Source organism: Streptomyces sp. BF23-19, assembly GCF_041106355.1.
GTDB lineage: Bacteria > Actinomycetota > Actinomycetes > Streptomycetales > Streptomycetaceae > Streptomyces > Streptomyces virginiae_A.
The window spans coordinates 47,257-104,927 of sequence record NZ_JBGBPT010000007.1 but is presented as its reverse complement, the minus strand read 5'-3'; the positions used below and the strand labels follow the sequence as shown (position 1 = coordinate 104,927).

Below are 57,671 nucleotides of genomic sequence, written 5' to 3'. Positions count from 1 at the left end.
GCGGGACGGGGTCGATGCGCAGTCCGTCCGGGCCGACCTCGAGCCCTACGATGCCCCGCTCGATGAGGTCGAGGGTGCCGGCCATGGCTCCGAGGTGGATGCCTTCGCCGGTCGTGCCGCCCTGGATGTCCATCACGTCGCCGAGCAGGGCTTCCTCGCAGTACCGCCAGGCGTCGGGACCCTTGTGGCGGGCCAGGACCCAGCCGTGGACAAGACTGCTGAGCGTCGAACCGTGGCTCGTGCGTTGCAAGTAGTACGCGACGGTCGCCCGCCAGAGGTCGTCGTCGAGCCGGTAGCCGAGCCGGGCGAAGATGTCGTGCAACTCGTCGGGGCGGAAGAGGTAGCCGAGCATGAGGGTGTCGGCCTGCTTCGACGCCTGGTAGCGGTTCACCGTGTCGTCCTCGGACTCCAGGATCCGGTCGAGGCGGCGGATGTCGGAGTACCGAGCGCGGTAGGCGTCCCAATCCAGCTCGGCCAGATCGCCGTAGCCCTCGAACTGGCTGATGACGTCGCCGTGCCAGGGGACGAGAAGACGGCGCGAGACGTCCTCCCAGCGGTTCAGCACCTCTGTGTCGATGCCCAGTTGCTGCTCCAGTTGACGCATGCGCGTCCTCGGCAGCTCTGCGGCGAGCTCGAGTCCGCGGGCCAGCACCCATGCGGCGGTCACGTTCGTGTAGGCGTTGTCGTCGATCCCGGGAGTTGCGGCCCCGGGATAGGCGTCGTGGTATTCGTCCGGACCCACGACCCCGCGGATCCGGTAGCGCTCCCGATCGGTGTCGTAGTCGGCGACCGCTCCCCAGTAGCGGGCGATGCTCATGAGCAGTTCGGCGCCGGGGCCGTACAGGAAACCGGTGTCCCCGGTGGTCTGCGCATAGCGCCAGACGTTCCAGGCGATCGCGGAGCCCACATGGCGCTGAAGGCGGGAGTGGTCCGGCAGCCAGCGGCCGGAGCGCGGATTGAGGTGCAACGTCTGCGTTTCCTCGCGCCCCGAACCGGCGCTCTGCCAGGGGAACATCGCGCCCGGTCGCCCGGCCCGCCGCGCTGCGGCACGGGCCACGGGCAGGCGCCGGTGGCGGTACATGAGCACGGCGCGTGCCACCTCGGGCAGGTGCAGGGTGAGGTAGGGGGTGACGAACAGCTCGTCCCAGAAGACGTGGCCCCGGTACGCCTCTCCGTGCAGGCCTCTGGCGGGTACGCCGGCGTCGAGCTCCGCCGTGTGCGGGGAGAGGGTCTGCAGGACGTGGAAGGCGTGGAGGCGCAGGATCCGGCCGGCCTCGCCGGGCACCTTTACCTCGCCTCGGCTCCACAGGTCTTCCCAGGCGGCCTTGTGGCCGGTGAGCGCGGTCGCGAAGTCCGGTGCGTGCGTGACGTGTTCGACCGCAGACGTGAGCGAATCGCCCGCGGGTCGGTCCAGCGCGCTGTAAAGGGCGGCCGACTTGAGGACGACGACGGGATGTCCGCGGGAGATCGGCAACCGGAAGGTCTGCGCGGTCGCCTCATCCGTGCAGCTCAGGGTGACGGCGGCCAGGGGGCGGGAGGATGTGCGTACCGCGATGCCTATCCGGGTGCGGAGCGATGTGGTCTCGCAGGAGAGCCAGGCGATGCCGTCCGCGCCGACGCCGGCGCGGTGGCCGGTGAGGTGGCGCCCGTTGAGGGCCCGGTACCGCGCGACGCCGGCATTGGTGACGTCACCGTCGAGTACGGACTGGATCTCGATGGTTCCGCGCCATCCGGACGCGCGGAAGGTGCTCTGCTGGGCGGCGAGGTAGGGGTCCGCCATGTGAACGAGCCGGGTATGGGTGACGCCGAGCCGACGGCCGTGGCCGTCCTGGAACAGCATGCGGCGGGTGAGGGTCCCCGCGCGCAGGTCCAGGACGGCGCGGTGGTGGCGCAGGCTCGGGTCGTCGGGAGTGAGCCACTCCCCCGCCGGCCCGTCCTCCGGCAGGCAGCGGTAGCGCACCCGGGTCCAGTCGGGAAGGTTGACCATGTCCTCGTTGCCGACCTGCTTGCCGGCGACCTGCGAGGGGAGCCAGTTGTAGCAGCCCGCCGCGTAGGTGCCGGGATAGTGCACGGCGTCGGCGGGCGCTTCGGGGGCGGCTCCGCGCGTGGCGAACCGGCCGTTCCCCAGCGTGCACAGGGCCTCGACGACCCGCTCCGTCTTCGGGTCGTAGCGGTCGAAAGTCCAGGTCCACGCGGTGTTCACGGCCGCGCTCCGGCAACGGCGTCGACGACGGCGGTGAGGTCAGGGAGGACGACATCCGCGCCGCGATGCCGCAGGTTCGTCGCGGCGGACGTGCCGCCGGACCGGTCGAGGCCGATCACCAGGCCGAAGTGCCCGCGTCGGCCCGCCTCCACCCCGGCCAGAGCGTCTTCGACCATCGCCGCGTCGGCCGGGTCCACGTGCAGCCGGCGTACCGCTTCCAGGAACAGGGCGGGGTCCGGCTTGCCCGCCAGGGTCAGCCGCTCGGCATCCGTGCCGTCCACGAGCACGTCGACGAGGGGGGCGATCGCGGCGGACTCCAGCAACGGGCGGGCATGTCTGGATGCGGAGACCGCGGCGCACCGCATCCCCTGGGCACGCAGCGCTTCGAGTGCGGGCCGGACTTCCGAGAACGCCTCGACGGCTCCGGCCTGGAGCGCTTCCGTGAACGCTCGCTCCTTCCGGGCGGCGACCGCCCACGCCGTGCCGCAACCCGGCGGATCCGCGGCGTCGCCCGGCGGCAGCTCGATGCCGCGCGCGGTCAGGAAGGCGAGAGCACCGTCGAGACGGGGTTTCCCGTCCACCAGTTCCCGGTACTCCCGCTCGGTGTCGAAGGGTGGCTGGGCTGCGTGGCCGGGGACGGCCGCCCACGTGTCGAGGCAGCCGTCGAAGGCGGACTTCCACGCAGCTGCATGCAGCGCGGCGGAGTCGAGAAGGACCCCGTCGGTGTCCAGGACGACGGCTCGAAGCGGGCTCACTGCCGGATCACCCGGCGCCCGGTGATCCGGATCGCAGTGACCTTCATCCAGTGGGTCCGCGGACCGCCCGCCCAGGGCAGGGAGTACGCGCCGGCATCGAGCCGGCCGAGTTCCTCCGCATCGGTGACGCCTTCTGCCTCGCCCACGGCCATGACGCTCCAGCCCAGGCGCGTGACGTCGTCGATGTGGTCGACCTCGAAGGCCACTTCCGTCCCGGCGGCTCGGGCGAGCACGGCGTCACCCGAGGTCCTGAAGGCGATGTCGCGGCCCGCCACTACGTAATTGACCGGGAAGATCGCCGGACCGTCCGGGGTGAAGACGGCGATCCTGCCGACGCCGTGCGTGGACAGCAGCCGCCGGCACTCGCCGTCGGACAACTCGACCAGCTCGGCGTCCCGGACGGCCGTTCCTCTGCCGGGTGGGTATTCCGTCGTCGCGCCGGAGAGTTCCGCCGTGGTCGTCCCCAGCGCGTCGGCGAGTCGCAGGAGGGAGCCGATCGCCGGCGCTGCCGCGTGTTCCTCCAGGTAGGTGATGTACGCGCCGTCAGCCCCGCAGCGCTCACCCAGTTGGTCCCGGGTGAGGCCGAGTTCCTCACGGCGCATGGCGATCCGCCGTCCGAGGTCCGTGCGTCCGGCCGGCGCCTCCGCGGCGCCCGGCCTGTGCTGGGTTCTGCTCATCGTCTTCACGTCCTCTCGGGTCACGGCCAGGTGGCCGGGACGGTGACGGCGTCGTGCCGGGCCCCACCGAGCGCGACCTTGAGGGCACCGGTGTCGCCCGCACGGGCTGTGCCGGCGATCGTGTGGCCCAGCACCCAGCCGCCGCCCCCGCGGCACTGGCCGTAGTGGCTCTCGCGGCAGAAGCGGCAGCGGCCGCAGGCCGAGGTGCAGGAAACGAGCACGCGGTCCCCGGGCCGGACCGTAGGGACGTCGCCGCCGGTCTCGACGACGGCGCCGACCGCCTCATGGTCGAGGTTCCTGCCCGGAGTCCCCTCGGGCACGTCGCCCTTGACGATGCACAGGTCGGTACCGCGGATGGTGCCGGCGTCGACACGAAAGATCGCGTCGGCGGCGTCCTTGATGCCCGGGTCCGGTAGATCCTGCACTGCGGTCTGTCCGGAACCCTGGAAGACGAGTGCCTCCATGGCGCCCCTTTCTTCCTTTTCCCACCGTTCGGGGTGCCACCGCCAGGCTGGACCGGACTCGACCGGCCGCGCATGGGCCGATCGGTCCCCTGCCGGGGCCTGTCGGCCCCCTGCCGGCCCCCGCACCCGGTGCGATGGTGAGAACCGGATCCCGTTACCGAAGGGAGGGCCGGTCGTGTCCGAGACAGCCCAGCGCCCCGCCACCGCCTCGCCCAGACCCGCACTCCTGCGTCTGCTCGGTGCGGTACGCACGGTCACCGGCAGCAAGTTCCTCGTCGAGAGCGACCACGCCCGCGTCCTGGTCGACTGCGGGCTCTTCCAGGGTTTCGCGGACCTGCGCCGTCGCAACTGGGAGAAGCCCGGCTTCGATGCCTCCGACCTCCACGCCGTGGTCGTCACCCATGCTCACCTGGACCACTGCGGCTATCTGCCGCGCCTGGTCCGGCACGGCTTCCGTGGTCCGATCCTGAGCACCGCCCCTACCGCCCGGCTCGCCGAGATCGTGCTCCGTGACAGCGCCCGCCTCCAGATGGAGGCAGCCGAGCACGCCAACAGCCACGGCTGGTCCAAGCATCGCCCCGCCAAGCCGCTCTACGACGACGCGGACGTCGAGAACACGCTGAAGTTCTTCGACCCGGTCGAGATCGGCAGCGAAATCGAGATCATGGCCGGAACGAAGCTGAGGCTGCACCACGGCGGGCACATCCTCGGCTCCGCCTGGGCCCACCTCACGCTGGAGGACGGCCACACCCTGGCCGTCAGCGGCGACCTGGGCCGCCCCGGGCACCCCCTGCTGTTGCCCCCGGAGCCGTTCTCCGGCGCCGACGTACTACTGATGGAGTCCACCTACGGCGACCGCCGACACGACCACGAGACGGCGCGGCGCGAGTTCGCTGCCGTGGTCACCAGAACGCTGTCGCGTGGCGGAACCGTGGTCATCCCGTCGTTCGCGATCGACCGGACCGAGGTCGTCCTGCACGAGCTGGCCGAGCTGCGCCACGACGGCACCTTGCCCCGGAGCGTACCCGTCTACGTCGACAGCCCCATGGCCCTGGCCGCCCTGGACGTCTACCGGGACGCCCTGCGCTCCCACTCTCCCGAGCTGAGGCCCGAGATCCTGGCCCAGGGCGAGGCGGCGTTCAGCCCGGAGCCGTTCCTGGCCGCCCGTACCGTCCAGGAGTCGATCGACATCAACAGCGCCACCGGGCCGGCAGTCATCGTCTCCTCCGCCGGCATGGCCACCGGTGGTCGGGTCCTGCACCACCTCCACCGACTCCTGCCCGACCCGCGCAACGCCGTCGTCATCGTCGGCTTCGCCGCCGCCGGAACGCGGGCGCGTGACCTCGTCGACGGCGCCCGCACCCTGAAGATGTTCGGCGAGTACATCCCCGTACGTGCCGAGGTGGCCGACGTACCCCACTTCTCCGCCCACGCCGACGCCGACCAGATCATCGACTGGCTGCGCGCCGCTCTGCCCCCGCACACCACCTACCTCGTCCACGGCGAGGAGGCCGCGGCCGAGACTCTCCGGGACCGCATCGACCGCGAGCTGGGCTGGACGGCCGTCGTACCCAAGCCCGGGGAGGCCGTCCTGGTCCGCTGACCCGGGCCGTATGGGCCCTGCGGTATGCACCGCGAGGCCCTCCCGCACCCCGAGGACCGGCGCGAGCCTGGAGGGGAAGGGCTGGAGGCACACCATGACCACCTTGAACACCCTCCTGGACGAGATGGAACCCGAAGTGCGTGAGGCCCTGCTCGCCCACGCGCACCGCGTGGACGTCCCGGCCGGAACCCGTATCTTCAAGGAACGACGACGGGCCGACCGCTTCTGGATCATCGAGAACGGCACCGTCGACCTCGACCTGCACGTCCCCGGGCACAAGGCCGCCGTCATCGACACCCTCGGTTCGGGAGAGCTCCTCGGCTGGTCGTGGATGGTCCCGCCCTACGCCTGGCACCTGGGGGCCATCACCACCCACCCTGTCCGCGCACTCGAATTCGACGCGGTGGCCGTACGGAAGCTCTGCGACGAGAACCCGGCCGTGGGCTGTTGCATATCCACCGCTGTTGCCGCGGTCATCGCCCGTCGACTCGACTCGGCCCGCACGCGGATCCTCGACCTGTTCGCACCCCACCACAGCGACATGCCCCTCGCCTACGCCCGCTGAGGACCAGCCATGACCTCCACCCCGTACACCGTCAACGACGTCATGACGAAGACCGTCGTCACCGTCACGCCCGCCGCCGAATTCAAGGAGATCGCCACCGCGATGGAGCGCTGGAAGGTCACCGCGGTCCCGGTCATCGAGGGCGAAGGCCGTGTCGTCGGCGTCGTCTCCGAGGCCGACCTGCTCACCAAGGAGGAGTTCCACGAACACGGGCCGAGCCTGATCGAGCAGATGCGCCGCCTCGGTGACACCGCGAAGGCCGGATCGGTCCGCGCCGAGGAGCTGATGACGAGCCCGGCCGTCACCATCCGCCCCGACGCCACGCTCCCCCAGGCCGCCCGGCTGATGGCCGACCGCCGCATCAAGCGTCTCCCGGTCGTGGATGCCGACGGCACTCTCCTCGGCGTCGTCAGCCGCGCCGACCTCCTGAAGGTCTTCCTCCGCTCCGACGACGACTTGGCCGCCGAAGTCCGCCGCGAGGTCGTCGAGCGCCTGTTCCCGCTCTCTCGCCGTGACATCACGGTAGACGTGAGGCACGGCGTCGTCACCCTGAGGGGAACGACCCGCGACCCCCACCTCATCCCCGTGGCGACGCGCCTCGCCCGGGCTGTCGAAGGCGTGGTCGGTGTGCACTCCCGACTCGAAGGCCCCGTATCCCCCTGACCGCTGTCCCTGCCTACGGGGCCAGGTCCCGCCTCATCAGCAGCGCGTGGCCCAGGATGATCCCCGCCACTCCAACCCCGACCAGAACGCCCAACTGCGGCCACAGCACGTGGCCCTGCGCCAGTGCGTCACCCGGTGTGTAGTAGTGGAAGGGACTGATGAACCGCAGGGGCGCCGCCTTGGACCAGGCCAGCGCGATGAAGTTCAGCGCGAAGCCGACCGCCCCGATCGCGATCGTCGCACCGATCACCTGGGCGCGCCGGCTCCCCCATGCGGACACGGCCAGGGCCGGTCCGGCCAGGCACAGCGCGAAGCCGCACCCCATCAACCCGGCGGCGAAGACACCGCTGAGCGGCACGTCCCGGTGGATGTCCGGCGACAGCCAGACGCCTGCCGCCACGGTCAGCGTCGCCGCGGCATTGAGGGCGAGAGCGGCAATCATCACGGCGGCCGTCCGCTCGGCCAGCAGTCGATTGCGGCTCACGGGACGCACCATGATCAGCTCGATCGTCCCGGATTCCACGTCGGCCGCCACCGCCGCCGCGGCCAGGGCACCGATCGCGGTCAGCTGCATGGCGATCCAGAACGGATGCACCAGTCCGGCCCCGAGCAGCCCCGGATAGCTCGCGATCGACACGTCCCCGCCCGACCCGCTGAACGCGCGGTACGCCGACGGCGTGCCCTTTCCGCCCGCCGAGAACAGCGTTCCCGGCGCGATCGTGTTCGCCACCACCACGATCAGCGCCTCGAAGACGACCATCCCCACCACCAGGGCCATCAGCATCCGCCGGCGCCGATGCAGCGCCAGCCACAGCAGGGGCCACCGCGTCTTCACGGCGCCGCCCCCTCCGCCTTGCCGTTGCGGTACAGATCCAGGAACGCCTCGTCCAGCCCCGCCTCCTCCACGATGACGTCGGCCACCCCCAGAGTCAGCAGCTCGCGCAGTGCCCCCACCACCTCGCTCGGGGGTACGAGCAGCTCCACCCGGTCGCCTTCCCAGCGGGGCGCCCACTGCTCCGCGCGCCCCAGAGGGCGTGCCCCCTTCCCGTCGCCGAAGGTCAGGCGGATCCGCCGCGCACGCGCCTCCCGCAGGGCGGCCACGCTCTCCACCGTCACCAGGCGCCCATCCCGGACGATCGCCACGCGTCCGCAGGCCCGCTGCACCTCCGGGAGGACATGGCTGGACAACAGCACGGTGCGGCCGTCGGCCGCCGCCTGCTCCATCAGCTCGAAGAACGTCTCCTGCACCAGAGGGTCCAGCCCCTCGGTCGGCTCGTCCAGTACCACCAGCCGGGGATCGTGCTGCAGCGCCTGCACCAGGCCCAGCTTCTGCTTCATGCCGCGCGAGTACCCGCCGACCGTGCGGCGCAGGACTGCGGGCGTCAGTCCCAGCCGCTCGCACAGCTCGGCCCGCCGTGTGCAGGGTCGGCCCTGGAGGGAACACATGAGGTCGAGGGTCTGCGCCCCGGTGAGCTCCGGGTACAGCCGCAGCTCACCCGGGAGATAGCCGAGTTCCCGAGCCACCCGGCGGTGATCGGCGAGCGGGTCCATCCCCAGCACCCGCACGTGCCCGGCCGTCGGGCGCAGCAAGCCGGTGAGGCATCTGAGGGTGGTGGTCTTGCCCGCCCCGTTCGGCCCGAGGAAGCCGAACACCTCGCCCGCACCGATGCCGAGTGTGAGTTCCTCCACCCCGACCACGGCCCCGTACCGCTTGGTCAGTCCTCTGAGCTCGATCGCGTCCGTGGCGCCCACCCCACCAGTCTGTGCCCTGGCCCGGACCGACGCGCAGTGAGCCGAGAACGGGTCCCGCAGCGCCACAGAAAATACCCCCGGGGGTACTAGTGCCTACGCTCGAGATATACCCCCAGGGGTAATTCTCACGAGAAGGAGCGACAGCGTGTTCTTCATCGACACCCTTGAACTGGAAGGGCTCGGCAACCGCAGCTACCTGGCGGGTGGCGCCCACACGGCCGTGGCAGTGGATCCACCGCGCGACGTCGACCAGGTGCTCGCCACGGCGGCACGGCGCGGGGTGCGGATCTCCCACGTCGTGGAGACGCATGTGCACAACGACTACGTCACCGGCGGCCTGGACCTGGCCCGCCTCACCGGTGCGGCCTACCTGGTGCCCGCCGCGGCTCGGGTGTCCTTCGACCGCACCCCCGTCCATGACGGCGACACCTGCGCCGTGGACGACGGCATCACGATGCGGGCCCTGGCCACCCCCGGCCACACCCCGCACCACACCTCCTACGTTCTGGAGGAGTGGGGTTCGGCCCTCGCCGTGTTCACCGGAGGCTCCCTGCTGATCGGGACCGTCGGACGGCCCGACCTGGTCGAGCCGCGACTGACCGAGGAGCTCGCCCGCGCCCAGCACGCCTCCGCACGCCGGCTGGCCGCTGAACTGCCTGACGAAACCCAGGTGCTGCCCACCCACGGGTTCGGAAGCTTCTGCTCCTCCGCCCTGCCGGCCGGCGCCGGCCTGCCTCCGGCTGCCCAGGGACGGCCGCTGGTGGTGATCTGCCACTCCGGGCACCGGTCCCAGCGGGCCGCGAGAATCCTGACCGAACGCGGAGCCGAGGCCGTCGACGTCAAGGGCGGCATGAACGCCTGGTCCGCGGTGGGGCTGCCGGTCGTCGACGGCCGCGGAAGCAGCGGCTCGATAGCGTGAGCACGCTCGTCCTCGCCCTGGTCGCAGGAGCCGTCGTCGGCCTGGCACTCGGCGCCCTGGGGGGCGGCGGCAGCGTACTCGCGGTCCCGGCACTGATCTACCTGCTCGGCTTCACCCCTGCAGCCGCCACCACGGCGTCGCTGATCATCGTCACCGCCACAGTCGTCGCGCCCTTCACCGGGGCGGCGATCCTTGCCGCCTGGGACGGGAAGCGCCTGTCCGCCGCGATCAAGGGCCCAGCCCTTCAACGCATCTTCGCTGTCGTGCTGCTGTCCGTCGCGGCCTTCATGCTCACCGACGCGATCCGCTGACAGCGGGTCCGCCCACACGGCCACCCCCACAGTCGCCCGGTATCCGCACCCGGACCACCGCCGACATCCAGCAGGAGAGACAGTCCGCCATGAGCACCCCCCACGCCCTCAGCTCCGAACAGGCCCTCACCCGCCTGCACGAGCTCACCGCCCTCGACGTCCGCACGCCCGGCGAATACGCCACAGGTCACCTGCCCGGCGCCCTGAACATCCCCCTCGATCAGATCTCACGTGGTTGGTCGCGTACCAGCGGGCACATCATCCGGTCAATCGCAGCCGGTGAATCCGGGTGCCGAACACGCGCCAGCGCCGCTCGTTGTCGCGCACGAGTGTCGCCGATTCCGCGAGGAGGTCCGCCGCTCGGTCGAGCAGCTCGGACGCCGAGTAGAGGTAGGCGGGGGCGTTCCGCTCGGACCGGAGGTCGGACCGCAGCGCCGCAGGAGAGAACGTGACCCGGTCCAACAGGGCAAGGGAGCGGCGCAGCAGCCTGGCCACCAGCGCCAGCAACCCCGCCGACTGCCAGTCGTTGGCGATGATGCGATGGCGCTCGCCGAGCAGATCCGCAAGCGCCGGATAGGCTGCCAGCAGGCCGACGGCCTCCCACGCCTGCTCCATGGCGTGCGCGAGCCAGATTCCGGTCTGGTCGCTGTCCTGCGCAAGCTCCCTGACATCCCGCTTCAGCCGCTGGAGCTCGACGGGCTCGTCCTCCCCTTCCATGAAGAGGATCCCCGACTCCGCGACGAGCCCGGGGGCGTTCAGATCCTCCGCACCGGCGAACGGATTCCCTGCCGACTCACCGACGTCGGTCACGCTCCACCGGCCTGCCAGCGACTTCAGTGCCCGGGACCTCGCCTGAAGTTCGTCCGCCTGCCGCAACGGAGCCTGCGAGTAGAACTGCTCGTGTTCTCGATGGAACCGTGCGAGGTTGGCGATCACTTGCAACAACGGTTCGGGAGGGATGGTCTGCGCCTCGTCCTCGGGCATGCGAGAAGTGTGCGCCCAGGACCCCGCCCACCCGAATGACAACACGCCGCCCGGTCAGGAGCAGGACCAGCGTCTCCCCGCTGCTGGTGCAGAGCAGGTCACGGCAGCGCCACCGGCTCCTCGCGCGGCAGCAGCCGTTGCCGCGCTCTCACCAGGAGCGCAGGCTTCTGTACAGGCGGAGCAGAACCCATCCGGGAGGCGAACGGGAGCATGGCGCACCCCGCAGACCACCGCACTACGGGCAAGGAGCGCAGCACGGCGGTGCTGGATGTGCGGGGCATGGTGCGCGCGAGCCAGCAGAGCACCGTCGCGGCCGTACTGGGCCGTCGGCCCGGCGTGCTCGACGTCGAGGTCAACCCGGTGGCGCAGTCGGCCACGGTCGTCTTCGACCCTCGGCGGACCTCGCTCGCCGAGCTGCGCGCATGGGTGACCGAATGCGGATATCACTGCGCCGGCCAGTCGGTTCCCTCGCACATCTGCGATCCGATGCAGGAACCGGACCCGCCCGGCTTCACGGCTGCACCGCAGCGCCCGCAGACGACGCCCGTGACTACAGCAGGCACGCGCTCGCCCGACGAGGCGAAGGGGCACGACGGCCACGGCGAGATGTCGACGGCAGCGATGGTCGCCGACATGCGCCACCGCTTCCTGGTCGCGGTGGCGTTCTCCGTCCCGATCGTGGTCTGGTCGCCGATCGGCGAGGAGGTCTTCGGCTGGCACGCACCCGTTCCGTTCGGCTTCCGCCAGGACGTGTGGGCACTGTTGCTGAGCCTGCCGGTGATCTTCTACTCCTGCTCGATCTTCTTCGTCGGCGCAGTCCGGGCCCTGCGTGCCCGTACGTTGGACATGATGGTGCTCGTGGCGGTCGCCGTCGGTGCCGGCTGGCTGTACTCGCTGATCGTCACCCTCACCGGGGGCGGGGACGTCTTCTACGAGGCAGCCACCGTGCTGGCCTCCTTCGTCCTGCTGGGCCACTGGTTCGAGATGCGTGCCCGCGGCGGTGCCAACGATGCGATTCGCACCCTCTTGGACCTTGCCCCGTCGAAGGCCGTGGTTCTGCGGGATGGTGTGCCCGTGGAGGTCGCCACCGCCGAGGTGGTCGTCGGGGATCTGCTGCTCGTACGCCCCGGGACGAAAATCGCCGCGGACGGGATCGTGGAGGAGGGTGAGAGCGAGGTCGACGAGTCGACCGTGACCGGGGAGAGCATGCCCGTGCACAAGGGCCCCGGCTCCCCCGTGGTCGGCGCCACCCTCAACGCCAACGGCACACTGCGGTTGCGGGCGACCGAGGTCGGTGCGGACACGGCACTGGCCCAGATCGTCAAGCTCGTCCAGGAGGCCCAGAACTCCAAGGCTCCCGGTCAGCGGCTCGCCGACCGGGCCGCCTTCTGGCTCGTCCTCGTCGCCCTCGTCGGCGGCGCCCTCACTCTGGCCGTGTGGCTGCTCGCCACCGACCGGCCCTTCGGCGAGGCCATGCTCTTCGCCATCACCGTGGTCGTCATCACCTGCCCGGACGCACTCGGTCTGGCCACCCCCACCGCGATCATGGTCGGGACCGGGCTGGGCGCCCAGCGGGGCGTGCTGTTCAAGAACGCCATGGCCCTGGAGGCGTCCGCAGGCATCCGCACCGTGGTCATGGACAAGACCGGCACCCTCACCAGAGGCGAACCCGAAGTCACCGACGTGATCAGCGTTCGCGGCGGCGACGAGGACGAGGTGCTGCGGCTGATCGCGGCCGTCGAGCAGGAATCCGAGCATCCGCTGGCTGCTGCGGTCGTACGTCACGCCGCCACGCGCGGCGTCGCCGCCGCACAGGCCCGCCACTTCGAGAACGTACCGGGCCACGGCGCGACGGCCGTGGTCGACGGCCACCGGGTCGCGGTCGGCAACCGCCGCCTGATCGAACGTGAAGGCGTCGACCTCGGGCCCCTGAGCGGCCGGCGCGAGGAACTGGTCGCCACCGGCCGCACCGTCGTCATCGCCGCTGTCGACGGCCGGGTGGCGGCCCTCATCGGGATCGCCGACGCCCTGCGGGAGACTTCCCCGGCAGCGGTGGCCGACCTCCACAGCCTCGGCATCGAGGTCGTCATGCTCACGGGCGACAACCGGGCGACCGCCGAACGGATCGCGCAGCACCTGGGCATCACCACCGTCATCGCCGACGTCCTCCCCGGCGACAAGGCTGCCAAGATCAGCGAACTTCAGCAGGGCGGCCGTACGGTCGCCATGGTCGGTGACGGCGTCAACGACGCGCCCGCCCTCGCCCAGGCCGACCTGGGCATCGCGATCGGCGCCGGCACCGACGTCGCCATCGAGACCGCCGACCTCGTCCTGATGCGCTCCGACCCCCTGGACGTCCCCACCGCCCTGCGCATCGGCCGGGGCACCTTGCGCAAGATGCGCCAGAACCTCGGCTGGGCCATCGGCTACAACGCCATCGCCCTGCCCATCGCCGCCGGGGTCTTCGAACCCGCTACGGGCCTGATCCTCCGCCCCGAGATCGCCGCCCTGTCGATGTCCGGGTCCAGCATCATCGTCGCCGTCAACGCCCTCGCGCTCAAGCGCCTCCACCTCCTGCCCCGCCCTCGGCGAACGGATCCGGCGGGCGGAGGCGGCGAGCGGGGCTGACGGCTGTCCCGGGGCGCCATGCGCGGGTGCGCCCTACGCTGGGAGATATGACCGGCCGCGAGCCCCGCACCGCACCACGGGTGCTGATGCGGTTCACCATGATGCTCGCCCTGGCCCTCACCGTCGGGCTGCTCGGTATGCACGCCCTGGGCCCTGCGGCCGCTCTGCCGTCGCCGGTCACCGTCGAGCACACGTCCCACCACGTGCCGACTGCACATGCCGGTCCGCGCTACCTGTGCCCCGACGACGCCCACAACACGGGCCGCCACATCAGCCACGCGGACACGATGTGCGCCTCCGCGTCCTTGCCCGGCGCCCCCGACATCACCGCACCGGACAACGTACCCATCACCGGCACAGAGCACGACGACGCCGATGCCGCTGCCCCCGTGCCGAACCTGCTCCCAGCGGCCTACGAGGCCGCCGGAAAGCGGGCGCCACCCTCGCTCGCCGAACTCCAGCTCCTGCGGATATAGGGACTCCTCCTGCGGCACGCCTCCCGCGTCCGCGAGGTGCCCGTTCCCTCCGCACTCGATCACTGGAGTCAGCGACATGAACACGAACCGATCCGTACCGCGTCGTGCGGCCCTGGCCGCCACGGCGGCCGCCGTCGGCCTGATCCTCACGGCCTGCGGCACCGACGAGAGTATGAACACTGCCGGCGCCGCTGCCGGTACTTCCACGACCGCCCCGGCTCCGTCCGAGGCCGCACAGCACAACAAGGCGGACGTCGCCTTCGCGCAAGGGATGATTCCCCACCACCGCCAAGCCGTCGTCATGTCCGACATGGCCCAGTCGCACGGCGCGTCCGATGCGGTCAAGGCCCTCGCCGAGAGGATCAAGAAGGCGCAGCAGCCGGAAATCGACGCCATGGCCGGCTGGCTGAGGGCATGGGGCGAGAGAGTGCCCGCCGGCATGGGAGGCATGGACGGCATGGGACACGGGGATGACGACTCCGCCCTGCCCGGCATGATGGACGACGAGGACCTCAACCGCATCGGGAGCGCCCGGGGCAACGCCTTCGACACCATGTTCCTGATCCGGATGATCGAGCACCACGAAGGCGCGATCGACATGGCGGAAACCGAGAAGCGGCAAGGTGTCCACGGCCCCGCCAAGGCCCTTGCCGACGACATCATCACCTCCCAGACCGCCGAGATCACCCAGATGCGGGAGATGCTCAAGAAGGGATGATGACTAGGCGTGGTGGGGCGGGTTGCCCGAGTACGCCCTGTCGGCCGACACCGTCATGAGGTGGATCCGGGACCTGCCACGCGGCCGGCCCGCCGACTCCTGGGGGGGGTGGCGGGCGGTGATGGGCTTCGGCGTGACGAGGCGGGTGCATCATCCTCCGCACTCGTTCCCACAGCGGAGACAGCTCGAAACCACCCGCAGGACGCGTCGGCCGAGTCCCGTGACGACCGTGAAGCACGCTGCCATCGCTGCTGCGTCGAGTGGTGCTGTACACAACCGCACAAGTCTGGACCGGGGCACTGACGAGCGGACCCGCGGACGGTTTGCGGACCCGGGCCGTTCGGTCCTCGATGCCGCCGCCGGTCCGGGCCCACCCGACCGGACGGCCCCGGACTCCCCGACCGCCGTCACACCGGCCGGCGGTTGCGGCGGACGAAAGGCAGACTCTGCCAGAGGGCTCCCAGGCTCGCCCGGCGCCGACCGCGGCGAGCATCACCAGCACGGCCGCGCGGAGGACGTGATGGTCCACCAGCGGATTGGTCGACATGCTGAGGTCGCCGTCCGACATGTGCCTGGCGGGAGGCCACTCGGTGGCCCACATCAGCGCCATCATCACGGTGCCCGCGGCAGCCGCGATCCGCAGCCGAATGTCGATGGGCGCCGGCACAAGACCGCGACCGTGTACCGCCTTCGTTGAACCCGGGAGAGAAGTATGGCCATCAAGGACATCGGGCCGGAGCCTCAGAGCTTCGACCTGGAGAAGGCGACGCTCGAGAACACGAACTACCGCACCGTCGCCTGGTCCGGGAAGTACCTGCAGCTGACCCTCATGTCGATCCCGGTGGGTGAGGACATCGGCTTGGAAGCGCACCCGGAGACTGACCAATTCCTACGACTCGACGCAGGCCGGGGCCGCGTCCAGATGGGCCGCGCGAAGGATCGACTCGACTTCGACCAGGAGGTCGAGGATGGTTGGGCCATCTTCGTACCCGCCGGTACTTGGCACAACGTCACCAACATCGGGGACGAGACCCTCCGGCTCTACGCCGTATACGCACCGGTCCACCACGCGTCGGGCAAGATCCATGCGACAGCCGCCGACGCGGAGCGCGACGAGGACTCGGGCGGCGACGAGCCGGCGAGCTGGTCGGCCCAGCCTGACCAGCAGCCATCGGACGAGCACGCCTGACCAGGGAGGGCGTATCGCGAAAGTAGAACCCAGCCGTGGGCCGGCATGCAGGTGACGTCAGGCTGTTTCAGTATGGAAGTCGGGTCGGACGTGTCGCTGTCCACGGAGGTGAGTGCGATGACGCTTCCCGCGCGGCACCGGACCGGTGGCCCGGTGGGGCCGGACGCGTTCTTCGGCCGCACGCACCCGTTCTTCGGCGCGCCACGGGCGCGGCACACGCCGCTCCGGCCGATGCGGGTAGCGGGCATTGCCAGGCCCCACGCGTTGAACGGTCGCCACCGTGGTCAGGAGCCGAAGCTCTTCCTGACAGCGGCCGGGATCGGGAACGGGATCGACCGCAGCGCGTGGGAACAGGCCCCGATCTCCTCAAGCTGCAGTGAGCGGGGCCATGCCCAGCGGACGGTGCGCCGGGAAAGGGTCGGCGCGCCCGTCTGGGTACCGCGATGAGGACGGCCGCGACGCCGGAACCCGCCGCAGCCAGGAGTACCGACGGTGCAGGAGGATCGGAGCGTGCGGCCGAGCCGTCGATCCTCACCTTGACGATGAATCCTGCGGTCGATCTCTGCTGGGAGGTCGGGCACCTGGAGGAGATCGGCAAGAACCGCGCCCGGGTCAGGTCGGTGGCCGCCGGGGGTGGAGGGATCAACGTCGCCCGTCATGTCGTGCGGCTCGGAGGACGAGCCACCGCCGTCCACACCGCCGGAGGCGAGGTCGGGCTGCGCTTGAACCGGCTGCTGGACGAAGAGGGCATCGACCACGTCGCCATCGACATCGACGACGACACCCGCGAAGCACTCGTGCTGTTCGAGGCCGAATCGCGCCACGGCTACCACATCGTGCCACCCGGCCCGCACCTGCACGACCACGAGGGGCGGCGATCCCTGGATGCGCTGGTGCAGGCCGTTGGCGGTTGCCCGTACGTCGTGGCCAGTGGCAGCCTGCCCCGTGGCTTGCCCGACGACTTCTACGCGGCCGTCTCCCGCCGCGTCAGGGAAGCCGGATCCCGACTGGTCCTGGACACCTCCGGTCCGGCGCTTCGCGGAGCACTCGCGGAGGGCGTGTTCCTGCTCAGGTGCAACCGCACCGAGGCCGAGAGCCTGGCCGGACGGCCGGTCCGCGACTTCGACGACGCCCGGGCCCTCAACGAGCACCTGCTCACCACAGGGGCCGCCGAGATCGCCCTCACCACCCTCGGAGAACTGGGCGCGCTGTGCTCGACCGGCCACGGCCACACCGAGCTCTACGCGCCGCCGCTGCCCGGCGAGCCCCTGAGCGACGCAGGGGCGGGAGACAGCATGGTCGCCGCCCTCATCACACAGCTGGCCGCCGGAGAGGATCCCGTCGGCGCCTCCGCGTTGGGGGTGGCCGCAGCCGCCGCAGCGATGCTCACCCCCAGCACCGAGCCCTTCGACCTGGACGTGGCCCGATCCCTCCGCTCCCAGGTGAGGACCAGGTTCCGGACCGATGCTCGACGCCGGGGCGTTTGACCCTGCCCACCCCCTGCCGTTCGGTCGACCCCTCAACCACATTGCGTACCCCGTGCCCACAAGCCGACCCTGCCCCCGTCACCCCGTCGGGGCCGGGCGCTGCCGGTGGTGCTGAGCAACGCCGATGCCGACCTCGTGATGCGAGCGAGCCCCCGATTGGGAAGACTGGAAGCATGGCGACCAAGGCAGTGCTCGAGGGCGGCCCGGACGATCTGCCCGAGCGGATCGTTCCGATCTCCGACCCCGGACAGGACCTGAAGATTCCACACCGCGGCGGGTACGAGCATTTCAAGATCACGTCGCGGCACCAGGACAGCTCGGAAGGACAGCTGGCGGTCTACGAGTGGTGGGAACGGACAGAGATCGCCGAATGAAACGGACGGTCAAGGACGCTCTGCCGGTACCCGACCCCGGCGGCCGAGATGCGCGAGCCGACACCGCATGGCGTGCGGGATCGCCGGCCTCGGCCTCCTGGCCCTCCGGTCCGCACGCCGTGTGGGAGCCAGCGGTATGGCGTACGGCCTCGACATGACCGAGTACGGTGACGGCCGCCCGCCCTCGGCGAGCGCTCCGCGGCCGACCGGATCTCGTGCCGCGTCCCCCACCTGAATGCCCCCGCCGTCCGCGCCCGGTACACCGGCAAGCGCGCCGCCGTCATCGACTCCGGCGCCTCCGCCTTCACCACGCTCGCCGACCCGGCCGACCTGGCCGACCTCGCTGGAGCCTCAGTCCTCCTCGCCCTCGGCGGCGCTGCGAAGTCCATCGCGGAGCGCCCGGGGCTCACGCCGTAGACGCGCCGTCAAGTTGGTGCAGAGGTTCAAGAATGCGTCCGGCCACGTGGATCCTTCAGCGACTCAGCGCATCGATCTCCGCCAGATCCTCCTCGGACAGTGAGCCCCCGCGCAGCGCGTCCAGGTTCTGGTCCAGTTGATCCACGCCGCTCGCGCCGATGATCACCGACACCACCCGGGGGTCGCGCAGCACCCACGAGATCGCCAATTGCGCCAGGCCCTGTCCGCGTCGCTCCGCCAGCTTGCCCAGTGTCCGCAGCCGCTCCAGCTTGGTGCCGGTCAGTGCCTCCTCCTTGAGGAAGTGCCCGACAGACATCCGCGACCCGGCGGGCACCTCGCCGGCGAGGTAGCGACTCGTCAGAAGGCCCTGTGCGAGCGGCGAGTAGGCGATCAGGCCGGTCCGGGTGTCGCCCACCGCGTCCAGCAGTCCGTCCTCCGGGGTGCGGTCGAGGATCGAGTAGCGCGCCTGGTTCAGCAGTACCGGCGTGCCCAGCTCCCGCAGGATCGCCACCGCCCCGCGATGCTGCTCGGGCGGGTAGTTGGAGATGCCGGCATACAGCGCCCTGCCGGAGCGCACCGCCGTGTTCAGCGCCCCCATGGTCTCCTCGAGTGGGGTCTCGGGGTCGTAACGGTGCGAATAGAACACATCCACGTACTCCAGACCCATCCGCCGCAGTGACTGGTCCAGGCTCGCCAGCAGGTACTTGCGGCCGCCACCGTCCCCGTACGGACCGGGCCACATGTCGTAGCCAGCCTTGGAGGCGATGAACAACTCGTCACGGTACGGACGGAAGTCCTGCGCGAAGAGACGGCCGAAGTTGCGCTCCGCCCTCCCGTACGGCGGGCCGTAGTTGTTCGCAAGGTCGAAGTGCGTGACACCGCGGTCGAAGGCCCGACGCAGCACCGCCCGCTGGGCTTCCAGCGGTTGGGCGTCACCGAAGTTGTGCCAGAGGCCCAGCGAGACGACAGGCAATTGCACGCCACTGTGTCCGGCCCGGCGGTAGGTCATGGAGGCGTAGCGGTCCTGCGCAGCATGGTAGTTCATGTCGCATATCCTGCCCGATTCCACTCAGAGTCGAAACCGATTCAACACATTCCAACATTCCATGCCACGTCTGAACTCCGGCGGCGCAGGGCACACCGCCGGGGCTGTCCGGGCACGGCCAGTAGAAGTCTGGGCCCGCGGCAACAAGACGTAACGGTGCGCCATCTGCTGCGCTCCGGCCCGACGGGGACGGGCAGTCGGCTCATGGCCTCATCCGGCACTCGCTATTCGGCGACGGTGAACCCTTGATCCCTGCCGTACTTGGCACTTGTGGCCCGCCAGGCCTCCAGCCCCTGGGGCAGGGTCGTCGAAGAGACGTACGCCTTGCCGACGGTGTCGTTGAAGACCGAGTTCGCGTACACCTGGTACGGCAGGTACGACCAGCCCGCGCCGACGTCACGGGCCGCGTCGGCCAGGATCCGGTTGGCCTGCTGCCCCCCGAAGTAGGGGAACGGGGTGTCCAGGAAGGCCTGCGATTCCAGGTCGGCCCGCGTGGCGGGGAAGGCGCCCTCGGAGACGCGGGCCGTGGCGCCGGCGCCCGTGGTCGCGTACTCGATGAAGGCGTAGGCCAGCGCCTTGTTCTTCGACGCCTTCGGCACGGCGAGAGAGCTACCCCCGTTCTCCGCACCGGCCTTGGCACCCTTGGTCCACTGCGGGAGGGGTGCCACGCGCCAGTCCCCCGAGGCGGCGGGGGCGCCCGTGACGAAGTTGGCGGGCATCCAGGCGCCTACGGAAAGGGTGGCGATGCTGCCGTCCGACAGGCCCTTGTACCACTCGTCGCTCCAGGAGGTGACCGGTGCGAGCAGTCGCTCATCGATCAGTTTCTGCCAGGTACCCGTGTATTGCGCCGTTCCGGTGTCCCCGAAGTCGATGCCGATCTCGGTGCCGTCCACCTTGTACGGGCGTCCGCCGGCCTGCCAGATCAGGCTGGTCGTGGCGCCGGCGTCCCCGGTGTCGTTCGTGATGTAGAGCTTCGGATCCGCCTTGTGCAGGGCGCGGGCCGCTTCGACGTACTCGTCCCAGGTGGTGGGGACGGCGATGCCGTGCCGGTCGAAGACCTTCTTGTTGTAGAACAGCGCCATGGGTCCCGAGTCCATGGGCAGGGCGTAGATCCCCTTGCCGTACTTGACCCCGCTCCAAGGGCCGGTGGTGAAGGCCTGGTCGTGGGCGGAAGCGCCGTAGGGGGAGAGCTCCTCCAGGGATTTGCCGATGGCGAACTGACCGACCGCGTAGTACTCGACCTGGGCCACGTCCGGGGCTCCCGAGCCCGCGGCGATGGCGTTCTGGAGCGCGGTGTACTGCTTGTTGTTCGTGCCCGCGTTGACGAGCTCGATGTCCACCTTCGGATACTTCTTCTCGAAGTCGGCGGCCACCTTCTTCAGCGTGGGCTCCCACGCCCACACCGTCACCTTGCCTCCGGCCTCGAGTGCTGACGCCACGTCCTTGGCGGCACTGTCGGCCCCCGGGTCCGGCGAGCCGCAGGCGGTGGCTCCGAGGGTCAGGGCGCACGTCGCGGCGACGGCGGCGATGATCCGGCGGCGGCTGTTCGTTCTCATCGGTGGTGCTCCTGATTCGGTGTGCGGATGAAGTGGGTCGGGAGGGGCCGCGCGTGGAGCCGGACGCGTCACTCCTTGACGCTGCCGGCGGCCAGGCCGGACTGCCAGTAGCGCTGGAGCAGGAGGAAGACGACGACGATCGGCGCGATGGTGAGCAGCGATCCGGTGATGATGAGGTCGAAGACGGGCTCGCCGCCCGCGGTCCTGGCCTGGGCGCTCCACGCGTTGAGACCGAGGGTGAGCGGGTACCAGTCCGGATCCTTGATCATGATCAGCGGCAGGAAGTAGTTGTTCCAGGTCGCGACCATGGAGAAGAGCAGCACCGTCACGGTTCCCGGCATCAGCAGCGGCAGGGCGATCCCGAAGAAGATGCGCAGCTCACCGGCGCCGTCGATGCGGGCGGCTTCGAGTAGTTCGGCAGGGACCGCTTCCGCGGTGAACACCCACATCAGGTAGAGCCCGAAGGGGGAGACCAGGGAGGGGATGATCACTGCCCAGGGCGTGTTGGCCAGGCCCATGCCGCTGAACAACAGGAACGTGGGGACGGCGAGGGCCGTGCCGGGGACGGCCACGGCCCCGATGACGACGGCGAAGACGGCTCGGCGGCCCGGGAACTCGTACACGGCCAGCGCGTATCCGCCGAGGACGGCGAGCAGCGTCGCACCGCCCGCGCCGGCGGCGACGTACAGCAGGGTGTTCAGTGTCCACCGGACGAAGGCGCCGTCGTCATAGGTCAGCGTGCGGGAGATGTTGTCCCAGAGCTGGACGTCCTTGCCGAGCCACAGGCCGAAGGAGTCGAGGAGGTCCTCCTGGTCCTTGGTCGCGTTGATGACCAGCCACACGAGAGGCAGCAGGGTGTAGACGAGGACCAGCCCGGTCACCAGGGTCAGCGGAATGCTGGGCCTGGGGTCGAGCGGGGTGTGGGGCCGTCGGCGGCGAGGCCGCGGCGCCGCGCGGGGCGGTCGGGCGACGGGGGGCCCGAGCGACCCGGCGGTGGCGCCACTCGATTCCGCGTCGGAGGGGACGGTGCGCTCCCTCGTGTCCGAGGAGACACCGGTGGGGTCCGTGATCATGTGCTCAGCCCTTCCGCATGCCGCGGAGCTGGACCGCGTAGGCGATGACCGCGGTGAAAACGCCCATCACGATGGCGATGGTGGCCGCGTAGTTGTGCTGCTGCCCGGAGAAGGCCAGCGAGTACGTGTAGAGGTTGGGGGTGTAGTCGGTCGTGATCGCGTTGGGGGCGAGGTTCTGCATGATGTTCGGCTCGTTGAACAGTTGGAAACTGCCGATGATCGAGAAGATCGTCGCGATGACCACTGCGCCGCGGATGGCCGGCAGTTTGATCGCGGTGACGATGCGCCATTCCCCGGCGCCGTCGATGGCCGCCGCCTCGTAGAGGGAGCGCGGAACGACCTTCAGCGCGGCATAGAAGATCAAGGTGTTGTAGCCGACGAACTCCCAGGTCACGACGTTGCCGATGGAGGCGAGCACCAGTGAGGGCGAGAGCGGATCCGGGAGCGCCAGGCCGAACGCGTCGTTCAGGTTGCCCACCAGGCCGAACCGGGTGCCGTAGATGAACCCCCACATCAGACTGGCCACCACGGCCGGTACGGCATAGGGCAGGAAGACGGCCACCCTGAAGAAGGCCTTGCCGTACAACCGGCCGCTGTCGATGGCGAGCGCGACGAGCAACGCGATCCCCAGCATGACCGGTACCTGGACGAGCAGGAACAGCCCCACCCGGGCCGAACCCTCCCAGAAGCGCGCATCGGTCAACGCTTGGAGATAGTTGTCCGCGCCGACGAAGGAGGTACCGCCGATGAGCCGGTCGCGCATCAGGCTGAGATAGAACGCGTACCCGATGGGAGCCAGGAAGACGAGGGCGAACACCGCTGCGAACGGTCCGGCGAACCCCCAGCCGACGAGGGCGTTCCGACGTGCGCGTGGACGGGAACGGGATGGGGGGACGGCTTTTGCCGGTGCCGGCAGGAGCGACATGGTGGGTCCTTGTGTCAGTGACCTACAGGTCCGCGACGGAGGAAGAGATGACTGGCCTCCGGGCCGGAATCGACCTCATGGGGCAGGACCTGATGAGAAATGTTTACGTAACCATCGGTCCGGCGATCGTGGCACTCCCGGTGGAGAGCGTCAAGCACCTTGCACCCGCCGGCCGAAAAACGAGCCACCCGATGGCGATGCCCGTCTCGGCGAGGTGTTCTCAGCAGCAGTCGACCGTAGGCGCCGCACCCAACCCGACGGACCACAAGTGGAGTTGGGCGGAGGTTCGCCACCCGGGCCGGTTGTGACGATTCACGCCCGACTGCTTGACACACCCCGATGCGGCTCCCAGACTCGCAGCCAGCCCGTGTGTTTACGTAAACATTACAGAGGCGAAACACCGAGTTCACCGGGGCCGGCGTCACCGCCGGGCCCGGAGCCGTGGGCGCACCCGCCCCCGCACACCTCTCACCCGCCCGCCAGCCGACCAGAGGTATCCATGCGACGTCACCCCCCTTACCTTGCCGCCCTGTTCGCCGTCGTGGCAGCCCTCCTCGCGACTTTCCTCGGCGGTCTCGGCACCGCCGCGGCCTCCCCCTCCCCCGTCACCGTCATCAACGCGACGCAGTTCACCGATCCCTCCGGCCGGCCCGTCCACGCCCATGGCGGAGGGGTCATCAAGGTGGACGAGTACTACTACTGGTTCGGTGAGGACCGGAACCCCGACAACAGCTTCCGGTACGTCTCCGCCTACCGCTCGACCGACCTCAAGACCTGGGAGTTCCGCGGCCACGTCCTGTCCCAGGCCGGCCACCCGGAGCTGGCCACCGCCAACATCGAACGCCCGAAGGTGATGTACAACCGCGCCACCGGACAGTTCGTCATGTGGATGCACAAGGAGGGCAGCGCCACCGACTACAGCGAGGCCCGCGCCGCGGTGGCCGTCTCCTCCACGGTCGACGGCGACTACGCCTGGCGCGGAAGCTTCCGGCCGCTGGGACACATGTCCCGGGACATCACCACCTTCGTGGACACCGACGGCACCGGCTACATGGTCTCCGCCGCCAATGAGAACGCGGACCTGCACATCTACCGGCTCACCGCCGACTACACCGGCATCGAGACGCGCGTGCAGAAGTTGTGGGCCGGCCAGTCGCGCGAGGCTCCGGCCCTGTTCAAGCGCGACGGCGTCTACTTCCTGGTGACGTCCGGTGCCACCGGCTGGTCCCCCAACCAGCAGAAGTACGGCACGGCGGACAGCATCACCGGCACCTGGAGCTCGCTGCGGGACCTGGGCGACGGCAGGACCTACGGCTCCCAGACCGCCTTCGTGCTGCCCGTCGAGGGCACGTCCGGTGTCACCACCCACATGTACATGGGCGACCGCTGGGGCAACTCGATGGGCGGCACGGTCAACGACTCGCAGTACATCTGGCTCCCGTTGAAATTCCCGACCAGGACCACCCTGTCCATGGACTACTACCCCCAGATCATCATCTCCACGGAAAACGGAACCGTGCGGGGCACCGGGGACTGGAACACCCTGACCGCCGTGCACAGCGGCAAGTGCGCCGACGCCGCCGACTGGTCGGTCGCCGAGGGCGCAGCGCTGATCCAGTGGGCCTGCGCGGCGGGCAGCGTCAACCAGCAGGTGTGGTTCCAGGGCACGGGAGACGGCACGGTACGGATCATGCTCCGCCACAGCGGGAAGTGTCTCGCGGTCCGGGACGCGTCCCCCGATGACGGTGCCGCCGTCGTACAGACCACCTGCGGCGACGCGCCCGGACAGAAGTGGAAGACGGCCCAGGCAGGCCCGACCGGCGTGCGGCTCGTCGCCCAGCACAGCGGCAAGTGTGTCGACGTCGCGAACCACTCCTGGGCCGACGGCGCACGACTCATCCAGTGGACGTGCAACGGCGGCGAGAACCAGAACTGGAGGCGCTCGGCCGTCTGACCCGGCCGCCTGCGCCCCGGCACCGGTGGGGCCGTGCGTACCCACGGCATGGGGCACGGCCCCGCACGGCGTCGGGGCGGTCAGTCCTCGACGGGGCCGAGGTCGGGCGCGTCCCGGAAGGCCACCTTTCGTTCCCGGCCGGGTGCGTGCAGTTCGAGTACGACGACTTCGTTCGCACCCGCACGCAGCACCGGGCCGGGTACGTACAGCGAGCGCTGGGGGCCGCGGGACCAGTACCGGCCGAGAGCGAAGCCGTTGACCCAGACACTGCCCTTCGTCCAGCCGTCGAGGTGGAGGAAGGTGTCGGCAGGCCGGTCCGCGTCGAAGGTGCCACGGTAGAAGGCCGGCCCGGTCGGCGCGGCCGACGCGGTGCCGAACGGAAGGTCCTCCGGCGCGGTGAGCGGCATCGGACGGCTGGTCCATCCGTCGAGCGGGGACCCGTTCAGCAGAACGCTGCCGAGCAGCCCCTTGCGGTCGTGGATGCCTTGGCCGTAGTTCACACGGCCCTGGTTCTCGACGAGGACCGTCAGGACTGTGCCCGGCCACGGGACCGCGAAGGTGAGGGAGTTCTCGTGGCGCTCCCTCTCCAGCACCCCCACGGGCTGGCCGCCGACGAAGACCTGGGCCCGGTCGCGCACCTGCTCCAGTTCGAGCAGGGCGGGCCCGGCGTCCGGCAGCTCCGTCTCGTACAGCACGAAGCCGTAGTCCTGTCCGAGTTCCTCCATCGTCAGCGGACGGAGCGAGGCTACGGCGTCCCCGAGGGCCGGCGCGGCGTCCAGCAGAGCGATGCTCTCGGTCAGTTCCACCGCCTCCAGGCCGAACTTCGCAGCACGTGGGGGCGGCACCTCTGCCGGGACCGGGGCGTATTTGCCGATGACCTCACGGAAGGCGGCGAACTTCTCGGTCGGGTCGCCGGCCTCGTCGAGGGGCGCGTCGTAGTCGTAGGAGGTCACGGTCGGCCGGTAGGTGTGCTTGTCGTTGGCGCCGTTCATGAAGCCGAAGTTCGTGCCGCCGTGGAACATGTAGAAGTTCACGGAGGCCCCCGTCGCGAGCAACTCGTCGAGCTCCTGGGACGCCTGCTCCGCGCCCCGGACGATGTGGTTTCCGCCCCACCGGTCGAACCAGCCGATCCAGAACTCCGTGGACAGCAGCGGCCCGGACGGGCGGGCGGTACGCAGGGTGGCGAGGTGCTCGGCGGACCGGCTGCCGAAGTTGGCGGTGGCGAGCACTCCGGGCAGGGCCCCCCGTTCCAGGTCGGCCGGCTGGTCACAGGTGAAGAGCGGGACGTCGACGCCGTGACGGTGCAGGGAGTCGGCGAGGTGCTCCAGGTAGGCGGTGTCGTCTCCGAACGCGCCGTACTCGTTCTCCACCTGCACGGCCAGGACCGGCCCGCCCCGGGGGGCGAGGCGGTCGTGCAGCGGGGGCAGGAGCCGGCCGAAGTAGTCGTCGACCGCGGCGAGGAACCGCGGGTCGCGGCTGCGCAGCCGCATGGACGGGTCGGCCAGGAGCCATGAGGGCAGGCCGCCGCCCTCCCATTCGGCGCAGATGTAGGGGCCGGGCCGCAGGAGTACGTGCAGCCCCTCGGCGGCGGCGAGATCGAGGAACCGGGGCAGGTCGAGGCCGCCGTCCATGCGGAACTCGTCGGGCCGCGGCTGGTGGAGGTTCCACGGCACGTACGTCTCCACCGTGTTGAGCCCCATGAGACGGGCCTTGTGCAACCGGTCGGCCCAGAGGTCGGGATGGACGCGGAAATAGTGCAGTCCGCCCGAGAGGATGCGGAAGGGATCGCCGTCGAGCCGGAATCCGTCGTCTTCGATCTGGAGAAGGGGCATGCGCGTGCTCCTCGACTGAGCAGGGATGCGCGGATGGCGCGCGGTACTGTCGCCGTGAATGTTTGCGTAAACATCCAGGACATGGCAAGCCCATCTGCGGGCCTTTCACTCATGTGCATGGTCCCGCGGGCGGGTTCGGGCGGTCTCCTGACCTAGGCGACGTTCGGGTTGGCCGGCTGTTCTGAGCCCGCCGTCACCCGGCGGCCCTTGCCGCGCTTGACGAGGACCACTGTCTTCATGGTGACCCCCGGGTAGTTCGGGGTGTAGTACGCGCCCGTCCAGTAGTCGTGGAAGGAGGCCACCGTGCCGATCGTGTACGTCATCGGGTTCGCGGACGTCTGGCCGCTTCCGGCGAAGGCCTCCATCGTCACCGTGTCCTGGCCGTCCATGCCCACCACCGCTGCGGCGTGGTACTGCGACATGATCTGCTCCCCGGGGTTCATGGCGAGCATCAGGTAGGACTGTCCCACCACCGGGCCGGCGTCGCGGTCCGTCGCCCCCTGGAAGTCGCCTGCGCGGTCGCGGTTCTGCTCGTCCGACATGCCGAAGGCCTTGAGCCCGGCGCTCGTACGGACGTTGCTGTTCGCGCCGTCGGCCAGCTCTCCGACGGCGTTGTGCATGATCTCCTCCGCCGTGTGGAGGCAGTCGTCCAGGATGTTCCGCGCCAGCTCGTGCTCCTGGTACAGCTCCGTGCCGCCGAAAAGGGCCTGCTGCGCCGTGCTCGTCGGGCGCAGGGCCGGGGAGTAGGACCCCGCGGGCCCGCTGACGCGGATCCAGATCGACGTGGCGTCGTCGCTCGGGACGGCGAAGACGCCGTTCGCCGAGACCGTCATGTGCTGCTGGTTCGGGCCGGCCTGTGCCGCCCAGCGCTGGACCGACTCCTGGGCCGCCCCCTGGTCGGCCCGGCCCGCCTCCTGTGCGTGCTGCTCGGTCCTCGGCGCCGCCCCGCTCATGGCGCGGCGCGCGTTGCTCTCCGCCTCCCGCTCGAAGCGGTCGGAGGGGTCGGAGACCCGCAGGCCCGCTCCGTTGTCCGTTCCCGCCACGGGGCCCTGGCGCTGCTGGATCACGTGGGTGAGTTCGTGGGCGAGCGTGAGCTTGTCGGCGCCGCCCTCCCCGATCACCACGTGGTTCCCACTGGTGTACGCCCGAGCGCCCACCTCGGCCGCCGACGCCTTCGCCGCGCTGTCGTCGTGGATGCGGACGTCGGAGAAGTCGGCGCCCAGCCGGCTCTCCATGTCCGCGCGTGTGCTGCCGTCCAGCGGCCTGCCGCCGGCCCGCACCACGTCGTGGACGGCCGAGCGCTGGACCGGCGCCTCCTCCGCCTCGTGGCCGCACCCCGCACCGTGCCGGTGCGGCTGCTGCTTCAGACGCTGGACGACCACCGCGTTCCCCACACTCGCCTGCAGCCCGAGGAGCCCGGAGGCCTGTGCGGGTGGTGCGGTGACCGGCCTGCGGACCGTCGACCGGGCGTCCTCGGTGGCGTTCGACCTGACCTTCGCGTGGTCCTGCACTGGCGCTTCCTTCGTCGGAGAATCGGAGCCGTACGTGATGCCTGTGTCCTGCGTACGTCTCGCGTACGTCCTTGTCCTGGGTACACCGGGCGACCCCGCGGACGCCAGGTACCCGAGGGCAGACTCGACCGGCCGTGAGGGCAGTCTTAATGCCTGTTCCTGAACCCCCGGTACAGGTGGGTTCGGTAGCCTTATGGCCGGCGGGCCGAGGGCGAAGGTGGTGGCCACCACCTTCGGATCGATCAAGCCGCTGGGCTTCGCGGGCCCCTGGATGACGCTGCTGATGAGCAGTGTCATGGGGTGTGTGCGACATCCCGTGGGTGGCTCTGAGCTTTCCGGAGCCCGCAACCCCGTGGCCAGGAGGTTCATCCTCTCTCTGAAAGCGGCTCACGGACTGACGTAACTTCGGGATTCCTGAAGCGTTCTCACTGTGCCCGATCAGTTCACGATCGGGATGAAGGTGAGGAGGCTCGGGGTGGCGCTGGCTGCCGTACGAGACCTACGCGATGTCCGGCCACCGGCCACGGCGGAGGAGCTGGAGCAGTTCGAGACCGATGTGCTGGCGGGGTTCGTGCTACGGAACTGGGTCGAGAACCACCTCGACGAGATCCAGGCCCTCGATCCCGCCTGAGCCTCTGTCCGTATGCGGTGAGGCGAACGGGTCGCTCGTGGGAGACGAACCCTCTGGCGACCTTCAGGGCTGGGTGGTGCCCAGGAGCAGCTGTCCCACCGAATCCCTCAGGACGGAGCACGCCTCGGGGTCGAGGCCGTCGTCGGAGACGAAATAGTCGATCTCCGAGAGGGCGATGAACCGGCTGAGACCGACGACGCCCCATTTGGTGTGGTCCGCGACCACGGCCACCTGAGTGGCGCAGTCGATCAGCGCGCGGTTGGTCTGGGCTTCCGCGAGGTTCGGAGTCGTCGCGCCGGCGCGTTCGGACACGCCATGGGCGCCGATGATGAGCAGGTCCACCTGGAGGGAGCGGATCGCCTGGTCGGCGAGAGGTCCGACGAGCGAGGCCGACTTGGTGGGAGTGCCGCCGGTCAGGAGCAGCGTGGGACCCGTGGGGCCGGACTCGGCCCCGGTGGGCCGCAGCAGTTGGGCGACCGGCAGGGAGTTGGTCACCACCGTCAGACCCGCGACGTCCCGGAGCCGGGCCGCTACCGCGTAAGAGGTCGTTCCGCCGGAGATGGCCACGACGCTGCCCGGTTTCACGAGAGCGGAGGCCGCCTCGGCCACCGCCGACTTGGCCCGCGACTCCAGACCGGCTTTCGTTTCGAACGGTGGCTCGTCCCCCGTGGTGACGGAGGCGCTGATGGCGCCCCCGTGCACCTTCGACAGCGAACCGGTGCGGGCGAGAACGTCGAGGTCGCGGCGAATGGTCATGTCGGAGACGCCCAGCTGCTCCACGAGATCGGCCACCCGCACGGCACCCTCGCGGCGCACGATGTCCAGGATGAGAGCCCGCCGCTGCGGTGCGAGGCGTGCTGACTCGGTCACGATCTCGTTCCCCGTTCCTCTGCGCACCGTCCGTGTACGCCGCCAAAGTCACACGGCATCCCTCACGAACGAACAGTCTACGTCGCAGGGCTTCGGCCTCACCGTGTTCTCACGCAATGCGCCGGGCGCCGGCGGCCGGGGAGACCGGGAACAGGTGCGGAGCCTGGTACCCCGCCGCACGGAACGCGGTGGTGACAGCGGCTCCGAGGGCCTCCACCCGGCCCTCCTCCGCCAGCACGATGACGGACCCGCCGAAACCGCCACCGGTCATGCGCGCTCCGAGCGCTCCGTGCGCCAGGGCCGTGGCCACCACGAGGTCGCTCTCCGCGCAGGAGATCCGGAAGTCGTCACGCAGCGACGCGTGGCCGTCCGTGAGGATCGGCCCCAACTTCGCCAGATGACCGGCCCGAAGGTGCGTGACGGCCTCGGTGACCCGTGCGTTCTCCGTCACCACGTGCCGGACCAAGGGCACCAGGTGGGCGGGCAGCACTCCGGCCGCCCGCGGCAGGTCCGCGGGAGTGAGATCGCGCAGTGCCGCCAACCCGAGCAGACGTGCGGCCTGCTCGCACCCGGCCCGCAGGGCCGCGTACGCGCCGTCCCCGAGGTCGTGCTTGACGCGGGTGTCGACGACCAGCAGGCTCATCCCCTGGGTCTCCGGGGCGAACGGGACCTGCTCGTGGCCGCCGGCGCGGATGTCCAGATGCAGGGCCGCCCCGGCCGTGCAACAGGCGGAGGCCAACTGGTCCATGGCTCCGCATGGCACACCGGCGAAGCCGTTCTCCGCACGCTGGCCGATCAGAGCGAGGGCGGGTGCGCTCAGGTTCAGCCGGTAGAGGTCGTTGTAGGCGAAGGCGACCGCGCACTCGAGCGCGGCGGAGGACGAAAGGCCCGCGCCGGCGGGTACCGTGCTGTCGACGTGGAGGTCGGCGCCCCCGAGCCGGTGCCCGGCCTCGCGCAGCGCCCAGACGACGCCGGCGGGGTAGGCGCCCCATGTGGTGACGGCGCCGGGGGTGAGTCGGTCGACGTGGAGGTCGATGACCGGGCCGTCCCCCTGGGCGCTGTGCAGCCGCAACCGGCCGTCCTGTCGCCGCCGTGCCGCGACCAGGGTGTGCTGGGGGATGGCGATGGGTAGCGCGAAGCCGTCGTTGTAGTCGGTGTGCTCGCCGATCAGATTGACCCGGCCGGGCGCTGCCCAGACCCCCTCCGGGTAGGCGCCGTAGATGCGCCGGAAGGCCTCTTTCATGCGGTCACCTCACGTGCGAAGGCCCAGGCGTCGGCCACGATGGAGTCCAGGTCGGTGCGGCGGGGCCGCCAGCCGAGGCGCTCGCGCGCGCGGTCCGCGGACGCGACCAGTACCGCGGGGTCGCCGGGACGGCGGGGGCGGACGACCTCCGGGATCGGGCGCCCCGTGACCCGCCGGACCGAGTCGATCACCTCCCGGACCGTGAAGCCCTCGCCGTTGCCCAGATTGCATATCAGGTGCTCTCCGGGACGGGCTGCCTCCAGAGCCAGGAGGTGGGCCTCGGCGAGGTCGGCGACGTGGATGTAGTCGCGTATGCAGGTGCCGTCGCGCGTGGGGTAGTCGTCGCCGTGGACGTCGATGTGCGGGCGCCGGCCCAGAGCCACCTGGAGGACGAGCGGGATGAGGTGCGACTCGGGTTCGTGGCGTTCGCCATGGCCCGCGTGGGCGCCCGCGACATTGAAGTACCGCAAGGACACGGCGGCCGACCCGTGCGCGGCGGCCTCGCCGGTGATCAGGTGGTCGACAGCCAGTTTGGTCGCGCCGTAAGGGCTGGTGGGCGCGGTGCGGGCGTCTTCGGTGATCGGCAGCTGTTCGGGTTCGCCATAGACCGCGGCGGTGGAGGAGAACACCAGGGTGCCCACCTCCGCGTGCCGCATGGCGGCCATCAGCTCCAGCGAACCGGTCACGTTGTTGCGCCAGTACTTGTCCGGATCCCGTACGGACTCGGCCACCTGCGAGGAGGCGGCGAAGTGCAGGACCGCAGCGTAGTCGGCGGACAGGAGGGCAGCGGCGTGCGCGAGACCGCCCCGGACGAACTCGGCGCCCGACGGGACGGCTTGGGGTACGCCGGTCGACAGGTCGTCGAGCACCGTCACACGGTGGCCGGCTTCGAGGAGGTGGGCCACGACCACGCTGCCGATGTAGCCGGCTCCCCCGGTCACGAGGTACCGGCTCATGACGCGACCTCTCGCAGTCGTGCGGCAGCGGCCTCCGGGGCCACGTCGTTGACGAAGGAGTCCATGCCCGATTCGACCCCGGCGAGGAACTTGAGCTTGCTTGCCGACCTGCGCACGGTGAACAGCTCCAGGTGCAGCGCCAGTTCCTGGCCGCCGGTCTTCGGCGCCTGGTGCCAGGCGGAGATGTAGGGGGTGGGGGCCATCTGCGCGGGCTCCCCCTCTTGACGGAACAGCCGGTCGAACCTGCGCAGCAGCTCCAGGTACATCTCCGGGAACTCGGCGCGTTCGGCCTCCGTGAGGTGGGTGAGGTCACGGACACGGCGATGGGGGTAGAGGTGCACCTCGTACGGCCAGCGGGCGGCATAGGGGACGAACGCCGTCCAGTGCTCCCCCGCCAGGACCACGCGCGACGTGGCGGCCCGAGCCTCGGACAGCAGGTCCTCGAAGAGGTTCCCGCCGGTGACGGCCCGGTGTGTGCCGGCGACGGCGATCATCTTGGCGGTCCGCGGCGGGACGAAGGGAAAGGCGTAGATCTGCCCGTGCGGGTGCGCGAGCGTCACGCCGATCTCCGCGCCGCGGTTCTCGAAGCAGTACACCTGCTCGATGCCGGCGAAGGACGACAGCCGCTCGGTGCGGTCCGTCCAGGCGTCGAGTACGAGCCGGGCGCGGTCCTCGGTCAGGTCGGCGAAGCTCGCACCGTGCTCGGGGGTGAAGCACACGACTTCGCAGCGTCCGAAGCGCCCCGCCAGCGAGGGGAAGCGGTTCTCGAACACGGCCACCTCGTAGTCCGCCGCCGGTATCTCGCTGTGGCGCCCGTTCCCCGAGGGGCACAGGGGACACGCGTCGGTCGGCGGATGATGGACGCGTCCCTGGCGGTGCGAGGCGATCGTGACCCAGTCTCCGGTCGCCAGATCCAGGCGCAGCTCCGGATGACTGTCGACGGGCTCCGGCGCACGCCGGTCGACCGTGTCGCGCTCGGCGCTCTCGTCGAGGTCGAAGTAGATCAGCTCGCGGCCGTCCGCGAGCTTCGTCGAGGTTCTCTTCACGGAAACGTGCCCGTCTCTCGGAGTACGGTACGGCGCTGTCGCGAGCCATACGTCGACAAGAGTAAACAGAAAACAACTAAAGTCAACGTTTGGACGTGTCAGGTGCGCGTCCGGCGGTGTGCGCTGCCGGGCGAGCCCTTCGCGGTGCGCCGCCGTAGCAGGACCAAAGCGCCTCCTGCCAGGGCCACGGCGCTGCCCACGACGCCCCCGACGACGCCGATCCAGCCGGCGCTCCCGTGTGCGGCTGCGTCGGTACGCGCCTCCACCGCTGTCGCCCCGACAGCGGTGTCACCGCCGACCGGCGCCTCGCCGGCCCGGGCGGACGAGGAGGTGGAGGGCGATCCCGTGGGGGTCGCACCGGTCGAAGGCGCCGGGGACGCCGAACGGGAGGCGGCACCACCGGGTGCGGTCGCACGGACGTCCGGTCGGGAGTCGGCGGCCGTGCTGGTGACGGCGATGTCGTCGAGGAAGAGGACCGCTTCCGATGCTCCGACCCGCTTCGACGGCCCCTTCTCCGGACGCCAGTTGGGGCGGTAGGCGCCGATCCTGAAGTGGGGCGGTTCGCCGCGATGGTAGTTGTTGGCGCCCTGGTGCGAGCCGATGGTGACGCCGTCCCGTGTGACGGCGATCGATCCGGGCTTGCCCGCGGAGGACCACGTGATGTCGAAGGTCCATCGGTTCCAATGACCCGGACGCGCGGCGCCGAGCGGGATGACGGTCTCCTGTATCTCACCGTTGCTCATCCAGTGGACCTTCAGCTGCCAGTCGCCACCGTGGACCGAGAGGGCGACGACGGGTTTGATGCCCTCGCCGTCGTCCTGTGTGCTGAACCACTGGGCGACGATGGTGTCGAGGTCCCGCTCCTGCCAGTCACCGGGCAGGTAGTTGGCGAAGCCGAAGCGATGACTGCCCGCGTCCAGACCCTTGATGACCAGTTCGGACTTGAACGAACGTCCGTCGTTGGGGATGTTCACTCGCGCGGCCTGCCCCGACTTCCCTCCCGGCGCGGGTCCTACGAGGACACGGCCGAAGCCGTTGATCGCCATGAACGGCAACTTCTGGGAGGGGGACTCGAAGTCGTACGACACCGAGTCGGCGGCGGCTGCCGGGGAGGCGGCGGCAAGACCGGCGACCAGCAGGGCGCTGGTGCAGGCGGTGACGAGGCGGACCGGCCGACCGGCGGGTGACGGCGGTATGGCGAGGGGCATGGGCATGTGTCCTTGCAGGAGAGGGTGATGACGATTCCGACCGACGGTCGGCGGCGGGAAGGGAAGGAACGGCGCGGCGAAGCCGACAGGCCCGTGCCGGAGACCGCCGGGGACCGTGGTGAACCGGTCGACAGAGACCGATACGGCAGGACGGGCTCGGGGCCTTCACGCGCACAGTCGGTGCGCGGGGTCGGCCTTCCGGTACGGCGCTCCCAGGCGCTCGCCCGCCGGCCGAAGCTGTCGCGACCCTACGGGGCAGGGAGGCGGACGAACCCGCAACCATGTGACTGCAGGCTTGGTTGTGGGATCAAGTCGGCAGACGTAGCCCCTCGACGGCCGTGTCGAAGACGGGTCGGTGCTGATCCCACTCCGCATCCGGCGCCGAGAAGTAGACGACGTACTGCGTACCGGCGTTGTCGGCGAAGGCCACCTCGACCGCACGGAACTTGCGCACCTTGCCGTTGAAGGTGAACTCCCAGTACCCCGCCGGCCTGCCGTGGACGGTGCTCGCCGTCATCCGCACGCGCTCGTAGCCAGGGTTGTCACGGCGCGTCTGCTCCTCCTCCGTCGTACGCCAGTGCTCCAGCGCGTCCGCGCCCGCGAAGGCGTCGGCCTTGACGCGCAGCCCGAGGAGGCCCGACGGATCGACGAAGGCGATTTCTCCTCCCGCCAGCTCGTCGCGGCTCCAGCCGGTGGGCACCGGCAAGGTGACCCCGCCACCGTCCTGCAGGCGGTAGCCGTCGGGGGGCGACGGCGCTGCCGTGCTTCCACGACCGCCCGAACGGTGTGCGGACCCGTCGCCGAAGAGCGCGCCGGGCCAGAGCAGTGCCGCGGTCACGGCACCCGCCGCGGCCAAGGCCGCCGCGCCGGACCACAGGAGGCCCCCGCGTACGCGGCGGCCGGGGCGGGCGGCCCGGTGGAGCGGGTTGGACGACGTGCCGTGACCGGCGGACCCACCCTTCGCCGCGCGGCGCAGGAGTCGCTCCGCCTCGGTCAGACCGGTCCGCTGCTCCGGCTCCTTCACGAGCAGCCCGTCGATCAGGGACGCGAGGATGCTCCCGTCGGCCGGCGGCGTGTGCGGGTCGCTGACGACGGCGTACGCCGTCTCGATCGGCGCTTCCCGGTCGAAGGGATGACGACCCTCGACGGCCCGGTACAGCGTGATGCCGAGGGACCAGAGGTCACCGGCGGCCCCGGCGTCACCACCTCGCAAGCGTTCCGGAGCGAGGTAAGCGAGGGAGCCGACCAGTTCGCCGGTCCTGGTGAGCGTCTCGGTGCCGCTCACGGCGGCGATACCGAAGTCGGTGAGGACGATCCGGCCGTCCTGCCCCAGCAGGATGTTGGCCGGTTTGACGTCGCGGTGCCACACGCCCATGTCGTGGGCCGCACGCAGCGCCTCGACGACGGCCAGGCCGATCCGGGCGGCCTCGGCCGTCGGGAGCGCACCCCGCTGCTCCAGTGCGTCCTCCAGGGTGATCGAGGGAACGTACTCCATCACGATGCACGGCAGGCCCTCGTCCTCGACCACGTCATGCACCACGATCACATGGGGGTGGGCGATCCGGGCCGCGCTGCGCGCCTCGCGGCGCGTGCGTTCGTGGAGCATGCGGAACGTATCGTCCGGCACGTGCGGGGGAACGTGGAGCACCTTCACCGCCACCTGCCGTCCGAGGAGCTCGTCCTCGGCACGCCAGACGGTGCCCATGCCGCCGCGGCCGACTCGCTGCACCAACCGGTAGCGGCCGGCCACGAGCCGCCCTTGTTCCGACACTGTCGCCGTTCCCCGCTTTCCTGTCGCTCGACCGTACGGCGGACCATAACGCCACGCGGTATATGCAGCCAAGAGGTGTCGACGAATACATTGCACCGCCGCTCGGCGCTCCAAGTGGCGTGCAGCGTCACGCATTTCAGTCTTGCTTCTCGCCCGCCGCGATTACTTGACAGCCGCCTGGTACATGGTCAAACGTGCGACACCCCCGTCACAAGAGTGCAGAAATGCCACTTTGGCTCGGAACGACGTTTTCTGGGCGCCGGCGCGCATGGCGCCGGATCAGTACGGGTGAAGGCGGACGATGGGCACGCGAGGCCACATCGCTCCCCTGCGGCGCTACGGGTACGAGGTCCACGCGGTCGTCGACGGCGACGACGGCGGCGACGACGACGGGCTGGTCCGCCTCAGGAACCGCGCCCTGACGTCGCCGTCGTGGACGTCGCCCTGGTCTGCGTTTCGGCTACCGCTTCGAGCCCTGACGGGCGATTTCACCGGTCATAGGTGGCCGCTCGTCCATCACGTCCCCTGAGTCTCCGCCAGGATCAGCCGGCCGACCTGTTCACCGAGGACGGTGCGCGCCTGCTCGGCGAGTCCGTCGTCGGACACGAAGTAGTCGATCTCGGACAGGTCGGCGAACCGGCTCAGCCCGACGACGCCCCACTTGCTGTGGTCGGCCACAACCGCCAGCCGGGTCGCGGCGGAGATCAGGGTGCGGTTGGTCTCCGCCTCCGCGAGGTTCGGAGTGGTCACCCCGGCGCGCTCGGAAACGCCGTGCGCGCCGACGATGAGGAGGTCGACCTGCAGGGAGCGGATCGCCTGGTCCGCCAACGGCCCCACCAGGGAGGCGGACTTGGTGGGAGCCCCGCCCGTGACCAGCAGGGTCGGGGCCGCGGAGCCGTCCTCCCTCCCGAACGACCGCAGCAGCTCGGCGACGGGCAGGGAATTGGTCACCACGGTCAGGTTCGCGATGTCGCGCAGACGGTGGGCGACGGCGTACGTCGTCGTCCCGCCGGAGATGGCCACGACACTTCCTGGCTGGACCAGTTGTGCGGCCGCTTCGGCGACCGCGGCCTTGGCCGCCGACTTGAGGGTGGACTTGGTCTCGAACCCGGGCTCGTCGCCCGTGGTCCCGGAGGTGCTCACCGCCCCGCCGTGCACCTTCTCGACCGATCCGGCCCTCGCGAGCACGTCCAGGTCGCGGCGGATGGTCATGTCGGACACCCCGAGCTGCTCCACGAGCGCGGCAACGCGCACCGCTCCCTTGCGGCGCACGGTATCGAGGATGACTTCTCGCCGCTGGGCCGCCAGCGGTGCCGACTCCGTCACAGTCCCACCCAATGATCTCTAGCAAATTCCAGACAGAGATCAATTGTACACTGAGTCCAATAAGGGTGGGCAAGCGGTTCCTCAGGACCTTCCCCGAACTTTCGTACCGAAGGGCGGATTTGCCGGATTGCGTATCCGATCCACCAGCCCCGGTGGCCGTCCCCGCCTTTTGTCCGCGCGAGCGCTTAAGTCGAATAGCGTCGGCACGTACCGAAATACTTGACCCCGATCCCCTCGCCCTCCGTGTGATTGATCGCGTTTCAGGCCGATGGCCTTTTCGCTCACCGAGGCCCGCCCCTCCCAAGGCGGACCTCGGTCCCTCGGTGTACCGGCCGCGCCGCACCGGCGTCGCGCCCGCCCGTGTCAGTGAGGCAGGCCGACAGCCCGTTCCCCGCTGCGGCGCTGCTGGATGACGACGGCGGCGACGAGGAGGGCGCCCTGGGCGACGTTCTGCCAGAAGGTGTTGATGCCCTCGACGGTGAGGCCGTTCTCCAGCGCGCCGAGCAGCGCCACCGCCAGGAGCGTGCCGCCGATCCCGCCCTTGCCGCCCTTGAGGGCGCATCCACCCAGTGCGGCCGCCGTGATGGCCTTGAGTTCGAGGCCCTCGCTTCCCGAGACGGGCTGCCCCGAGCCGGTCCGCGCGGTCAGTAGGATGCCCGCGATCGCCGCGACCACACCGATGAGTGCGTAGACGGCCACCAGGTACTTGTTGATGTTGATACCCGCGAGGCGTGCCGCGGTGTCGTTGCCGCCGATCGCGTAGATGTTGCGGCCGATGTCCGTGTACTTGAGCATGACGTGCACCGCCAGCGCCACGATCACCAGGATCCAGATCATCACCGGCACCCCGGCGATCTTGCCCCGGCCGAGGAACACGAAGAGCGGATCGTTGAGTACGTAGCCCTGCGCGCGGCCGTCGGAGACGAGCTGGGCCACGCCCTTGTAGGCGGCCAGGCCCGCGAGCGTCGCGATGGTGGGGTTGACCCGGCCGTAGACGATGGCGACGCCGTTGACCACACCGACGAGGATGCCGATTCCGATCGCGGCGGCCATCCCCAGGTAGGGGTTGGATCCGCCGGACGTGAAGACCATGGCGCTCACGACAGACGCCAGGCCGGCCTGGGAGCCGACGGATATGTCGAGGCCACCGCAGATGATCACGACCGTCTGGACGATGGCGAGCAGCCCCGTGATCGTCACCGCCTCGCCGATGACCTGGATGTTGGCGAGGCTGAGGTAGTTGTCGTTGAGGACCCCGAACAGGGCCAGGACGAGGACGAGTGCGCCGATCAGGCTGAGGTTCTGCCCGCCGAGCGAGGTGAGCAGGGCTCCTCCGGTCTTCCGCGCCGGAGCGGGAAGGTTCTCGGTGGTGGCCGGCGTCTGGGTGGTGGTCATCGAGCGTCTCCATCGGCGGAGTCGGTGAGCGGTCGGTCGGATGCGGCGGGGGCGAGGTCGTCCGCCATGGCGAGGTTGAGGATGGCTTCCTCGGTGGCTTCCGACCGGTTGAGCTCGCCGGTGATGCGACCGTTCTGCATCACGACGATCCGGTCGGCGAGGCCCAGGACCTCAGGGAGTTCGGAGGAGATCACCAGTAGGGCGACCCCCTCACGGGCGAGGTCGGCGATGATGCGGTAGATCTCGGCCTTGGCACCGATGTCGATCCCGCGCGTCGGCTCGTCCAGGATCAGGACCTTGGGCTTGCGCAGCAGCCAGCGGGCGAGCACGACCTTCTGCTGGTTTCCGCCCGACAGTTTGCGCACCTCGTGCTCGATCGAGGGGGTGCGCACCCGGAGCCGGTCGGAGAAGTCCTGCGCCACCGCCTTCTCCTGGCGGCTCTGGACGAAGCGCCAGCGGCGCAGCCGGTCCAGGCTCACCAGGGAGGTGTTGTCCCGGATGGAGCGGTGGAGGAACAGCGCCTGGGCCTTGCGCTCCTCGGGGGCGAGTCCGATGCTCGCTCGGATCGCGTCCCGGGGACTGCGCAGACGCAAGGGGCGGCCGTTCACGCAGACGCGGCCCGATCGGATGGGCCGGTCGCCGGCGAGGGCGAGGGCCAGCTCGGACCGCCCGGCCCCCATGAGTCCGGCCAGGGCGACCACCTCGCCGGCACGGACGTGGAGGTCGATACCGCTCACGTCGTCCGTGGTGACGCCCTCCAGCTGCAGGACCACCTCGTCGCGGGCGACGTCCTGTCGCACGAACAGGGAGGACAGGTCACGGCCCACCATCAGGCGGACGACCTCCCCCTCGTTGGTGTCGCGGGCTTCCAGCACTCCGGCGACCGTGCCGTCGCGCAGCACGGCGATGCGGTCGGCGAGGCGGAAGATCTCCTTCATGCGGTGGGAGACGTAGATGACGGCGATGCCTTGGTCCCGGAGCCGGTCGATCAGGCCGAAGAGCGCCTCGACCTCGTTCTCGGAGAGCGAGGAAGTGGGCTCGTCGAAGGCGATGACCTTGGCCTCACCGGTCAGCGCGCGCAGGATCTCCACCAACTGGCGTTGTGCCGGGGTGAGTTCGGATCCCAGCTGGTCGGGGTGGATGACCTTCTCGAATCCGAGCCGGGCCAGGTCCGCGGTGATGCGGCGGCGCAGTTCTGCCCGGTCGAGGCGGCGCAGGGCGGTGCGCGGCAGGGCCCCCGCGTACACGTTCTCGGCGACCGAGACGTGCGGGATGATCTCGGGCTCCTGCGGGATGATGCGGATCCCGGCCTTGTGGGCGTCGTGCGGTGACGACAGGGTCCGCGGACGCCCGTCCCAGAGGATGTTCCCCTCGGTGGGCTGGTGGTCACCGGTGAGGATCTTCAGCAGGGTCGACTTGCCCGCGCCGTTCTCCCCCATGAGGGCGGTCACCCGGCCCCGGGGGAAGGTGAGCGTGACGCCGCTGAGCGCCTGTACCGCACCGAACCGTTTGGTGATGTTCTCGACGGAGATCTCTTCGCCGGGATCCCGGTCGGGGACGGGTGGCTCTGTACCGGCTGTGGTCATGGGGGCCTCGCAAGCTGGGGTTACGTGGGGCGTTCGGACCGGCGACGCTGCCGGTCGGCGGTGGTGGTCTGGACGGGGGGCGGGTACGGCCACCGCTGCGGCGGGCCGTACCCGTCCTGGCATCGGGCTCGGGCTCGGGCTCAGCCGCAGGTGACGCCCGCGTCCTTCCAGTTGGAGGCGTCGACCATCTTGGTCGGGGCGAAGGCTTCCTTGGGGAAGTCCTTGCCGTCCTTGAGCTTGTCGTACATCGTCTGCACCGCCAGAGCGCCGACGTCCCGGCCGTTGATGAAGAGCGCGGCCTTCATCCCGGACGGCTTGCCGGAACTCCAGTTCTTGCAGGCGAGGTAGGCGCCGAGGCCGACGCCGATCACGTTGTCGGCCGTGAAGCCGGCGTTCTCCAGGGCGGTGACCCCGCCCTGGACGTTCTCGTCGTTGCAGCCCCAGACCACCCAGTGCTTGACGGAGGCGTTGGCGGTGATCGTCGCGGCGATCTTGTCCTGGGCGCCAGTCGGGGAGTTGTCCGTCGGTACGTCGATGTTCTGCACCGGCGTGCCCGCGGCATCCGCGAACGCCTTCTTCGAGGCGTCGACACGGTCGGTGCACACCGTGACGTCCTGCTTCCAGGCCGATATCGTCCGCGTCTCCGCCGGGTTCCAGCCGGCCTTCTTGAACTCCTCGGCGGCTCGCTTGCCGACCTCGCCGCCCATCTGCCGGCCGCTGAACCCGATGCGGGGCACCAGGTCGTCGGCGCCGCACGCGGAGGGGTCCGGGCCGCTGCTGCAGATCTGGTCGTCCGACGTCAGGAGGGCCACCTTGCCGGTCTTCGCCAGCTGTACGACCTGCGGGCCCACGGCCGGGTCGGGAACGACGACGATCAGCCCGTTGCTCTTCTGCGAGATGGCCGCCTGGGCCTCGCTCACCGTCTTGTTCGCGTCGTTGCCCAGGTTCACCACCTTCAGGTCGATCCCGAGCTCACTCGCCTTCGCCTTCGCGCCGGCGGCCTCGCCGATGAAGTACTCCTGGTCGCCCTGCTTCTGCAGATAGGTCAGGGAGATCTTCCCGTCGACCTTCCCGACGTCCGCGGTGCCGCCCGTCGTCTCCTGGCCACTGGAACACGAGGACAGGACGAGCATCGTGGCCAGGCCCAGGGCCGCGGCCGCTACCGGACGGCGGTGGTGGTGAGTGAGCATGTCGATCCCTTTGCTTGAACGGGTCGCACCGGGCGACCAGTGGGGCACGTGCGATGGGGTGGGGTTCGGTCCGGCCGCCGTCGTGAGCGCCGCCCGGGGCTGCGGGTCCCTGGAGACTCGCAGGGAGAGATGTCCGGCCTTGGCCGACGAGTCCCCGACGGAGGACCCCTCACTGGGAATCCGCCACAGTCGGCCGTTTTCAAACTTGATGCAACAGAGAAAAGCGCCGTTTCCGCCATAAGTCAACAGCGTGAACCGAGGGTTTCCGATTGATGCACCCCCGTGACCTCCGGGGACGCCACAGCGCGGCAGGATCGCCCCAACAGCGGCCGCCGGGCGAAAATCGCCGAAGGTGCTGGACGGGCGGCCGTACGGCACGGCGCCGCCGCAGGCCTGAACCTGGACGGACCCCGCCCTGTTGTTTTACATCGGAACATGTCTGAATCTGTTTGACTACTGACTCGACGACGTTTGCCCGGTGGGCTCGTTCCAGCGCTGCTCGGCCGCCGGGCCCGTGCGGCCGAAGGTGACGGGCGCTCCGGGCTCACCACTCCCGGACGTCACGACGTAGCCCGGCGCGATCCGAGGCTTGATGCGTCCTGTCGCATCGGTGGAGAAGACCAGGTTGTTCCCCTCGGCCCGGCCGAATGCCGAGCACGACCAGATGCCCACGCCGTCCCCTGCGGAACCGCGTGCGTCCAGGCAGTAGCTCGGGTTGGCGGCATTGCGCAGGAGTCCCTTTTCGTCCAGACGCCACTGCTGGACCGGCGCTCCGGCACGGCAGCGAGCGGTGACCACGTCGACGCCGTTGGCGAAGGTGCCCCCGCGGACGTCCAGACACAGACCGGTGGCGGAATTGACGGCCGGAACGAAGGACGAGGCCCTGAAGGGTTGAACAGGATCGGCCGTCGCGGCCTCCCCGGTCGGTGTGGGGGCGGGCGTGGGCCCGTCACTGGGCGACGGGCCCGTCGCGGACGGCGACGCGCTGGGGGAACGAGCGGGTGAGGCGGATGTGGAGGGCCGCGACCTGCTCACCGACGGGGCCGGCGACCCCGCGCCGCCCGCCTCGACGTGTGCTCGCGGTGGCTGCCTCCGGGCCGCGGCGGGCGGTTCGGGCCCCCAGGTCGTAGGGACGGCGACGGCGATCGCCGTCGCCGTGATCAGGACCGCCGCGACACCCAGGGAAATCCGCCCGACCGGCCTCTGTCCCAAGGCGGACGGTTTCCGGTCGCCGGAGGTCGACTCCGGCCCGCCTCCGGCCGCGGTCGCGACCGGGAGGGACAGCGTGTCCTCGGTGTCCGAGTCCTGATCCGTACGGGTCGCCGCGGAGAGGTAGAGCGGGCCGGCCGGACCCAGCAGGGAACCGGCCAGTGACGGACCAGGAGTGTCACAGAGGGCGACCAGACCGCGCAGGGCGGCCGCACACCCGGGGCATCCGTCGACATGACGCGTCAGGTCAGGGTTCCCCCGTACATCGGCGCGCCCCGCGGCGGCGTCCAGCATGCGTGCGTACGCGGGACAGTGCGGGGTGGGTCGAGCCTGCAGGTGGACACGTAGGAAGGCGTCCCGGCACGCGGCCAACGCCCGGTGAGCCAGGTCCGGTACGGACTCGGGCCGGTCACCGGTGATCGTCGCGACGTGCTCGTCCGGCTCCCGTTCGACCACGGAATGCCACAGGACGGCCTGCGTGCGGGGTGACAGGGTGATGAACCCCTTGCGGACGAACGACTGCAGATCCGAATCCAGCGGAGCAGGTCCCGCCCCGGAAGGCGCGGACGGTGTGGGGGATGCGGACGCGGACACCAGCGCGAGCAACGACAGGCGAGGAGGCTGGTCCAGGACGTCGGTCGTGGCGGCCAGCAGCTCGAGGAACCGCTCCGTCGCGCGGTCCGCGGCGCGCCGCGCCGGCAGCAGGTCGCCGCAGACCGTTCGGGCGAAGGCGAAGACCCTCGGACCATGGCGTCGGCGCAGCTCGGTCCCGGCCGACGGGGCGGCCGGGTCCGCGGTGCGGATGGTGTCACACAGTTGCTGGTCGGTCATTCGACTCACAACAGAGGGATGATTCGTCGACACGTGGGACATCCTGGGTGGGAGGGAAAGTCGCCCTATTGTTCAGGACACGACATGCCCGTCGATAGCTCTTCCCGGTGAGAATTCCAGAAACCGTCCTCGAAAATGCGGACGTCTTTTATCCGGACATGGCGATCTACCGGAATTCTCCGCACACAGAGGTCCGGTCTCGATTTCGCCCGCCGTCGGCTGGATGGCGCGCGATCACCACTGGGGAGAACCCCGGCCGGCGCGCCTCGACCATGGCGGCCGCAACCACCTCGCAGCGAACAGAATCAGAGACACACGCAAGGAAGTCAACACCGAAGATCTTGCTCGATCGACTACGGCACCCGCCGACAGCCCAAGGCCGGCAGGGGAGGCGTCAGCCCGTCCTGTTGACAGAAGTTCGAACAGTTCAAGACATCAGCACCCCGTGCGCTTCCAGGCGGGAGGGCCCGGGGCGGCGCCGTCGGACGTTTAGCCGATCGTTATCAACTGGGCTCCGACTGGGCTGGATTCAGGAGCTCCGCACACAGTAGATTCACCGTTCACTCCCTCCTTCATCACACGGTCGTCCCGCAGCGGACAGCCATCAGGACACCCCCGACATGTGGGCCCGACAATTCAAGAGCTGTACGGCGTGGCACGCCGATGGCTCATTCTGCATTTCCCGGAACAGTCGACTGGAGTTTGGTGAGCACCCCTTTCTGCCCCCGATGCGGTGACCCCTTGCGCTGCGCCTGCGGCATCGCGCACCACGACGCGGGCGCAGGGCGGGCCCCCGCCCCGGCGCGGTTCGACCGAGACTGGGTCAGGCCGTACATCGCCCCGCACGAACCCGCGCCGGGGGGCGAACCGAGCACCATGGACACCGCCACGGTGTCGTGGGTCGCAGCACAGGCCGCGCACGAAAGCGGCCCACCGCCCGGCGGTGACACCATCGGCCAGCCCGTTGTCATGAGCAGGTCGGCCGGTCACCGGGCGCACCGGCCCACGAAGCGACGCCGACCGCTGCGCGTCACCGCGGCCCTCGCCACCCTGATCGGCTCCGCGGCCATCGCGGGTACGTACGCCTTCGCCCGGAGCCAGGGCACCGGCGACGCGACGGCGCAGGCCCCCGCGAGCCGGCTCGACGTACTCGATGTGGAGGACGAAGCGACCACGCCGCCCGAGGCGTCCCGGTCCCCCGGCCCGCCCCCGAGTCCTCCCCGGCGCACCCCGCCGACGGCCGGGAGCAGCCCGGTGCGTACACCGTCCTCGGCGGCTCCGTCGGCGCCCGCCATGGACACGTCCGCCGGTACGAACGCGGCGCCGGCCGCCGGACAGCGATCCGGCAGTCCGAGCACCGTGCCGCCCTCCCCCGCCTCGCCGACGGCACCCGGCGAGAAGCCGACGCTGCGCCGGCACGACACGGGTCCTCAGGTCGCCGATCTGCAGCGGCGCCTGGCGCAGCTGGGGTTGTGGTCCCTGCCCCAGCGAGGCCGCTACGACCAGCACCTCGACGACGCGGTGCAGCGGTTCCAGGCGAAGTACGGCGTCCGTGACGACCCGCCGGGGGTCTGCGGCCCGGCCACTCGGCGACGGCTGGAGTCCTTGACCTCCTGACGCCCGGCCGGCTGCTGTGCCCGTACCGCCCGGGGGCTCAACACGTCACCATTCGGCGAGGGAGCCGTCGCCCCGTCGCCACACCGGGTTGCGCCAGCGATGGCCCGTCTCGGCGGCGCGTTCGACGGCCTTCTCGTCGACGTCGATGCCCAGTCCGGGTGCGGTGAGCAGGGCGACGTGGCCGTCCTCGTAGCGGAAGACGGACCGGTCCGTGAGGTAGTCCAGCAGGTCCGACCCGGCGTTGTAGTGGATCCCGAGGCTCTGCTCCTGGATCAGCAGGTTGGGTGTGGCGAAGCCGACCTGGAGGCAGGCGGCCAGCGCGATCGGGCCCAGCGGGCAGTGCGGCGCGAGGGAGACGTCGTGCGCCTCCGCCATCGCCGCGATGCGCCGCACCTCCGAGATCCCACCGGCGTGCGAGAGGTCGGGCTGGGCCACGGCGATGCCCTGCTGGAGCACCGGCTTGAAGTCCCACCGGGAGTACAGCCGTTCTCCGGTGGCGATGGGGATGCTGGTGGAGCGCACGACCTCGCCGATGTGGGCGCTCATCTCGGGAACCACCGGCTCCTCGACGAAGAACGGCAGGTACGGCTCGAGGAGGGGAAGCACCCGCCGTGCCATGGGGAGGGTGAGACGGCCGTGGAAGTCCACGGCGATGTCGAAGTCGTCGCCGACCTCCGCGCGGACGCTCTCCACCCGTTCGACGATGTCGCGGACGGCCCGCGGCGTGTCGATCAGCTCCAACTGGGGCGAGGCGTTCATCTTGATGGCCGTGAAGCCCTCGGCCTTGCGGGCGGCGGCCTGCTGCGCGACGTCGGTCGGTCGGTCGCCGCCGATCCAGCTGTACACCCGTGCCCGGTCCCGGACGTTGCCGCCGAGCAGCTGCCACACCGGCACGCCCAGCGCCTTGCCGGCGATGTCCCACAGTGCCTGGTCGATGCCCGCGACCGCGCTGGACAGGACGGGGCCGCCGCGGTAGAAGCCGCCCTTGGTCAGGACCTGCCAGTGGTCCTCGATGCGCATCGGGTCCTGTCCCACCAAGTAGTCGGACAGTTCCTCGACGGCCGCCGCGACGGTGTGCGCACGGCCCTCGACGACCGGTTCGCCCCAGCCGGTGATGCCCTCGTCGGTGTCCACGCGCAGGAAACACCAGCGGGGGGCGACGAGGTAGGTCCTCAGGGAGGTGATCTTCACTTGGACTCCTTCTTCACGGCCCAGCCGCCGTCCACGGTCAGGTTCGTGCCGGTGATGTACGAGGCGTCGTCGGACGCGAGGAAGGCGACGGCGGCCGCTACTTCGTCGGGGTGGCCGAGCCGTCCCAGGGCTGTGGCACGGGCGGAGAGCAGACGGCCCTCCTCGTCCACGTCCTGCCAGTTCTCGGTGAGGATCGGACCGGGCAGCACGGAGTTGAACCGCACGTCCGGCCCGTACTCGACCGCGAGCTGGCGGACGAGCGCGCACATGCCTCCCTTCGCCGCGGCGTAGGCCGGATGGCCCGGCAGGCTGCACAGTGCGTGCACGCTGGAGGTGGCGACGAAGGACCCGCGGGCGGTGCGCAGGTCGTCGAGGAAGGTCCGTACGGCCAGGTAGGGCGCCTTGAGGTTGACGGCCATGTCACGGTCCCAGTCGCTGCCGGCCAGTTCGTGGGCGGGCGCGGGCGTGTGGGTGAAGGCGTTGCTGTGCACGACGGCCACCGGGCCGAACAGCGTGTGGGTGCGGTCCTTCAGGCTGCGCCAGTCCTGTTCGGACGAGACGTCGCACGGCACGAACTCCGCGCGGCCCCCCTCGTCGCGGATCTTCCGCGCGAGTGCGGTGCCCGCCGCCTCGTCGATGTCGGCGAGGACGACGGCGGCCCCTTCGGCGGCCAGACGTACGGCGCTGGCCGCGCCGATGCCGGACGAGGCGCCGGTGACGACGGCCGTTCGCCCTGTGAATCGATTCATGGCTGGTCTTTCGTGGGTGGAGTGGGTGGGGGTGGCGTCGAGTGGTGGTGGGGCGTCCGGGCCGGGAGGCACCGGTCAGCGGGTGACGTCCGCTCCGTGGAGCAGGTCCAGTTCGGCGCGCCGCGGCAGGCCCTCCCAGTCGCCGGGCGAGGCCACCGCGAAGGCCCCGCACGTCGCGGCCAGCAGGAGCCGGCCCGGGAGGTCGGTGCCGTCGAGGAGCCCGGCGAGGTATCCGGCGACGAAGGCGTCGCCCGCGCCGATCGGATCCACCAGGGTGACCGGCACGATGTCCTGGACGACCTCGCCGCCGCGGGTGACCGCAACGGCTCCTCGGGCGCCGAGTTTCAGGACCGCTTCGCGCGGGCCCAGGTCGAGCAGGGTGCGCGCCATGGTGGCGGGGTCGGCCTCGGGGACGACCAGCGAGGCCTCGTCGGGACCGGCGAAGACGACGTCCGCGCGGCTGACGAGTTGGGTCAGTTCGGCCGCGGCCTCGTCCCGGGTCCACAGCCGGGCCCGAAAATTGACGTCCAGGCTGACGGTGACGCCGGCGGCGCGGGCGAGCTCGACGGCCCGCCGTACGGCCGCCCGCGGCCCGTCGCCGAGGGCGGGGGTGATGCCGGTGACGTGCAGGACGCGGGCCCGGGTGACGAGTTCCGGGTCGATGTCCTCGGGGTCGAGGCGGGCGCCGGCGAGTCCTCGCCGGTAGTAGGTGACACGGGTGTGGTCGGGTGTGCGGCGCTCACGCAGCATGAGTCCGGTCGGTGCTGTGTCGTCGACGCGTGCGCGGCTGACGTCGACGGCCTCACCGCGCAGCCCGTCGAGGATCATCGTGCCGGCGCTGTCGGCCCCGACCCGCCCGGTCCAGGACGCAGCGTGGCCGAGGCGGCTGACGCCGATGGCGACCGTGGCCTCGGCCCCCGCGAACCCCAGGCGGAGGGCGCTGCCGGAGGCGAGCGGACCGGCCCGGTCGGCGGCCAGGACAGCCATGGCTTCCCCGAGGGTGACGAGCGCGGTCATGAGCGGATGCCGTCCAGCAGTGTGGCGGCGCGTTCCCGGAGCGCGTCCAGGTCGCCGCCCTCGCAGGCGTCCCCGATCAGTGGGCTGCCCATGCCCAGGGCGCTCGCGCCGGCGGCGAAGTAGGCGGGGGCCTGATCGAGGTCGATCCCTCCCGTGGGAACCAGAGGGACGTGCGGCAGGGGTGCCCGGACGGCGCGCAGATAGTCCGGGCCTCCGGCCGAGGCGGGGAAGAGCTTGACCATGGTGGCGCCCGCTCGCCACGCCGCCACGATCTCGCTCGGCGTCAGGGCGCCGGGGAGCACCGGGACGCCGAGGCGACGGGCCTCCCTGATGACGTCCAGGCAGGTGGCCGGCGTGATGAGGTAGGTGGCGCCGGCTTCCACGGCGCGCATCGCGTCGGCCGGGGTCATGACGGTGCCCGCGCCGAGGGCGGTACCGGCCGGCTTGGACTCGGCGTACTCGCGCAACGCGTGCAGGACTCCCGGTGTGGTGAGGGTGAACTCCATGGCCCGGATGCCCGCTTCGTGGAGGGCGTCGGCGGTGGCGGCGAAGTGGCGTGGCGACTGGGAACGCAGGATCGCTATCACGGGTGCGACGGCGAGTGCGGGGGCCAGGGGGTCGGTCGTCATGCGGAACCTCGGGGGTCGTATGAGGTGGTGGAGGACCCGGGCAGCTGCGCCGGGTCGTCGGCGAAGGGCGGGACCGGCAGGCCGGTGGCACCGGGCCGGCAGATGAAGATCCGGCCGGCGTGCGGCTCCGCCGCGAGTTGCGCGGCCGTCAGCCCGTCGGACGCGGTGGTGATGATCAGGAGGTCCAGGTCCGGGCCCGCGAAGGCGCAGCTGGACACCTGGGAGGCGGGGACCGTCACGACGGCGTGGAGTGCGCCGTCGGGGGTGTAGGCCCTGACCTGTCCCGCTCCCCACACCGCCACCCAGACCCGGCCCTCGGTGTCGACGGCCAGGCCGTCCGGCAGGCCGGCAGGGCTGGTGTCGGCGAAGGGGCGGCGGCACGAGAGGGCGCCGGTGACGGGGTCGTGGTCGAAGACGTCGACGCGATGCGTCGGGCTGTCCGCGTAGTACAGCAGCCGGCCGTCGGGGCTCCAGCCGAGGCCGTTGGAGACGGTGACGGGGCTCAGCACGGTCGTCACGCTGCCGTCGGGGTCGAGGCGGTGGAGGGTGCCCGCGCCGGGGGTCGCGTCGTAGGCCATGGTCCCGGCCAGCAGCCGCCCGCTCGGGTCGCACTTGGCGTCGTTGAACCGTCGCGGCGTGCCGTCGTCGGGGACGGCGGGGGCGGCGAACTCCGTGGCCACCCCGGCCTCGTCGATCCTCAGGAAGGACGTTCCGGCGGCCGCGAGGAGCCCGCCGGACACGCAGGGCGCGACCGCTCCGACGGGCCGGTCGAGGCTGACGGTCGCCCTGTCCCCCAGGTCCGGCAGACCGCTGTCGTCGTCGCGGGCCACCAGAGGTGCCCGGTGGACGAGGCCCGCCGTGATGTCCACCCACAGCAGGTCACCGCGTCCGGCGTGCCAGACGGGTCCCTCGGTCAGGCGTCCCGGCACGGGCGCGCACGGCAGTGCGGTCAGGTGCATGGTGTAGCTCCTCTCTTGTGCGACGAAACTCTAAGAGTTCTTCTAACCCATGTAAATACACATCGTCCAACGCATGGAATAAGCTCGGCCTCGTACCCGACGACGGCCTTTGCCGCGACATGGAAGGACGCACCCATGGCGAAACGCACCGCCCAGGACATCCGCCGCCGCAACCGGTTCGACGCGCTGCGGTGCGTCTTCGCAGCCGCCGGCCCGGTGAGCCGACAGGAGGTCGCCGCAGCGACCGGCCTGTCCTTCGCGACCGTGGCCAACCTCGTCGCCGAGCTCTTGGAGGCGGGAGTCCTGCGCGAGGCCGGCCACGAGGACTCCAAGGGCGGGCGCCCGCGGGCCCGCCTCGCGGTCAACGCGGAGCGCGGTGCGCTGGTCGGGATCGACGTGGCGGAGACGTCCGTCCAGGTCGAGCTGTTCGACCTGGCGCTGACGGTGCTGCGCAGCGTACGGCTGCCGCTGCCGCAGAACGATGTCCGGCCGGACGACGTGGTCGACGCCATCGTCACGGGGGTCGAGGGCCTCTCGGACGCCACGGGCGCCTCCCCGCGCATCCTCGGCGCGGGAGTCAGCATCCCCGGCCTCGTGGAGCGCGAGGGCGGTGTATCCGTCTTCTCGCCCTACTGGTCCTGGCGCGACGTGCCCCTGCGCTCCCTCCTCGCCGAGCGCCTCCCGATGCCCCTGTACCTCGACAACCCGCTCAAAGCCGGCACCGTCGCCGAGATGTGGTTCGGCGCCGGACGCGAGGTCGACGACCTCCTCGTACTGACCCTCCGGGCGGGAGTCGGTGCGGGCATCGCGGTCGACGGAGCCCTCTACCGGGGCGCGACCAACAGCGCCGGGGAGTGGGGTCACACATGCCTGGTCCGGGGCGGCCGGGAGTGCAGGTGCGGCAGGCAGGGCTGTGTCGAGGCCTACGTCAGCACCCGCGGCATCGCCCGCACGGTACGGGAACTGGACGCGGAAAGCCCCCTCCTGGACCCCGACGAGGACGCCGTCGTCAGCAAGGTCGCCCGCGCCGCCGCGCGGGGCGACGCCGTGGCCGTCGAAGCCGTGGCGCGGACCGCCCGCCACCTGGGGGAGGCTGCGGCCGATCTCCTCAACCTGTTCAATCCGCAGGCCCTGGTACTGGGCGGCTGGGTGGCCGACCGCCTCGGCGAGCCACTGCTGCGGCAGACCCGCGACGTCATCGCGGCGCACGCGCTACCGGCGACGCTCCAGGCGCTCACCTTCCAGCTGAGCACCGTGCCGGACAACCCGGTGAGTCTCGGAGCCGCCACCTTCGCCCTGGAGGGCTTCCTGGACGACCGCGAGACCTTCGGCACCGTGGCGGCGGGGCGCCGTGCCGCCAGGGAGGCGAAAGCCCGGACCTCTTGAGGGTGGACCGGCTTCCGGCCGCTCAGCCGGCCGGGGCCGCCGTACTCTCGCGCACCACCAGGACGGGCGCGACCGACGCCTTGCGCGGGCTGCCCGCCTCGCCACCGATCTGATCGAGGAGCAGTCCGACGCAGTGGCGGCCCACGGCGTCGAAGTCCTGCCGGACGGTGGTGAGGGGGGCGGGGAAGAACGCGGCCTCGGGCACGTCGTCGAATCCGGTCACGCTCACGTCCTGCGGCACCCGCCGGCCCGCCTCCTGCAGGGCGCGCATGACGCCGAGGGCCATCTGGTCGTTGGCGGCGAAGATCGCGGTCACTTCCGGGCGGGCGGCCAGTTCACGCCCGGCGCGGTACCCCGAGGCCGCGGACCAGTCACCGTAGAGCAGCGGTGGTACGACGGTGCCCGCTTCCCTGAGCGAGCGGTGCCACGCCTCGGCCCGGCGGCGCGCCGCGTAGGAGTCGCGGGGCCCCGCGACGTGCCAGACCGTTCGGTGCCCGAGGCCCAGCAGGTGCGCGACGACGCTGCGGGTGCCTTCGGCCTGGTCGATGTCGACGTTGGCGTAGCGGTGACCGGTGTCCCCGTCGGCGAAGACCACGGGAACGGTGGACGGCAGCCGGAGTTCGGGGGTGTCCAGGATCTGCGACTCGATGAGGATGATGCCGTCGACGGACTGGACCATCAGCTGCTGGAACGCCTGGCGCACGGCGGCTCCGGTCTGCGCCCGGGCTCCCATGAAGTTCACGAACAGGTCGGCCTCGCGGGCGGCGTCGGAGATGGCGGCGAAGGTCCTGGCGTTGCCGTAGGCGCTGATGTCGAAGCTGATGACGCCCAGCGTGCCGAACCGCCCGGTGACCAGCGCCCGGGCGGCCGTGTTGGGGCGGTACCCGAGCATCTTCATCGCGGCCAGTACCCGCTCGCGGGTGGACGCGTCGACGTTCTCCCGGTTGTTGGCCACGCGGGAGACGGTCTGCGACGAGACCCCCGCCATGGCGGCGACATCGGCCATGGAGGGCGACTGGCGCAGCGGACGGGACCTCGGTGATCTTGCTCCGACCTCGCGCGGCATGTGAACCGGACCTCCGAACCCCTACTCCGAGCCGAGTGCGTGTGCACCCGTACGGATGTTAGCGCCGCACACCGAAGGGGCGGGCGCTCGCGCTACTCGCCGGCTCTCTTGACATGTCCAGCCACCGCTTCGACACTCTCCCCGCCCCTTCATGTTAACGCAAACATCATGCTGCGCGCCCTGCAGGGTCCGTGCTCGTGCGCCCCGATGCCGTGAACGGCCGTGGACGATCCCGCGACCGATACGCAGCAGCGCGCCCCTGCCAGGCGCTCCTCCCCCACGTACACATCCGCTCCCGACAGGAGACCAGCTGTGCTCGCTACCAGAAGAAGGCCCCCGGGCGACGCCCGGCGCCGCATGCGCACCGCCCTCGCGACCTCGCTCGCGGTCGTCGCCGCACTCCTCGTCGGGGGTGCGGCGTCACCTCCGGACGCAGCTGCCGCTGCCCGGCCGGCAGCGGTCCCCGTCCGCCTCGACCCCAGCTACCAGCAGGCCCCGTTCGAGGGATGGGGCACCGCGCTCGCCTGGTTCGCCAACGTCACGGGCGGCTGGCCCGACGCCCAGCGCAACCGGCTCGCCGACGCCCTCTACGGCGCCGAAGGGCTCGGCCTGACCATCGCCCGCTACAACATCGGCGGCGGTGACAGCCCGGAGACCGCGCCCTACATGCGCGCCGGGGCAACCGTACCCGGCCACTGGAGCCGGCCCGGCCACCGGGCGCCCGACGGCTGGGACCCGGACAACCCCGATCACTGGGACCCGTACGCCGACGGCAACCAGCGCTGGTGGCTCAAGGCGGCCAAGGCCCGGGGCGCCGACACCTTCGAGGCGTTCTCGAACTCGCCGCCGTACTTCATGACCCACAGCGGGCTCGTCTCAGGTGCGGTCGACCCCATGCACGACAACCTCCGCCCGGACCAGTACGAGCGCTTCGCCGCCTACCTGGCCGGGGCCCTGCAGCGCGTGCAGAACAGTACGGGCGTCACCTTCGCCTCCGTGTCGCCCGTCAACGAACCGGGCACCGCCTACTGGCGCGCGGGCGGACGCCAGGAAGGCTCGCACTGGGCCCGCGACTCCCAGGCCCGCATGATCACGGCACTGCGCGCCGAGCTGGACCGCAGCGGGCTGCGCACTCCGATCGCGGCGATGGACGAGACGGACCCGGACATGTTCCGGGCCAACTGGGACAGTTACGGCAGTACGGTCCGCTCCGCCGTCGGACGGCTCAACACCCACACCTACGGGACCAACGGGCGCAGCGGGGCACGGGACATCGCCAAAGGCGCGCACAAGCCCCTGTGGATGTCGGAGGTGGACCTCGGCGGCACGGTCCCGCAGAGCTTCACCGACATGAGCCCGGCCCTCGACCTCGCCGAGCGCATCACCGACGACCTCACGCGGCTCGAACCCCGGGCCTGGGTGCTGTGGCAGGCCGTCGAGGACTACGAGAACATGACCCCGGCCCACGAGGACTCCAACTGGGGCCTGATCCAGACCGATTTCACCCCGGCCCACGCGGCGAAGGAACCGCTGCGCAAGAACAAGAAGTACTGGGCGATGGCCCAGTACAGCCGATTCATCAGGCCCGGCTCCCGCATCATCGGCACGGACGACGACCACACCCTGGCCGCAGTGCGCCCCGGTGGGCAGGGCGCGGTCGTGGTGCACACCAACCCCACGGGTTCGGCCCGGACGATCGCCCTGGACCTCACCGGCTTCCGCGACGTCTCCGGCGCACCGGTCCAGCGCTACACCACGGACCCGACCCGCAACGTCAACCGGGAAGCCGACGTGTCCGTCACCGGCAAGCGCCTCACCGTGACCCTCGCCCCCCACTCGGTCACCACCCTCGTCGTACCGGGCGCGTCAGGCGTCGACCCCGAGCAGGCGGCCCCCGCGGCCGGTCCCCGGCTCCTCGTCAACGACCACAGCGGTCTGGCCCTCACGGCCGCCCCGGCCGGGGCCGGCAGCGCCGTGATCCAGCGCCCCCCGAACCGGCCCGACACCACGCAGCAGTGGACCCTCACGAGGTCGGTGCCCGGTGACTGGAGCAGCACGGCCTCGTACCGGGTGACGAACGCGGGCAGCGGCCGGGCCCTCGCCGTCGCCGACGGCGAACTCACCCTGCTTCCTCCGGGACCGTCCGCACAGCAGCAGTGGATGTTGTCCACCTCCGGAGACGGGCACCACACCTTGATCAACAGCACGACCGGCACTCTCCTCGACGTCACCGGCGCCTCCACCGCCGACGGCGCCCCGGTCGGCACCTACCGGCCCAACACGGGGCGCAACCAGTCCTGGAGCTTCCGCGCGGACCCGGCGGGCGGGTAGTCCCGACGGCGTGGCACGCACCGCCGGTGGCGGACCTTGCGGCCCGTCACCGGGGGCGCCGGGTCGGGAGAAGCGTTGCCCGTCATTCACGCGCCCGCCGCATTGGTTGCGTAAACATGTGGCGTCTCGCCCATGGGCCGCTCGATCGCGCCCCACACCACCGGAAGGGCTGCACACCATGAAACGCAGGTCTCTGATCACCGCGGCGGCCGGCGCCGTCGCCCTCGGCGCCGCAACCTCGCCGCCTGCCGCGGCGCAGCCGCTCGGCCACGCCCCCACCACGCCACTGTCCACGTTCAACGTCATCAGCGACATCCAGGGCGACCTGGGAGACTTCGCCGTCGCCCTGCGCGACATCCGGACCACCGCCCCGCACGGCTCGGGGCTCGCGGTCGCCGGCGACATCACCCCGCGCGGCTACGACTTCGAATACGCGGCGGTACGGCAGGTGCTGGACCGCGGCCCGCGCCCGCGCGAGCTCGCGTGGGCCATCGGGAACCACGAGTTCTACGTCCCCAAGTACGCCGATCCGCAGACGCTCTCCCTGGCCACCTGGCCCAACGGCGCCACGGAGGACTCCCTGTTCCGCAGCTTCCACCGGTTCGCCGGGCGCGGCACGGTGTACGCCGAGACCACCTTCGGCGGCATCCCCGTCCTCACCATCGGCACCGAGCGGTACATGCACTACCACGACCCGAAGCTCTGGGACGAAGTATGGCTGAGCGAGGGGCAGTTGCGGTGGCTGGAGGGGCGCCTGCGGCACTGGAGCGTACGCCGCAAGCCGGTCATGGTGATCGCGCACCACCCCCTGCCGAACACGGTCTCGGGCACACGGAACAAGCTCTACGCCACCGACTACCTCCAGGCCGACGCGCTCCTCGGGCTGCTGGGGCGCCACCGCGACGTGTTCCTGTTCAGCGGACACACGCACTGGGACCTGGCACTGTCCGACTGGTACGTGCGGCGCGTCGTGCCCGGAACGGCGAACCTGGACGGGTTCTCGGTCATCAACACGGGGGCCGTGCAGACCGGCTTCGCCGACAACGGCCAGGGGGGTGAGAGCACGGTCCCCGGCGTCTTCAACCAGGGCCTCCAGGTGGAGGTGCACCGCGACCGCGTGGTCATCAAGGCCCGGGACTTCGCGGCCGGTGCCTGGCTGAAGCAGATCTCCGTGCCGCTGGCGACCGCGATCTGACCGGGGGGCGACGCCCCGGGAGGTGACGCTGCGGTCGTGGGTCATGCACGGAATGTCGAATTTGTTTACGAGCTGTTGACATTCGGGTGACGCGTGCGCCAGCCTCTGCTGAAAGTTGTTGGTTCACGCGCAGAAATGTTGGTTCCTGTGCACATGGGGAGCGGGACTCCCCTGTGCCGGGTCCCGACGTACGCGCGGTGACATCAAGGATCTGCATGCGAAGAGTGAGATCCGTCCTCGTCGGCCTGAGCCTGCTCCTCCCCGTTCTGGGTGGTGCGCCGACGGCGCTGGCGGCGCCCGTCACCACCGAACCCGGCACCCAGTTCCCGGACACCGCGGGACAAGGGGTGCAGGCCCACGGCGGCGGCGTACTCCAAGTCGACGACTACTACTACTGGTTCGGTGAGGACCGCGGCGACGACAACAAGTTCCGCTACGTCTCGGCGTACCGCTCCAAGGACCTGAAGAATTGGGAGCCCCGCGGCCACGTCCTGACACAGGAGGCCGACCCCGAGATCCGTTCGGCCGTGATCGAGCGGCCCAAGGTCCTCTACAACGAGAAGACCAAGCAGTTCGTCATGTGGATGCACAAGGAGGCGGACGACTCCTACGCCGAGGCCCGCGCCGCCGTGGCGGTGTCCTCCACGATCGACGGCCCCTACACCTGGAAGGGCTCCTTCCGCCCGAAGGACGCCTCCGGCGCCGAGCACATGTCCCGCGACATCACCGTGTACGAGGACAAGGCCGCCGGCAAGGCCTACATGATCTCCTCGGCCAACTACAACGCCGACCTGCACATCTACGAACTCACCGACGACTACACGCAGGTGAAGGACCTGGTGGCCAACCCCTGGCCGGGCCGGCACCGCGAGTCACCGGCCCTGTTCAAGCGCGGTGACGTCTACTTCATGCTCACCTCCGGGACCAGCTACTGGGACCCCAACCAGCAGAAGTACGCCACCGCCACCAGCCTGGCGGGACCGTGGTCGCCCATGAAGGACGTCGGAAGCCACGACGGCCACCACTCGCAGACGGCGTTCGTCCTGCCCGTGGAAGGCAGCGACACCACCTCCTTCCTCTACATGGGAGACCGCTGGGCGGGCGTGTGGTCCGACCCGAAGCACGTCAACGACTCCACGTACGTGTGGCTCCCGCTGGCGTTCCCCACGGCCACGACCATGACCCTTCCGTGGTACCCCCAGGTCTCGATCGACACCGCGACGGGCCGGATATCCGGCTCCGGCGGGGACCCTCGGACGATCACCAACAAGGGGAGCGGCGCCTGCGCCACCGTGCCCGGCAGCTCCTCCGACAACCAGGTGCCGGTGACCCAGGAGACCTGCGCCGCCGACACCCTGAACAGCCAGTGGCGGTTCACCGACAACAGCAACGGCTACGTGCGCGTCCTCGCCCAGCACAGCGGCAAGTGCCTGGACGTCGCGGACAAGTCGACCGCCGACGGCGCCGAGGTCAAGCAGTACGACTGCGGCTGGGGGGACAACCAGCGCTGGCGCTTCGAGACCCTCCCCGACGGGTACGTACGCATCGTCGCCAAGCACAGCGGCAAGTGCCTCGCCGTCCGGGGCGGATCCACGACGGCCGGCGCCGGGATCGTCCAGTCCACGTGTGACGGCTCGCCCGGTCAGGCCTGGAAGGTCTCCGCCGCAGCCGGTCCGGCCGACCCGACCGACCCGCCGGCCCCCGGTACGGCCGAACGGCAGCTCACCGCGTCGGTCGGAGCCGGTGTACTGACCATGGCCACCACCGCGGACCCCGTCCGGCTCCCCCCTGTCGACTTCGGTACCGGCGGCACCTCGGCCGGACAGCTGGGCACCGTCACCGTGAAGGACTTCCGCGGCGGCACGGCCGGCTGGTCACTCACCGGCAAGGTCACCGACTTCGCCGGACCGCGCGGGAAGATCGAGGCCAACCGGCTCACGTGGACCCCCGTCTGCTCCACCCGGAGCGACAGCCCCAGCACGTGCGCCGCGGGCAGCCCGGGCGTCGTCGGAACGGACGGCGCGACCTTGGCCTCTGCCGCCGCAGGTGACATGACGGGCGGGGAGTTCACCGCCGACGCCACCGTGTCCCTCGACATCCCGAAGTACACCCCCGTCGGCAGCTACACCGGCGTCCTCTCCCTCACCCTCCTCTGACCGCGCCCGTGGGCCGCACGCCACGCGTCCTG

Annotated in this window: 47 protein-coding genes and 6 pseudogenes (1 of these 53 running past the window's edge); 23 read left to right on the top strand and 30 right to left on the bottom strand. The window is 70.6% G+C overall.

Going from position 1 to position 57,671, the window contains the following annotated elements; all coding sequences use genetic code 11:
* The 4 genes and pseudogenes from AB8A24_RS06530 to AB8A24_RS06515 form a co-directional block, all read right to left on the bottom strand.
* A protein-coding gene (locus AB8A24_RS06530) for a glycoside hydrolase family 65 protein (RefSeq protein WP_369475104.1) crosses the window boundary here: on the bottom strand, positions 1-2,203 show its 5' portion. Its footprint begins 200 nt before the window's first position; only the first 2,203 of its 2,403 coding nucleotides appear in the window; its start codon is at positions 2,201-2,203; its stop codon lies off the left edge, out of view.
* Positions 2,200-2,958, bottom strand: a complete 759-nt coding sequence (locus AB8A24_RS06525) for an HAD family hydrolase (protein ID WP_369475103.1) — start codon at positions 2,956-2,958, stop codon at positions 2,200-2,202. Before AB8A24_RS06525 ends, AB8A24_RS06530 begins: the two co-directional genes overlap by 4 nt.
* On the bottom strand, positions 2,955-3,635 hold the full coding sequence (locus AB8A24_RS06520; protein ID WP_328965002.1) for a pyridoxamine 5'-phosphate oxidase family protein: 681 nt from the start codon (positions 3,633-3,635) through the stop codon (positions 2,955-2,957). The genes AB8A24_RS06525 and AB8A24_RS06520 overlap by 4 nt, the downstream gene beginning before the upstream one ends.
* A gap of 107 nt (positions 3,636-3,742) precedes the next feature.
* A pseudogene (locus tag AB8A24_RS06515) lies at positions 3,743-4,099 on the bottom strand (alcohol dehydrogenase catalytic domain-containing protein); the annotation flags it as partial.
* 175 nt (positions 4,100-4,274) lie between these two features.
* Between AB8A24_RS06515 and AB8A24_RS06510 the strand changes: the two are divergent.
* The 3 genes from AB8A24_RS06510 (at position 4,275) to AB8A24_RS06500 (ending at position 6,930) form a co-directional block, all read left to right on the top strand.
* Positions 4,275-5,702: an MBL fold metallo-hydrolase RNA specificity domain-containing protein gene (locus AB8A24_RS06510; protein ID WP_369475101.1), complete on the top strand. Its 1,428-nt coding sequence runs from the start codon at positions 4,275-4,277 to the stop codon at positions 5,700-5,702.
* 94 nt (positions 5,703-5,796) lie between these two features.
* Positions 5,797-6,267, top strand: coding sequence for a Crp/Fnr family transcriptional regulator (locus AB8A24_RS06505; protein ID WP_369475099.1), 471 nt, complete (start codon positions 5,797-5,799; stop codon positions 6,265-6,267).
* A 9-nt stretch (positions 6,268-6,276) separates the two neighbouring features.
* On the top strand, positions 6,277-6,930 hold the full coding sequence (locus AB8A24_RS06500) for a CBS domain-containing protein (protein WP_328964999.1): 654 nt from the start codon (positions 6,277-6,279) through the stop codon (positions 6,928-6,930).
* Between the two features lie 13 nt (positions 6,931-6,943).
* On the opposite strand, the gene AB8A24_RS06495 is transcribed toward AB8A24_RS06500, so the two are convergent.
* Both AB8A24_RS06495 and AB8A24_RS06490 read right to left on the bottom strand, forming a co-directional pair.
* Positions 6,944-7,765, bottom strand: a complete 822-nt coding sequence (locus tag AB8A24_RS06495) for an ABC transporter permease subunit (RefSeq protein ID WP_369475096.1) — start codon at positions 7,763-7,765, stop codon at positions 6,944-6,946.
* Positions 7,762-8,682, bottom strand: a complete 921-nt coding sequence (locus tag AB8A24_RS06490) for an ABC transporter ATP-binding protein (protein ID WP_328964997.1) — start codon at positions 8,680-8,682, stop codon at positions 7,762-7,764. Before AB8A24_RS06490 ends, AB8A24_RS06495 begins: the two co-directional genes overlap by 4 nt.
* A gap of 145 nt (positions 8,683-8,827) precedes the next feature.
* On the opposite strand from AB8A24_RS06490, the pseudogene AB8A24_RS06485 reads away from it, so the two are divergent.
* The 8 genes and pseudogenes from AB8A24_RS06485 to AB8A24_RS06450 form a co-directional block, all read left to right on the top strand.
* Positions 8,828-9,394: pseudogene (locus tag AB8A24_RS06485) on the top strand (MBL fold metallo-hydrolase); the annotation flags it as partial.
* Complete coding sequence (locus AB8A24_RS06480; protein WP_328966105.1) at positions 9,395-9,601, top strand: rhodanese-like domain-containing protein; 207 nt, start codon at positions 9,395-9,397, stop codon at positions 9,599-9,601.
* Positions 9,598-9,912 (top strand): hypothetical protein, encoded by a 315-nt coding sequence (locus AB8A24_RS06475; protein WP_328964996.1) that lies wholly within the window; start codon positions 9,598-9,600, stop codon positions 9,910-9,912. The genes AB8A24_RS06480 and AB8A24_RS06475 overlap by 4 nt, the downstream gene beginning before the upstream one ends.
* An 89-nt stretch (positions 9,913-10,001) precedes the next feature.
* Positions 10,002-10,364, top strand: a complete 363-nt coding sequence (locus tag AB8A24_RS06470) for a rhodanese-like domain-containing protein (protein ID WP_328964995.1) — start codon at positions 10,002-10,004, stop codon at positions 10,362-10,364.
* An 88-nt stretch (positions 10,365-10,452) separates the two neighbouring features.
* The gene (locus tag AB8A24_RS06465) at positions 10,453-10,935 is read left to right on the top strand and encodes a hypothetical protein (protein WP_328964994.1); all 483 of its coding nucleotides are present in this window, start codon (positions 10,453-10,455) and stop codon (positions 10,933-10,935) included.
* Between the two features lie 171 nt (positions 10,936-11,106).
* Complete coding sequence (locus AB8A24_RS06460) at positions 11,107-13,524, top strand: heavy metal translocating P-type ATPase (RefSeq protein ID WP_328964993.1); 2,418 nt, start codon at positions 11,107-11,109, stop codon at positions 13,522-13,524.
* A 47-nt stretch (positions 13,525-13,571) separates the two neighbouring features.
* Entirely contained in the window at positions 13,572-14,000 is a 429-nt protein-coding gene (locus AB8A24_RS06455; RefSeq protein ID WP_369475092.1) for a DUF6153 family protein, read from the top strand.
* 76 nt (positions 14,001-14,076) lie between these two features.
* Entirely contained in the window at positions 14,077-14,718 is a 642-nt protein-coding gene (locus AB8A24_RS06450) for a DUF305 domain-containing protein (RefSeq protein ID WP_369475090.1), read from the top strand.
* Between the two features lie 407 nt (positions 14,719-15,125).
* Here the strand turns inward: AB8A24_RS06450 and AB8A24_RS06445 are convergent.
* Positions 15,126-15,367, bottom strand: a pseudogene (locus AB8A24_RS06445) (hypothetical protein); the annotation flags it as partial.
* A gap of 63 nt (positions 15,368-15,430) precedes the next feature.
* On the opposite strand from AB8A24_RS06445, the gene AB8A24_RS06440 reads away from it, so the two are divergent.
* The 4 genes and pseudogenes from AB8A24_RS06440 to AB8A24_RS06425 all read left to right on the top strand — a co-directional run.
* A complete protein-coding gene (locus tag AB8A24_RS06440) occupies positions 15,431-15,907 on the top strand; it encodes a cupin domain-containing protein (RefSeq protein ID WP_328964990.1) in 477 nt (158 codons plus the stop codon).
* A 536-nt stretch (positions 15,908-16,443) separates the two neighbouring features.
* A complete protein-coding gene (locus AB8A24_RS06435) occupies positions 16,444-17,394 on the top strand; it encodes a 1-phosphofructokinase family hexose kinase (RefSeq protein ID WP_328964988.1) in 951 nt (316 codons plus the stop codon).
* Between the two features lie 173 nt (positions 17,395-17,567).
* The gene (locus AB8A24_RS06430) at positions 17,568-17,768 is read left to right on the top strand and encodes a DUF5988 family protein (RefSeq protein ID WP_266607184.1); all 201 of its coding nucleotides are present in this window, start codon (positions 17,568-17,570) and stop codon (positions 17,766-17,768) included.
* Positions 17,769-17,945: 177 nt separating this feature from the next.
* Positions 17,946-18,104: pseudogene (locus AB8A24_RS06425) on the top strand (flavoprotein); the annotation flags it as partial.
* A 136-nt stretch (positions 18,105-18,240) separates the two neighbouring features.
* On the opposite strand, the gene AB8A24_RS06420 reads toward AB8A24_RS06425, so the two are convergent.
* The 4 genes from AB8A24_RS06420 to AB8A24_RS06405 form a co-directional block, all read right to left on the bottom strand.
* Entirely contained in the window at positions 18,241-19,230 is a 990-nt protein-coding gene (locus tag AB8A24_RS06420) for an aldo/keto reductase (RefSeq protein ID WP_369475087.1), read from the bottom strand.
* A gap of 224 nt (positions 19,231-19,454) precedes the next feature.
* On the bottom strand, positions 19,455-20,786 hold the full coding sequence (locus AB8A24_RS06415) for a sugar ABC transporter substrate-binding protein (protein ID WP_328964986.1): 1,332 nt from the start codon (positions 20,784-20,786) through the stop codon (positions 19,455-19,457).
* 68 nt (positions 20,787-20,854) lie between these two features.
* Positions 20,855-21,859: a carbohydrate ABC transporter permease gene (locus AB8A24_RS06410; protein ID WP_369475084.1), complete on the bottom strand. Its 1,005-nt coding sequence runs from the start codon at positions 21,857-21,859 to the stop codon at positions 20,855-20,857.
* Between the two features lie 4 nt (positions 21,860-21,863).
* Positions 21,864-22,784, bottom strand: coding sequence for a sugar ABC transporter permease (locus AB8A24_RS06405; RefSeq protein ID WP_328964984.1), 921 nt, complete (start codon positions 22,782-22,784; stop codon positions 21,864-21,866).
* Between the two features lie 499 nt (positions 22,785-23,283).
* Here AB8A24_RS06405 and AB8A24_RS06400 point away from each other — a divergent pair, with 499 nt between their 5' ends.
* Positions 23,284-24,738, top strand: a complete 1,455-nt coding sequence (locus tag AB8A24_RS06400) for an RICIN domain-containing protein (protein ID WP_328964983.1) — start codon at positions 23,284-23,286, stop codon at positions 24,736-24,738.
* Between the two features lie 80 nt (positions 24,739-24,818).
* Here the strand turns inward: AB8A24_RS06400 and AB8A24_RS06395 are convergent, their stop codons facing one another.
* Complete coding sequence (locus tag AB8A24_RS06395; protein WP_369475082.1) at positions 24,819-26,570, bottom strand: beta-galactosidase; 1,752 nt, start codon at positions 26,568-26,570, stop codon at positions 24,819-24,821.
* 152 nt (positions 26,571-26,722) lie between these two features.
* Positions 26,723-28,081, bottom strand: coding sequence for a DUF4157 domain-containing protein (locus AB8A24_RS06390; RefSeq protein ID WP_328964981.1), 1,359 nt, complete (start codon positions 28,079-28,081; stop codon positions 26,723-26,725).
* Positions 28,082-28,511: 430 nt separating this feature from the next.
* Between AB8A24_RS06390 and AB8A24_RS06385 the strand changes: the two genes are divergently transcribed.
* Entirely contained in the window at positions 28,512-28,712 is a 201-nt protein-coding gene (locus AB8A24_RS06385) for a hypothetical protein (protein ID WP_369475080.1), read from the top strand.
* A 63-nt stretch (positions 28,713-28,775) separates the two neighbouring features.
* Here AB8A24_RS06385 and AB8A24_RS06380 read toward each other — a convergent pair whose 3' ends face one another.
* The 11 genes from AB8A24_RS06380 to AB8A24_RS06330 form a co-directional block, all read right to left on the bottom strand.
* Positions 28,776-29,582 carry a DeoR/GlpR family DNA-binding transcription regulator gene (locus AB8A24_RS06380; protein WP_328964977.1) on the bottom strand — a complete coding sequence of 269 codons (807 nt, stop codon included), beginning with the start codon at positions 29,580-29,582 and terminating at the stop codon, positions 28,776-28,778.
* Positions 29,583-29,691: 109 nt separating this feature from the next.
* Positions 29,692-30,825: a galactokinase gene (gene galK / locus AB8A24_RS06375; RefSeq protein ID WP_328964976.1), complete on the bottom strand. Its 1,134-nt coding sequence runs from the start codon at positions 30,823-30,825 to the stop codon at positions 29,692-29,694.
* On the bottom strand, positions 30,822-31,781 hold the full coding sequence (gene galE, locus AB8A24_RS06370) for a UDP-glucose 4-epimerase GalE (protein WP_328964975.1): 960 nt from the start codon (positions 31,779-31,781) through the stop codon (positions 30,822-30,824). The genes galK and galE overlap by 4 nt, the downstream gene beginning before the upstream one ends.
* Positions 31,778-32,827 carry a galactose-1-phosphate uridylyltransferase gene (galT, locus tag AB8A24_RS06365; RefSeq protein ID WP_369475079.1) on the bottom strand — a complete coding sequence of 350 codons (1,050 nt, stop codon included), beginning with the start codon at positions 32,825-32,827 and terminating at the stop codon, positions 31,778-31,780. Before galT ends, galE begins: the two co-directional genes overlap by 4 nt.
* Before the next feature lie 98 nt (positions 32,828-32,925).
* Entirely contained in the window at positions 32,926-34,035 is a 1,110-nt protein-coding gene (locus tag AB8A24_RS06360; protein WP_369475078.1) for a heparin lyase I family protein, read from the bottom strand.
* 307 nt (positions 34,036-34,342) lie between these two features.
* Positions 34,343-35,806, bottom strand: a complete 1,464-nt coding sequence (locus AB8A24_RS06355; RefSeq protein ID WP_369475077.1) for a protein kinase — start codon at positions 35,804-35,806, stop codon at positions 34,343-34,345.
* A gap of 516 nt (positions 35,807-36,322) precedes the next feature.
* Complete coding sequence (locus tag AB8A24_RS06350) at positions 36,323-37,132, bottom strand: DeoR/GlpR family DNA-binding transcription regulator (protein WP_328964971.1); 810 nt, start codon at positions 37,130-37,132, stop codon at positions 36,323-36,325.
* A gap of 363 nt (positions 37,133-37,495) precedes the next feature.
* Positions 37,496-38,527 (bottom strand): ABC transporter permease, encoded by a 1,032-nt coding sequence (locus tag AB8A24_RS06345; protein ID WP_327381533.1) that lies wholly within the window; start codon positions 38,525-38,527, stop codon positions 37,496-37,498.
* Positions 38,524-40,113, bottom strand: a complete 1,590-nt coding sequence (locus AB8A24_RS06340) for a sugar ABC transporter ATP-binding protein (RefSeq protein ID WP_328964970.1) — start codon at positions 40,111-40,113, stop codon at positions 38,524-38,526. The genes AB8A24_RS06345 and AB8A24_RS06340 overlap by 4 nt, the downstream gene beginning before the upstream one ends.
* A gap of 140 nt (positions 40,114-40,253) precedes the next feature.
* Positions 40,254-41,303, bottom strand: a complete 1,050-nt coding sequence (locus AB8A24_RS06335; protein ID WP_369475074.1) for a substrate-binding domain-containing protein — start codon at positions 41,301-41,303, stop codon at positions 40,254-40,256.
* A gap of 453 nt (positions 41,304-41,756) precedes the next feature.
* Positions 41,757-43,343 (bottom strand): ricin-type beta-trefoil lectin domain protein, encoded by a 1,587-nt coding sequence (locus AB8A24_RS06330; protein ID WP_369475072.1) that lies wholly within the window; start codon positions 43,341-43,343, stop codon positions 41,757-41,759.
* Positions 43,344-44,312: 969 nt separating this feature from the next.
* On the opposite strand from AB8A24_RS06330, the gene AB8A24_RS06325 reads away from it, so the two are divergent.
* The gene (locus AB8A24_RS06325) at positions 44,313-44,960 is read left to right on the top strand and encodes a peptidoglycan-binding protein (RefSeq protein ID WP_369475071.1); all 648 of its coding nucleotides are present in this window, start codon (positions 44,313-44,315) and stop codon (positions 44,958-44,960) included.
* A 45-nt stretch (positions 44,961-45,005) separates the two neighbouring features.
* On the opposite strand, the gene dgoD is transcribed toward AB8A24_RS06325, so the two are convergent.
* From dgoD to AB8A24_RS06300, 5 genes are all read right to left on the bottom strand, one after another.
* On the bottom strand, positions 45,006-46,151 hold the full coding sequence (gene dgoD / locus AB8A24_RS06320) for a galactonate dehydratase (protein WP_328964966.1): 1,146 nt from the start codon (positions 46,149-46,151) through the stop codon (positions 45,006-45,008).
* Positions 46,148-46,900 (bottom strand): SDR family NAD(P)-dependent oxidoreductase, encoded by a 753-nt coding sequence (locus AB8A24_RS06315; protein WP_328964965.1) that lies wholly within the window; start codon positions 46,898-46,900, stop codon positions 46,148-46,150. The genes dgoD and AB8A24_RS06315 overlap by 4 nt, the downstream gene beginning before the upstream one ends.
* 75 nt (positions 46,901-46,975) lie before the next feature.
* Positions 46,976-47,917 (bottom strand): sugar kinase, encoded by a 942-nt coding sequence (locus AB8A24_RS06310; protein WP_369475070.1) that lies wholly within the window; start codon positions 47,915-47,917, stop codon positions 46,976-46,978.
* On the bottom strand, positions 47,914-48,546 hold the full coding sequence (locus tag AB8A24_RS06305) for a bifunctional 4-hydroxy-2-oxoglutarate aldolase/2-dehydro-3-deoxy-phosphogluconate aldolase (RefSeq protein WP_328964963.1): 633 nt from the start codon (positions 48,544-48,546) through the stop codon (positions 47,914-47,916). The genes AB8A24_RS06310 and AB8A24_RS06305 overlap by 4 nt, the downstream gene beginning before the upstream one ends.
* The gene (locus AB8A24_RS06300; protein ID WP_369475068.1) at positions 48,543-49,505 is read right to left on the bottom strand and encodes an SMP-30/gluconolactonase/LRE family protein; all 963 of its coding nucleotides are present in this window, start codon (positions 49,503-49,505) and stop codon (positions 48,543-48,545) included. The genes AB8A24_RS06305 and AB8A24_RS06300 overlap by 4 nt, the downstream gene beginning before the upstream one ends.
* 135 nt (positions 49,506-49,640) lie before the next feature.
* Here AB8A24_RS06300 and AB8A24_RS06295 point away from each other — a divergent pair, with 135 nt between their 5' ends.
* A complete protein-coding gene (locus tag AB8A24_RS06295) occupies positions 49,641-50,891 on the top strand; it encodes an ROK family protein (RefSeq protein ID WP_328964961.1) in 1,251 nt (416 codons plus the stop codon).
* Positions 50,892-50,913: 22 nt separating this feature from the next.
* On the opposite strand, the gene AB8A24_RS06290 is transcribed toward AB8A24_RS06295, so the two are convergent.
* On the bottom strand, positions 50,914-51,897 hold the full coding sequence (locus tag AB8A24_RS06290; protein WP_328964960.1) for a LacI family DNA-binding transcriptional regulator: 984 nt from the start codon (positions 51,895-51,897) through the stop codon (positions 50,914-50,916).
* Between the two features lie 372 nt (positions 51,898-52,269).
* Here AB8A24_RS06290 and AB8A24_RS06285 point away from each other — a divergent pair, with 372 nt between their 5' ends.
* The 4 genes and pseudogenes from AB8A24_RS06285 to AB8A24_RS06270 all read left to right on the top strand — a co-directional run.
* On the top strand, positions 52,270-54,288 hold the full coding sequence (locus tag AB8A24_RS06285) for a glycoside hydrolase (RefSeq protein WP_369475067.1): 2,019 nt from the start codon (positions 52,270-52,272) through the stop codon (positions 54,286-54,288).
* 178 nt (positions 54,289-54,466) lie between these two features.
* The gene (locus tag AB8A24_RS06280; protein WP_328964958.1) at positions 54,467-55,483 is read left to right on the top strand and encodes a DUF4073 domain-containing protein; all 1,017 of its coding nucleotides are present in this window, start codon (positions 54,467-54,469) and stop codon (positions 55,481-55,483) included.
* A 215-nt stretch (positions 55,484-55,698) separates the two neighbouring features.
* Positions 55,699-57,141 (top strand): annotated as a pseudogene (locus AB8A24_RS06275) (RICIN domain-containing protein); the annotation flags it as partial.
* Between the two features lie 51 nt (positions 57,142-57,192).
* A pseudogene (locus AB8A24_RS06270) lies at positions 57,193-57,639 on the top strand (beta-xylosidase); the annotation flags it as partial.
* Positions 57,640-57,671: the final 32 nt, after the last annotated feature.

Bases quoted from the DNA above. Each gene is read 5' to 3' on its own strand.
- AB8A24_RS06295 (WP_328964961.1), top strand. From the start codon at position 49,641: ATGGCGAAACGCACCGCCCAGGACATCCGCCGCCGCAACCGGTTCGAC.
- AB8A24_RS06410 (WP_369475084.1), bottom strand. From the start codon at position 21,859: ATGATCACGGACCCCACCGGTGTCTCCTCGGACACGAGGGAGCGCACC.
- galK (WP_328964976.1), bottom strand. From the start codon at position 30,825: ATGAAAGAGGCCTTCCGGCGCATCTACGGCGCCTACCCGGAGGGGGTC.
- AB8A24_RS06415 (WP_328964986.1), bottom strand. From the start codon at position 20,786: ATGAGAACGAACAGCCGCCGCCGGATCATCGCCGCCGTCGCCGCGACG.
- AB8A24_RS06325 (WP_369475071.1), top strand. From the start codon at position 44,313: ATGAGCAGGTCGGCCGGTCACCGGGCGCACCGGCCCACGAAGCGACGC.
- AB8A24_RS06405 (WP_328964984.1), bottom strand. From the start codon at position 22,784: ATGTCGCTCCTGCCGGCACCGGCAAAAGCCGTCCCCCCATCCCGTTCC.
- AB8A24_RS06460 (WP_328964993.1), top strand. From the start codon at position 11,107: ATGGCGCACCCCGCAGACCACCGCACTACGGGCAAGGAGCGCAGCACG.
- AB8A24_RS06335 (WP_369475074.1), bottom strand. From the start codon at position 41,303: ATGCTCACTCACCACCACCGCCGTCCGGTAGCGGCCGCGGCCCTGGGC.
- AB8A24_RS06450 (WP_369475090.1), top strand. From the start codon at position 14,077: ATGAACACGAACCGATCCGTACCGCGTCGTGCGGCCCTGGCCGCCACG.
- AB8A24_RS06310 (WP_369475070.1), bottom strand. From the start codon at position 47,917: ATGACCGCGCTCGTCACCCTCGGGGAAGCCATGGCTGTCCTGGCCGCC.
- AB8A24_RS06290 (WP_328964960.1), bottom strand. From the start codon at position 51,897: ATGGCCGATGTCGCCGCCATGGCGGGGGTCTCGTCGCAGACCGTCTCC.
- AB8A24_RS06315 (WP_328964965.1), bottom strand. From the start codon at position 46,900: ATGAATCGATTCACAGGGCGAACGGCCGTCGTCACCGGCGCCTCGTCC.
- AB8A24_RS06300 (WP_369475068.1), bottom strand. From the start codon at position 49,505: ATGCACCTGACCGCACTGCCGTGCGCGCCCGTGCCGGGACGCCTGACC.
- AB8A24_RS06420 (WP_369475087.1), bottom strand. From the start codon at position 19,230: ATGAACTACCATGCTGCGCAGGACCGCTACGCCTCCATGACCTACCGC.
- AB8A24_RS06500 (WP_328964999.1), top strand. From the start codon at position 6,277: ATGACCTCCACCCCGTACACCGTCAACGACGTCATGACGAAGACCGTC.
- AB8A24_RS06520 (WP_328965002.1), bottom strand. From the start codon at position 3,635: ATGAGCAGAACCCAGCACAGGCCGGGCGCCGCGGAGGCGCCGGCCGGA.
- AB8A24_RS06465 (WP_328964994.1), top strand. From the start codon at position 10,453: ATGGCGCTCGCCGAGCAGATCCGCAAGCGCCGGATAGGCTGCCAGCAG.
- galE (WP_328964975.1), bottom strand. From the start codon at position 31,781: ATGAGCCGGTACCTCGTGACCGGGGGAGCCGGCTACATCGGCAGCGTG.
- AB8A24_RS06340 (WP_328964970.1), bottom strand. From the start codon at position 40,113: ATGACCACAGCCGGTACAGAGCCACCCGTCCCCGACCGGGATCCCGGC.
- AB8A24_RS06470 (WP_328964995.1), top strand. From the start codon at position 10,002: ATGAGCACCCCCCACGCCCTCAGCTCCGAACAGGCCCTCACCCGCCTG.
- AB8A24_RS06505 (WP_369475099.1), top strand. From the start codon at position 5,797: ATGACCACCTTGAACACCCTCCTGGACGAGATGGAACCCGAAGTGCGT.
- AB8A24_RS06430 (WP_266607184.1), top strand. From the start codon at position 17,568: ATGGCGACCAAGGCAGTGCTCGAGGGCGGCCCGGACGATCTGCCCGAG.
- AB8A24_RS06400 (WP_328964983.1), top strand. From the start codon at position 23,284: ATGCGACGTCACCCCCCTTACCTTGCCGCCCTGTTCGCCGTCGTGGCA.
- AB8A24_RS06440 (WP_328964990.1), top strand. From the start codon at position 15,431: ATGGCCATCAAGGACATCGGGCCGGAGCCTCAGAGCTTCGACCTGGAG.
- AB8A24_RS06395 (WP_369475082.1), bottom strand. From the start codon at position 26,570: ATGCCCCTTCTCCAGATCGAAGACGACGGATTCCGGCTCGACGGCGAT.
- AB8A24_RS06330 (WP_369475072.1), bottom strand. From the start codon at position 43,343: ATGACCGACCAGCAACTGTGTGACACCATCCGCACCGCGGACCCGGCC.
- AB8A24_RS06280 (WP_328964958.1), top strand. From the start codon at position 54,467: ATGAAACGCAGGTCTCTGATCACCGCGGCGGCCGGCGCCGTCGCCCTC.
- AB8A24_RS06455 (WP_369475092.1), top strand. From the start codon at position 13,572: ATGACCGGCCGCGAGCCCCGCACCGCACCACGGGTGCTGATGCGGTTC.
- AB8A24_RS06305 (WP_328964963.1), bottom strand. From the start codon at position 48,546: ATGACGACCGACCCCCTGGCCCCCGCACTCGCCGTCGCACCCGTGATA.
- AB8A24_RS06360 (WP_369475078.1), bottom strand. From the start codon at position 34,035: ATGCCCCTCGCCATACCGCCGTCACCCGCCGGTCGGCCGGTCCGCCTC.
- AB8A24_RS06345 (WP_327381533.1), bottom strand. From the start codon at position 38,527: ATGACCACCACCCAGACGCCGGCCACCACCGAGAACCTTCCCGCTCCG.